Origin of the sequence: Sphaerotilus microaerophilus (genome assembly GCF_023734135.1) — a bacterium.
Lineage (GTDB): Bacteria > Pseudomonadota > Gammaproteobacteria > Burkholderiales > Burkholderiaceae_C > Sphaerotilus > Sphaerotilus microaerophilus.
The window spans coordinates 5,284,664-5,340,302 of record NZ_AP025730.1 but is presented as its reverse complement, the minus strand read 5'-3'; the positions used below and the strand labels follow the sequence as shown (position 1 = coordinate 5,340,302).

Annotated in this window: 52 protein-coding genes, 1 tRNA gene and 1 pseudogene (2 of these 54 cut by a window edge); 23 read left to right on the top strand and 31 right to left on the bottom strand. The window is 69.3% G+C overall.

Annotated features, from left to right (window positions below; all coding sequences use genetic code 11):
* Positions 1–549, top strand: the final stretch of a protein-coding gene (gene lapB / locus NGK70_RS22970) for a lipopolysaccharide assembly protein LapB (RefSeq protein WP_251970773.1). 600 nt of this gene lie to the left of the window's left edge; the window shows 549 of its 1,149 coding nt (coding positions 601–1,149); its start codon lies off the left edge, out of view; the stop codon is at positions 547–549.
* A gap of 44 nt (positions 550–593) precedes the next feature.
* Here lapB and waaC read toward each other — a convergent pair whose 3' ends face one another.
* The 5 genes from waaC to NGK70_RS22945 form a co-directional block, all read right to left on the bottom strand.
* A complete protein-coding gene (gene waaC / locus NGK70_RS22965; protein ID WP_251970772.1) occupies positions 594–1,574 on the bottom strand; it encodes a lipopolysaccharide heptosyltransferase I in 981 nt (326 codons plus the stop codon).
* Complete coding sequence (locus NGK70_RS22960) at positions 1,571–2,230, bottom strand: DUF4254 domain-containing protein (RefSeq protein ID WP_251970771.1); 660 nt, start codon at positions 2,228–2,230, stop codon at positions 1,571–1,573. The genes waaC and NGK70_RS22960 overlap by 4 nt, the downstream gene beginning before the upstream one ends.
* Positions 2,231–2,261: 31 nt before the next feature.
* The gene (locus NGK70_RS22955) at positions 2,262–3,224 is read right to left on the bottom strand and encodes a hypothetical protein (protein ID WP_251970770.1); all 963 of its coding nucleotides are present in this window, start codon (positions 3,222–3,224) and stop codon (positions 2,262–2,264) included.
* 62 nt (positions 3,225–3,286) lie between these two features.
* The gene (locus NGK70_RS22950) at positions 3,287–3,490 is read right to left on the bottom strand and encodes an acyltransferase (protein WP_428985550.1); all 204 of its coding nucleotides are present in this window, start codon (positions 3,488–3,490) and stop codon (positions 3,287–3,289) included.
* A 98-nt stretch (positions 3,491–3,588) separates the two neighbouring features.
* Entirely contained in the window at positions 3,589–4,743 is a 1,155-nt protein-coding gene (locus tag NGK70_RS22945; protein ID WP_251970769.1) for a glycosyltransferase, read from the bottom strand.
* A 197-nt stretch (positions 4,744–4,940) separates the two neighbouring features.
* Between NGK70_RS22945 and NGK70_RS22940 the strand changes: the two genes are divergently transcribed.
* The 3 genes from NGK70_RS22940 (at position 4,941) to NGK70_RS22930 (ending at position 7,836) form a co-directional block, all read left to right on the top strand.
* A complete protein-coding gene (locus NGK70_RS22940) occupies positions 4,941–5,780 on the top strand; it encodes a glycosyltransferase family 25 protein (RefSeq protein ID WP_251970768.1) in 840 nt (279 codons plus the stop codon).
* A gap of 4 nt (positions 5,781–5,784) precedes the next feature.
* Positions 5,785–6,786, top strand: a complete 1,002-nt coding sequence (locus NGK70_RS22935) for a glycosyltransferase family 9 protein (RefSeq protein WP_251970767.1) — start codon at positions 5,785–5,787, stop codon at positions 6,784–6,786.
* A 201-nt stretch (positions 6,787–6,987) separates the two neighbouring features.
* Complete coding sequence (locus tag NGK70_RS22930; RefSeq protein ID WP_251970766.1) at positions 6,988–7,836, top strand: DUF5672 family protein; 849 nt, start codon at positions 6,988–6,990, stop codon at positions 7,834–7,836.
* A 4-nt stretch (positions 7,837–7,840) separates the two neighbouring features.
* On the opposite strand, the gene NGK70_RS22925 is transcribed toward NGK70_RS22930, so the two are convergent.
* Entirely contained in the window at positions 7,841–8,950 is a 1,110-nt protein-coding gene (locus tag NGK70_RS22925) for a glycosyltransferase (RefSeq protein WP_251970765.1), read from the bottom strand.
* Positions 8,951–9,120: 170 nt separating this feature from the next.
* Between NGK70_RS22925 and NGK70_RS22920 the strand changes: the two genes are divergently transcribed.
* On the top strand, positions 9,121–10,200 hold the full coding sequence (locus NGK70_RS22920) for a glycosyltransferase family 4 protein (RefSeq protein WP_251970764.1): 1,080 nt from the start codon (positions 9,121–9,123) through the stop codon (positions 10,198–10,200).
* A gap of 36 nt (positions 10,201–10,236) precedes the next feature.
* Here the strand turns inward: NGK70_RS22920 and NGK70_RS22915 are convergent, their stop codons facing one another.
* Positions 10,237–12,006, bottom strand: coding sequence for an ABC transporter transmembrane domain-containing protein (locus NGK70_RS22915; protein WP_251970763.1), 1,770 nt, complete (start codon positions 12,004–12,006; stop codon positions 10,237–10,239).
* 351 nt (positions 12,007–12,357) lie between these two features.
* Here NGK70_RS22915 and NGK70_RS22910 point away from each other — a divergent pair, with 351 nt between their 5' ends.
* Positions 12,358–12,678: a ComEA family DNA-binding protein gene (locus NGK70_RS22910; RefSeq protein WP_251970762.1), complete on the top strand. Its 321-nt coding sequence runs from the start codon at positions 12,358–12,360 to the stop codon at positions 12,676–12,678.
* On the opposite strand, the gene NGK70_RS22905 is transcribed toward NGK70_RS22910, so the two are convergent.
* From NGK70_RS22905 to NGK70_RS22885, 5 genes are all read right to left on the bottom strand, one after another.
* Positions 12,617–13,906 carry a patatin-like phospholipase family protein gene (locus tag NGK70_RS22905; protein WP_251970761.1) on the bottom strand — a complete coding sequence of 430 codons (1,290 nt, stop codon included), beginning with the start codon at positions 13,904–13,906 and terminating at the stop codon, positions 12,617–12,619. The genes NGK70_RS22910 and NGK70_RS22905 overlap by 62 nt on opposite strands.
* A gap of 102 nt (positions 13,907–14,008) precedes the next feature.
* Positions 14,009–14,485: a hypothetical protein gene (locus NGK70_RS22900; protein WP_251970760.1), complete on the bottom strand. Its 477-nt coding sequence runs from the start codon at positions 14,483–14,485 to the stop codon at positions 14,009–14,011.
* Between the two features lie 132 nt (positions 14,486–14,617).
* Positions 14,618–18,211 (bottom strand): DNA polymerase III subunit alpha, encoded by a 3,594-nt coding sequence (gene dnaE, locus NGK70_RS22895; RefSeq protein WP_251970759.1) that lies wholly within the window; start codon positions 18,209–18,211, stop codon positions 14,618–14,620.
* A 74-nt stretch (positions 18,212–18,285) separates the two neighbouring features.
* The gene (locus tag NGK70_RS22890) at positions 18,286–18,669 is read right to left on the bottom strand and encodes a type II toxin-antitoxin system VapC family toxin (protein ID WP_251970758.1); all 384 of its coding nucleotides are present in this window, start codon (positions 18,667–18,669) and stop codon (positions 18,286–18,288) included.
* The gene (locus tag NGK70_RS22885; protein WP_251970757.1) at positions 18,653–18,904 is read right to left on the bottom strand and encodes a type II toxin-antitoxin system Phd/YefM family antitoxin; all 252 of its coding nucleotides are present in this window, start codon (positions 18,902–18,904) and stop codon (positions 18,653–18,655) included. Before NGK70_RS22885 ends, NGK70_RS22890 begins: the two co-directional genes overlap by 17 nt.
* Positions 18,905–19,139: 235 nt before the next feature.
* On the opposite strand from NGK70_RS22885, the gene NGK70_RS22880 reads away from it, so the two are divergent.
* The 5 genes from NGK70_RS22880 to NGK70_RS22860 all read left to right on the top strand — a co-directional run bounded on the left by NGK70_RS22880 (position 19,140) and on the right by NGK70_RS22860 (position 26,067).
* Positions 19,140–21,002: an FAD-dependent oxidoreductase gene (locus tag NGK70_RS22880; RefSeq protein WP_251970756.1), complete on the top strand. Its 1,863-nt coding sequence runs from the start codon at positions 19,140–19,142 to the stop codon at positions 21,000–21,002.
* Entirely contained in the window at positions 21,002–22,915 is a 1,914-nt protein-coding gene (locus NGK70_RS22875) for a 2-oxoacid:acceptor oxidoreductase subunit alpha (protein WP_251970755.1), read from the top strand. Before NGK70_RS22880 ends, NGK70_RS22875 begins: the two co-directional genes overlap by 1 nt.
* A gap of 192 nt (positions 22,916–23,107) precedes the next feature.
* The gene (locus tag NGK70_RS22870; RefSeq protein WP_251970754.1) at positions 23,108–24,163 is read left to right on the top strand and encodes a 2-oxoacid:ferredoxin oxidoreductase subunit beta; all 1,056 of its coding nucleotides are present in this window, start codon (positions 23,108–23,110) and stop codon (positions 24,161–24,163) included.
* 145 nt (positions 24,164–24,308) lie between these two features.
* The gene (locus NGK70_RS22865; protein ID WP_251970753.1) at positions 24,309–25,232 is read left to right on the top strand and encodes a hypothetical protein; all 924 of its coding nucleotides are present in this window, start codon (positions 24,309–24,311) and stop codon (positions 25,230–25,232) included.
* A gap of 610 nt (positions 25,233–25,842) precedes the next feature.
* Positions 25,843–26,067 carry an addiction module protein gene (locus NGK70_RS22860; RefSeq protein ID WP_251970752.1) on the top strand — a complete coding sequence of 75 codons (225 nt, stop codon included), beginning with the start codon at positions 25,843–25,845 and terminating at the stop codon, positions 26,065–26,067.
* A gap of 231 nt (positions 26,068–26,298) precedes the next feature.
* Here the strand turns inward: NGK70_RS22860 and NGK70_RS22855 are convergent, their stop codons facing one another.
* Genes NGK70_RS22855 through NGK70_RS22845 form a run of 3 tightly spaced genes read right to left on the bottom strand, consistent with a single transcriptional unit; the run spans position 26,299 to position 27,130 of the window.
* Positions 26,299–26,529, bottom strand: coding sequence for an addiction module protein (locus tag NGK70_RS22855; protein ID WP_251970751.1), 231 nt, complete (start codon positions 26,527–26,529; stop codon positions 26,299–26,301).
* A complete protein-coding gene (locus tag NGK70_RS22850; RefSeq protein WP_251970750.1) occupies positions 26,526–26,837 on the bottom strand; it encodes an addiction module antidote protein in 312 nt (103 codons plus the stop codon). Before NGK70_RS22850 ends, NGK70_RS22855 begins: the two co-directional genes overlap by 4 nt.
* On the bottom strand, positions 26,834–27,130 hold the full coding sequence (locus NGK70_RS22845) for a type II toxin-antitoxin system RelE/ParE family toxin (RefSeq protein ID WP_251970749.1): 297 nt from the start codon (positions 27,128–27,130) through the stop codon (positions 26,834–26,836). The genes NGK70_RS22850 and NGK70_RS22845 overlap by 4 nt, the downstream gene beginning before the upstream one ends.
* Before the next feature lie 137 nt (positions 27,131–27,267).
* On the opposite strand from NGK70_RS22845, the gene NGK70_RS22840 reads away from it, so the two are divergent.
* Positions 27,268–28,146 carry a transposase gene (locus NGK70_RS22840; RefSeq protein WP_251970748.1) on the top strand — a complete coding sequence of 293 codons (879 nt, stop codon included), beginning with the start codon at positions 27,268–27,270 and terminating at the stop codon, positions 28,144–28,146.
* Positions 28,147–28,173: 27 nt separating this feature from the next.
* Here NGK70_RS22840 and NGK70_RS22835 read toward each other — a convergent pair whose 3' ends face one another.
* On the bottom strand, positions 28,174–29,718 hold the full coding sequence (locus NGK70_RS22835; RefSeq protein WP_251970747.1) for a 2Fe-2S iron-sulfur cluster-binding protein: 1,545 nt from the start codon (positions 29,716–29,718) through the stop codon (positions 28,174–28,176).
* 50 nt (positions 29,719–29,768) lie between these two features.
* Positions 29,769–30,290 carry an SCP2 sterol-binding domain-containing protein gene (locus NGK70_RS22830; protein ID WP_251970746.1) on the bottom strand — a complete coding sequence of 174 codons (522 nt, stop codon included), beginning with the start codon at positions 30,288–30,290 and terminating at the stop codon, positions 29,769–29,771.
* Positions 30,291–30,602: 312 nt separating this feature from the next.
* On the opposite strand from NGK70_RS22830, the gene NGK70_RS22825 reads away from it, so the two are divergent.
* The 6 genes from NGK70_RS22825 (at position 30,603) to NGK70_RS22800 (ending at position 37,383) form a co-directional block, all read left to right on the top strand.
* The gene (locus NGK70_RS22825; RefSeq protein WP_251970745.1) at positions 30,603–31,385 is read left to right on the top strand and encodes an SDR family NAD(P)-dependent oxidoreductase; all 783 of its coding nucleotides are present in this window, start codon (positions 30,603–30,605) and stop codon (positions 31,383–31,385) included.
* A 108-nt stretch (positions 31,386–31,493) separates the two neighbouring features.
* On the top strand, positions 31,494–32,303 hold the full coding sequence (locus NGK70_RS22820) for a gamma-glutamyl-gamma-aminobutyrate hydrolase family protein (RefSeq protein ID WP_251970744.1): 810 nt from the start codon (positions 31,494–31,496) through the stop codon (positions 32,301–32,303).
* Between the two features lie 56 nt (positions 32,304–32,359).
* Positions 32,360–33,499: a YbdK family carboxylate-amine ligase gene (locus tag NGK70_RS22815; RefSeq protein WP_310742558.1), complete on the top strand. Its 1,140-nt coding sequence runs from the start codon at positions 32,360–32,362 to the stop codon at positions 33,497–33,499.
* A 40-nt stretch (positions 33,500–33,539) separates the two neighbouring features.
* Entirely contained in the window at positions 33,540–34,709 is a 1,170-nt protein-coding gene (locus tag NGK70_RS22810; protein WP_251970743.1) for a hypothetical protein, read from the top strand.
* Positions 34,710–34,897: 188 nt separating this feature from the next.
* Positions 34,898–36,592, top strand: a complete 1,695-nt coding sequence (locus NGK70_RS22805; RefSeq protein ID WP_251970742.1) for a thiamine pyrophosphate-dependent enzyme — start codon at positions 34,898–34,900, stop codon at positions 36,590–36,592.
* Positions 36,589–37,383, top strand: a complete 795-nt coding sequence (locus tag NGK70_RS22800; protein ID WP_251970741.1) for an indolepyruvate oxidoreductase subunit beta — start codon at positions 36,589–36,591, stop codon at positions 37,381–37,383. The genes NGK70_RS22805 and NGK70_RS22800 overlap by 4 nt, the downstream gene beginning before the upstream one ends.
* A 23-nt stretch (positions 37,384–37,406) precedes the next feature.
* On the opposite strand, the gene NGK70_RS22795 is transcribed toward NGK70_RS22800, so the two are convergent.
* Positions 37,407–37,790 (bottom strand): cupin domain-containing protein, encoded by a 384-nt coding sequence (locus NGK70_RS22795; RefSeq protein ID WP_251970740.1) that lies wholly within the window; start codon positions 37,788–37,790, stop codon positions 37,407–37,409.
* A gap of 7 nt (positions 37,791–37,797) precedes the next feature.
* Positions 37,798–38,865 carry a hypothetical protein gene (locus NGK70_RS22790; RefSeq protein ID WP_251970739.1) on the bottom strand — a complete coding sequence of 356 codons (1,068 nt, stop codon included), beginning with the start codon at positions 38,863–38,865 and terminating at the stop codon, positions 37,798–37,800.
* A 161-nt stretch (positions 38,866–39,026) separates the two neighbouring features.
* On the opposite strand from NGK70_RS22790, the pseudogene NGK70_RS22785 reads away from it, so the two are divergent.
* Positions 39,027–39,980 (top strand): annotated as a pseudogene (locus NGK70_RS22785) (acyltransferase family protein); the annotation flags it as partial.
* 32 nt (positions 39,981–40,012) lie between these two features.
* Here the strand turns inward: NGK70_RS22785 and NGK70_RS26535 are convergent.
* From NGK70_RS26535 to NGK70_RS22740, 9 genes are all read right to left on the bottom strand, one after another.
* Complete coding sequence (locus NGK70_RS26535) at positions 40,013–41,107, bottom strand: ATP-grasp fold amidoligase family protein (RefSeq protein ID WP_310742557.1); 1,095 nt, start codon at positions 41,105–41,107, stop codon at positions 40,013–40,015.
* A 50-nt stretch (positions 41,108–41,157) separates the two neighbouring features.
* Positions 41,158–42,345 (bottom strand): glycosyltransferase family 2 protein, encoded by a 1,188-nt coding sequence (locus NGK70_RS22775; protein ID WP_251970737.1) that lies wholly within the window; start codon positions 42,343–42,345, stop codon positions 41,158–41,160.
* 203 nt (positions 42,346–42,548) lie between these two features.
* Entirely contained in the window at positions 42,549–43,829 is a 1,281-nt protein-coding gene (locus tag NGK70_RS22770; RefSeq protein WP_251970736.1) for an efflux RND transporter periplasmic adaptor subunit, read from the bottom strand.
* Positions 43,830–43,858: 29 nt separating this feature from the next.
* Positions 43,859–46,324: an ABC transporter permease gene (locus tag NGK70_RS22765; protein ID WP_251970735.1), complete on the bottom strand. Its 2,466-nt coding sequence runs from the start codon at positions 46,322–46,324 to the stop codon at positions 43,859–43,861.
* Positions 46,325–46,358: 34 nt separating this feature from the next.
* A complete protein-coding gene (locus NGK70_RS22760; RefSeq protein ID WP_251970734.1) occupies positions 46,359–47,120 on the bottom strand; it encodes an ABC transporter ATP-binding protein in 762 nt (253 codons plus the stop codon).
* A gap of 135 nt (positions 47,121–47,255) precedes the next feature.
* A tRNA-Ser gene (locus NGK70_RS22755) sits at positions 47,256–47,346 on the bottom strand.
* A gap of 73 nt (positions 47,347–47,419) precedes the next feature.
* The gene (serS, locus tag NGK70_RS22750; protein ID WP_251970733.1) at positions 47,420–48,736 is read right to left on the bottom strand and encodes a serine--tRNA ligase; all 1,317 of its coding nucleotides are present in this window, start codon (positions 48,734–48,736) and stop codon (positions 47,420–47,422) included.
* 70 nt (positions 48,737–48,806) lie between these two features.
* Positions 48,807–49,838: a 4-hydroxy-3-methylbut-2-enyl diphosphate reductase gene (ispH, locus tag NGK70_RS22745; protein WP_251970732.1), complete on the bottom strand. Its 1,032-nt coding sequence runs from the start codon at positions 49,836–49,838 to the stop codon at positions 48,807–48,809.
* A complete protein-coding gene (locus NGK70_RS22740; protein WP_251970731.1) occupies positions 49,838–50,293 on the bottom strand; it encodes an FKBP-type peptidyl-prolyl cis-trans isomerase in 456 nt (151 codons plus the stop codon). Before NGK70_RS22740 ends, ispH begins: the two co-directional genes overlap by 1 nt.
* Positions 50,294–50,418: 125 nt before the next feature.
* On the opposite strand from NGK70_RS22740, the gene radC reads away from it, so the two are divergent.
* Together radC and NGK70_RS22730 are read left to right on the top strand one after the other, a co-directional pair.
* On the top strand, positions 50,419–51,087 hold the full coding sequence (gene radC / locus NGK70_RS22735) for a RadC family protein (RefSeq protein ID WP_251970730.1): 669 nt from the start codon (positions 50,419–50,421) through the stop codon (positions 51,085–51,087).
* Entirely contained in the window at positions 51,084–51,761 is a 678-nt protein-coding gene (locus tag NGK70_RS22730; protein WP_251970729.1) for a Smr/MutS family protein, read from the top strand. Before radC ends, NGK70_RS22730 begins: the two co-directional genes overlap by 4 nt.
* Before the next feature lie 24 nt (positions 51,762–51,785).
* Here NGK70_RS22730 and NGK70_RS22725 read toward each other — a convergent pair whose 3' ends face one another.
* Genes NGK70_RS22725 through NGK70_RS22715 form a run of 3 tightly spaced genes read right to left on the bottom strand, consistent with a single transcriptional unit; the run spans position 51,786 to position 53,871 of the window.
* Positions 51,786–52,205, bottom strand: a complete 420-nt coding sequence (locus tag NGK70_RS22725) for a group II truncated hemoglobin (RefSeq protein ID WP_251970728.1) — start codon at positions 52,203–52,205, stop codon at positions 51,786–51,788.
* Positions 52,202–53,050, bottom strand: a complete 849-nt coding sequence (locus NGK70_RS22720; RefSeq protein ID WP_251970727.1) for a MinD/ParA family protein — start codon at positions 53,048–53,050, stop codon at positions 52,202–52,204. The genes NGK70_RS22725 and NGK70_RS22720 overlap by 4 nt, the downstream gene beginning before the upstream one ends.
* Positions 53,047–53,871 carry a GGDEF domain-containing protein gene (locus tag NGK70_RS22715; protein WP_251970726.1) on the bottom strand — a complete coding sequence of 275 codons (825 nt, stop codon included), beginning with the start codon at positions 53,869–53,871 and terminating at the stop codon, positions 53,047–53,049. The genes NGK70_RS22720 and NGK70_RS22715 overlap by 4 nt, the downstream gene beginning before the upstream one ends.
* Positions 53,872–54,205: 334 nt before the next feature.
* On the opposite strand from NGK70_RS22715, the gene NGK70_RS22710 reads away from it, so the two are divergent.
* Positions 54,206–55,078: a CheR family methyltransferase gene (locus NGK70_RS22710; RefSeq protein WP_251970725.1), complete on the top strand. Its 873-nt coding sequence runs from the start codon at positions 54,206–54,208 to the stop codon at positions 55,076–55,078.
* Between the two features lie 49 nt (positions 55,079–55,127).
* Positions 55,128–55,639 carry the 5' portion of a chemoreceptor glutamine deamidase CheD gene (gene cheD / locus NGK70_RS22705; protein WP_251970724.1) on the top strand. It continues 151 nt past the right edge of the window, so only the first 512 of its 663 coding nucleotides appear in the window; it begins with the start codon at positions 55,128–55,130; its stop codon lies beyond the right edge, outside the window.

The window sequence follows — 55,639 nt, the reverse complement described above, 5'->3', positions numbered from 1 at the left end:
GAGGCCGCCCTGGCCCGCGCCCGCGAGATCGCCCCGCTGGCCGCCCGCCCGCTGGTGCAACAGGCCCAGCGCCTCGTGCGCCAGGGCCGTGCGGCGCAGGCCATGGCCGTGTTTGCCGAGCTGCGCCAGCGCAACCCGGATGCCTTCAGCCGCCTGGCCGAGGACTTCGTCGCCTGTGCCAAGGCGGCCGGCCAGCTGGATCCCGCACGCGCGGCACTGGAGGAGCTGTTTGCCCGCCAGCCGCGCATCGACCTGCTGCGCGCCCTGGCCCTGCTGCAGGGTTGCGCGCCGGGCCAGTCCGAGCGTCTGCTGCCCCTGCTGCGCGAGCAGCCCAGCCTGTCCGCGGCGCTGGCCCTGCTGGACGCGCCGGCCGACCAATGGCCCGAGGGCGCCCAGCCGGCGGTGCGCGACGCCGTGGCCCGAGCGGCCCGGCCGCTGCAGCGCTACCGCTGCGCGGCCTGTGGCTTCGAGGCGCAGCGCCACTTCTGGCAGTGCCCCGGCTGCCTGAGCTGGGACAGCTTCCCGCAGCAGCGCATCGAGGAACTCTGACGCGCGAACGCCGTGGCGGTCCGCGCCGCGTGCGGCCCTGCGGCTCAACCCTGCAGCGCGAGGTGCCGTTCCAGCTGTGCGAGGACCTCGTCGCGCCCCGGGCGTAGCCCCTTGCCGCCGAAGCTCGCCACCGGCCCCGGCCCCGTGATGCCGGCCAGCCCGGGCTCGTGGTCACAGTAGATGCCGATCGTCGGCCGGCCGAACGCCGCCGCCAGGTGCGAGAAGCCGGTGTCCAGCCCGACGATCTGGCGTGCCGCGCCCAGCACTGCCGCCATGTCGGCCACCGACAGGAAGGGCGGCACGACACCACCGCAGCCGGCAGCGATGCGCTCGGCACGCTCGCGCTCCTCGGCACTGCCCCAGATCACCACCGGCGTCAGTCCGGCGGCGCGCAGGCGCTCGCCCACCGCGATCCAGTCCGCCTCGGGCCAGAACTTCTCCGGCCGGCTGGCGCAGGGGATCAGCGCGGCCGACGGGCTCGCTGCCTGCCAGCTCCCGGCCGCCGCCTGCAGACCGAAATCCGGCGGCGAGTCCGGCATCGCGTAGCCGAGATGGGCAGCCGCCAGCCGCCGGCAGCGCTCTACCGCCTGCAGGTCGCGCGGCACGCTCGCCCTGCGGCGGTAGAACCAGGCGGCGGCCGGTTCGCGGATGCTGGCCGCGTCGTAGCCCACCAATGGCCCCCGTGCCTGCAGCCCCCAGAGCACGCTCTTGAGCAGGCCCTGCAGGTCCAGCACCAGATCGTACTCGTCGCGCCTCAGCTCGCTGCGCAGCGCGGCCACTGCCGCCCGGGTGTCAGCCCGCCAGAGCGTCTTGCGCCACTTGCGCCAGGCCAGCGGCAGCACCCGGCGCACGCCGGGGTGCAGGCGCGCGATGGCGGCAAAGGGCGCCTCGACGAGCCAATCCACCTCCAGCCCGGGGTGGGCGCGCCGCATGTCGGACACCGCCGGCAGCGCATGCACCACGTCCCCCATCGACGAAGTCTTGACGATCAGCACCCGCCGCAGCGGACCGGGCTGGACACTCATCCGCCGCGCGCCTTCGACTGCCGGGCTTCCTTGACCAGCTCGGGGTTGAAGCGCGGATCGTTGTACATCTTGAACTGGCGGTAGACCTTGAAGTACGCCCGGCCCGCCTGGGCATCGGCGATCAGCGCCTCGAGGCAACTGCCCAGGTCGGCGCGCTGCTGTTCCAGCCGCGCGAGCTTTTCCTGCGAGCTGGCGATGTGCTCGGCGTCCACGTCGGTGCGCAGCGTCTGCGCCCGCATGGCATGCACCTTCAGCGCCATGATCGACATGCGGTCGATGATGCTGCCCGCCGTCTCGCTGTTCAGCCGGGCCCCCGGCGGCACGGTCGACACCGGCGCGTTGGTGCGGGCCGAGGCCGCATCGACCAAGCCGAGCGCGGTCAGCAGGATCTCGTCGACCCGCTCGGTGGCGTCGTTGCGCGCCTGGTTGAAGCCGTCGATGGCGCGCTTGTTGGCGGCGATCTCCTCGGCGCCCACGGTGGTGCGGCGGGCGAGGTCTTCTTCCGCCCACAGCAGGCAGTTGTTGCGGTGGTTGGTCGCTACCCAGTGCCAGAGCGGATCGGCCGGCAGCAGCGAGGCGTCGGCGGGCCAGGCGGGGGAGGCGAGGAGGGTGTCGTGAAGGTCGACAACGGACTGGGCGCGGAGCAGTTGTGTCATGGCAGGCTCTGGAACAGGCTGGGCGCGCATCTTACGGCGCCTCTGTCGCCGCCTTCGGAGTCAGTCGTGGCGAGGATTCCGACCCGACCTGGAAGTGGCGATCGCAGGTCTGGATGAACTGGCGTACGGTCTCGTTGCTCTGTTCCTCCAGCCTCTTGAGGCGAGGCAGGAGCAGGGGCCGTGTCGCGCGGGACCACCCGAGCTCCGACCAGCCGTAGGCCATGCCGTAGCGCTCTTCCTCTGTTGGATACCAGGCGTTCAGGTCGACCGCAGGGTCAGGTACGACGATCGAGTCGCAGCCGCACATGGCCGCGTACATCGAGTACATCGTGTACAGGTCGTATGAGATGCAGGTTCGGGTGCGACGGAAGACATCAGCGGCAGCCGCGTGGCTCAGGCCATCAATGAGGATCGAGCCCTTCGCGTCATGCACCAGTGCACGGTCCTTGCCCTTGCGCAGGATGTAGCACGTGCCGGTGCGCCGATCCTCGTCTTCCGGGGCAGGAGGTCGGTAGATGTCGTCGCGCACGAAGAAGGTCTGGAGCAGCCGATCCGTATGCGGGTTCAGCACGGGATCGTTGAATGCCGCCTGGAAGAAGAAGAACAGGTCATCGGGCCCGAACTCGTGATGGCCGGTGTGGAAACCGGGCCGATGCAGCAGCCAGCGCACGACCCGACGGGCCTGCAGCGGGTTGCCGTCGATGACTTCGGGGTAGATAACGATCGCATCGTCCAGATCGACCGCAGTCGCCACGGGCGTATCCAGCCGGGCCAGCGTCTGGAACCGGGGGAACTCCCACGAGCGAGGCTTGCGCCGATAGAACGGCACGCGATCCTTCCAGGTCTTTGGCGGAGGTTGAACGGGCCGTTGACTCGGCCAGATCCGCGCACGTCGCCCGAGCTGGTTCAAGGCGTCACACAGGCGATGCAGTGCGATGGAGCCGCCGCTGTTCTCGTCGAATCCGGATGTGTAGATGATGAAGGTGGGGGACATGACTGGGAGGGGTTGCCCGAGGTGGTCGCAGCTTCTGGCCATGGGGTCGCCAGGCGTTCCGGTCAAGGCCGGGCCATCACCTTTGCCCGATTGCCGATGACGGTGGTGTGCGGCGCGACGTCTCGGGTCACGACGGCGCCCATGCCGACGATGGCCCCTTCACCGATGACGACCGGTTGGTCGGGCGTGCCCTGCTTGATGATGGCGCCGGTTCCGATGTAGGCGTGATCATGGGCGTTCGAGTTGTTGATGGAACGGACCTCCATTGATCAGGATCTTTCGATCCCACATCGGATGAAGCAGTTCGGTGTAGTCCTCCAGAGAGGGCATCAGGGGCTGCGAGACGTCAATGGGTGGGGCTTGCTCATGGTTTGGGGTGTTCCGTCGGTCGAACGTGACGATTCTTCAGGCGTCGGCGATTCCAGTCGGTCAAGGCGCTTCGGACGTGATCGAGCCGACTGGCGACGGCATCGGCAAGCCGCTGCGATGGTGTGATCGGCCGGCGATTCCTCGCGCCCTGATCGACGAGGTGGGTGATCAGGACTTCCCAGCTGGCGACTGTCTGGTCGAGCGAGTGTCGCTGCGTGACCTTCCTGAATGCGGCGTCGGCAAGCCTCTGGCGAGTGTGGGCATCAAGCACCAACTGCCGTATCGCGTCGGCCCAGGCGTGTGGACTGTCGCAGAGCATGCCATCCTGTCCCGACTCGATCACGTCGGCATACGGTGGGTGATTCGAACAGATGCTTGGTATCCCCAGGCAGGCGTAGTCGAAGAACTTCACCGCGCTCTTGCACGCACTGAATCGAGAGTCGTCGAGCGGAATCAGGCCGATCGGGTTGGCAAGCGCTGAGATCGTCGCGAAGAAGGCCTCGCGAGGCATCCCAGGAAAACGACGACACGGTACGCCGGCTTCCTCAAGGCTGTCGGCGATCGCGCCGACGGCCACGGTCTCCACGCGCACCGACCTGTCGGCCTGGACGTTCCGGATGCCGGCCACCATCGGACCGACAGCCTGCCGGTCCGATGCGGCGATCAGCAGGGTCACCGGCGACTGGTCATCGTGCTGCGCGCGCGCAAGATACTTGCCGGGGCCGTAGTTGGGAACCAGGTGGATCAATTTCGTGAGAGGCCTCAGTTCGTCGACGAGTCGGGGGGTCGATGCACTGACGACATCGGCCATCCCCAGCATCCGACGCACCAGGGGGGCCTGTTCCCTGAGTTCGGCTGCGCCCATGACGTGGTCTGCGGGTTCGGTCAGCAGATCGTCGATCTCGTAAATGACTGGTATGCGCTGTGCGTTCAGCCACGCCATCACGCGTTCTTCTCGCGACCGTGTGGCACGCTGGATCACCACCACGTCGGCCCATCGCAGGTCGAGACGGTTCACGGCGTGGAACGGGCTCAGGCGCAGCGTCCAGCCCAGACGGTCCGCCAGTCGCTGCAGAGGAATCACCAGTCGGATCCCGGAAATGTGGCTGCCAGGGTCTGTCGCCAGGACCAGGATGTTCGGGTTCGGCATCACGCCATGACCTTCAACTTGGGCCGAAGAGCTTACCAGCCCGGCAGCATCAGCAACTGACACGTCTTCCAGTCACCCGCCCAGCCAGCGAGTGGATACCGGGTCTTCACCGGTCGCGTTCACTGGCGGTCGCAAGCCGGCCCGGCGGGACGCTGCCGGGCTCGGGATTGGTGCTGGCCATGCCAGATAATTTCGGCATGCACCCTGTCACCGTCCTGGTCATCAACCTCGATCGCGACACCGGCCGCCTCGCCGGCATCGCTGCGCAACTGGAACGGCTGGGCTTGGCCTGGCAGCGCATCCCCGGCGTCCATGGCGCCTCGCTCAGCGACGAGGAGTGCGCCCGGCTGGTCGATCGCGCCGGCTACGGCCGGCGGCACGGCATGTTCCCGAGCCGGGGCGAGATCGGCTGCTATCTCTCGCACCTGGACGCGATGCGGGCGCTGCTGGCCAGTCCGGCACAGCTGGCCCTGATCCTGGAGGACGATGTCGGCCTCACCGAGGATCTGCCCGAGGTGCTGCGCGCGCTGGCTGCGGTGCCGGAACGCTGGGACATGGTCAAGCTCTCGGCCGTGCACGGCGGCACGCCGCGCACCGTGCTGCCGCTCACCGGTCGCCATGCGCTGACGGTGATGTTGAGCCAGTGCACCGGCTCGAGCGCCTACCTGGTCAACCGCTTCGCGGCGCAACGCTACCTCGAGCGCCTGCTGCCGATGCGCCTGCCCTATGACCACGCCTACGACCGCGCCTGGGTGCTGGGCCTGAAGGTGCGGCGGGTCGATCCGCTGGTGGCCCTGCACGACAGCGAGGCGCCCTCGACGATCGCCGCGGTGTCCGCGGCCTCGGGCCAGTCGACCACGCCCAGCCGCAAGTTCCCCTGGTACCGCAAGCTCAGCACCTATGCCTGGCGCATCACCAACGAGCTGAGGCGGGTCTTCCACGGCCTGGTGCAGGTGCAGCGGGAGCGGCGGCGCGTCGTTCGCGATGCCGCTGCGACGTCCGTGGCCCCGGTTGCGAGCGAGGCGCGCGGTGAGTGAGCGCGTGAGTGTCGCGCCTGGCTCGCCCCTGATCGTCCGCCTGCGCAATTGGGTCGGCGACGTCACGCTCAGCGTGGCGGCGCTGCAGCGGCTCGCTGAAGCCGGCTACGCGCTGCAACTGGTCGGCAAGGGCTGGGCGGCCAGGTTGCTGGCCGGCGAAGGCTGGACGGTCCACACGCTGCCGCGGGAACTGCGTGCGCGCATCGCCCTGTACCGCCGGCTGCGTGCCGAAGCGCTCCAGAGTGACCCGGGCTTCGATCACCGTCTCAACACCGTCGTGTTGCCGACCTCGTTTTCCAGCGCGCTGGAGATCCGGCTGGCCGGCCTGCGTGGCCTGGGCTATGCCCACGAGGGTCGCACCCTGCTGCTGAAACAGGCCTTGCGCAAGCTGTCCGGCCAACACGAGATGCAGCACGACTGGCGCCTGGTGCAGGCCCTGCTCGGCAGTGACGAGCCGTTGCCGCCTCATGCCTTGCTCGCGACCAGCGAGGATGCGCGTCAGCGCGTTCAGGCGCTGCTCGCAGCGCAGGGCGTGGCGGGGCCCTTCGTCGTGCTCTGCCCATTCGCCGGCGGGACCTTCGAGAAGATCGACAAGCGCTGGCCCCACTTCGCCGAGTTCACGCGGGTCGCGGCGGTCGAATGGGGAGTGCCGCTGTTGCTCTGCCCGGGGCCCGGTGAGGGTGATGCTGCGCGGCGCGACTACCCACAGGCGCTGGTGCTTGACGGTGTCGGGCTCGATGATTACGCCGCCTTGCTTGAGCGTTGCGCACTCATGGTTTCCAACGACACGGGCCCCGGCCATGTGGCTGCTGCGGTCGGGGCGCCGCTGCTCAGCGTGCTGGGGCCGACCGATCCGATGCAGTGGGGTGCGCGCGGACCCGGTGTGCGGGTCCTGCGTGTGGCACAAGGCACGGCGGACGATGCCGCTCAGGTGGTTTGGCCCGACGTTGCGCAGGCGATCCAAGCCGGGCGCGCGATGCTCGAAGCGGCCCGATCGCGTGCTTGAATGGCGACGTTGCATCGGACCCGATATACGTGGCAGGAGCCTTCGCGTTGACCGGGATACCTAGAATCTGTGACGTGTCCTTCACGCGCTCCATCGTGTCGGCAACCTCAAGGGCGTCCGCCGCTCATCCGATGCGATCGCCTGCGCCGGATGTGAGTGCTGGCGATCCGAACCGCCCTGCGTTATGCAGAAGATGATGCCGTGTCGACTTCAACCCTGATGCCCCAGCAAACCAGCGACGTTCGACCCGCCGTCGCGATCCCGATCTACAAGACCGAGCTGACGGCAGCAGAGTTGCTGTCGATCGAACGTAGCGCCGACGTGCTGGCCCGCTGGCCGCTGTACTTCGTCGGGCCCCGTCGCTTGCGCGCCTACCTGGAGAGTCTGTGCCAGCGTTTCGCGCCCAGGTTTGAGTTCAAGCTCTTCGACGACGACTTCTTCTCCGGTATCCGGGGCTACAACCGGCTGATGTGCTCGATCGGCTTCTATCGCGCCTTCGAAGGGCATAGTCACTTGCTGATTGCTCAAACGGATGCGCTGGTGATCTCGGATGAACTGGCGTCGTGGTGCGAACGCGATTTCTCCTACGTCGGTGCACCATGGTTTGTGGGCGGTGCCCAGCCGCAACTCCCACTCCAGTTCTGGGGTGTCGGGAATGGCGGCTTCTCGTTGCGCCGGCTGGAGGATTTCGTGCGCGTGCTGCAGGAGCCCAGGCGCATCCCCAACTTCGTCAAGTCACATTCGCATGGCGATCGGGGGCTGGTGAACTGGGTGCGGCGCATCAAGCATGAGCGTCTCCTGGCCTACAACTTCGAGCCGGTTTTCTCCAGTTCCAACGAGGATCTCTTCTGGGGTGTGTTGGTACCGGCGGCTTGTCCCTTCTTCCGGGTACCCAGGCCCGAAGAGGCCGTCGGCTTCGCGTTCGAGGTCGCGCCACGTCTGCTCTACGACATGAACGCGAATCGCCTGCCGTTTGGTGTTCACGCGTGGGAGCGATTCGACCGTGGCTTCTGGGAAGAGATGCTCCCCTGGGTGAGGCCCGTCGCCTGACGGGTCATCCGAGCCGGGGCTTGGGGGCGGCGAGGGCCTCGCGCACCCCATACCAAGCGCGCCACAGCCCACGCTGGAGCTGCGCGAACAGTTGCCGTCGAGACCGCACCCGTCTGGCACGTCCCAGCTGTCGCGCCAGCCCCACCGCGCGGGCACTCGCTTGCAGCGCCTCGTTGCCGGCGTGACGGGCAAGCAGTGCATCCAGCGCACGTCCGAGATCTTCGGGGCAGCTGGACGCGAACGGGGCGAGATTGTCCGGCCACGGATAGAAGGCGTGGATGAGGGTCCAGACTTCGGAGGTGTCCAGCGCCGGGAACCGTTGCGCGACGAGTTGGACGCACTCCTCGACATGGCGCCTTGAGTCGCTGGACAGCCCTCCGGACGCGTAGTGCACGGTGGGCGCCGCGCACGCCACGAACCGGACGCCGGCATCGAACGCCGCGCACAGCCAAGCGGTGTCTCCGATGATCTCGAACCGGGTGTCGTACGGCCCGGCCAGGTCCAGGGCGGCGCGCGTGGCATAGACCCCGTTATGGCAGATCTTCGGGCAGCGCAGCCACGCTCCAGCATCCATCAAGGCGGGAAGCCACAGCTTGCGACGGTGCCGATCGTGCAGCCAGGCTGAAGTGAGGATCATCAATGGTGGCATCGGTGGGTCGATGTGGCCGCAACGGACCAGCGCGCGGGCGGCCACCGCAGCGGCGTCGGGCGTCAGCCAGTCGTCGGCATTGAGCACACAGACCAAGTCGCCGGTGGCCAGGGACAGGGCTTTGTTCAGCGCGTCATACAAGCCCGCATCGGGCTCCGAAACGTAGTAATCGATCTGGCTGGCGTGCGCCTCGATGACCGCCAGCGTTCCGTCGTTGGAGCACCCGTCGACGACGATGTGCTCGACGGCATCCCACTGCTGCGTGCGCACGCTCTCCAGCGTCCGGGCGAGCGTGTCCCGGGCATTGCGGACGACGGTGACGTAGCTGATCAGCGGCCGCCCCGGGCCACCCCGGCGGCACCGATCTGGAGCGCTGAGGCGAAGGCCGCCCTCGACCCGACCGCGTGACGGTCGCCGGTCGCCGAAATGCTCGTTGCCGGGCAATCCCGCCGAAGTCTGATCCATGCGGCAAATGATAGTCGGGCCCCTGCATCCGCCCGGGGAGCGGCCCGGGGAGCATCCGGACCCGCGTGGATAATCTTCACGATGAGCTCCCACTGCCGACACGCCTTTTCGGATGGCCCATGGCCTCGTGCCACGGGCGCACTTCGCACGCTGGTGAACGCGTCCTGACCATGGCGCTGCTTCCGCCCGTGCGGCATGAGGTGCTGGTCAGCCTGGGGCGCTCGTCGCCGGGGGACGGGGGCATCTTTGAGTTTTCTTCCCAGCTGGCGCAGCGCATCGCGCAGGTGGCGCCGTCGTGGCGCGAATCGCAGGGGGTCGGTTTCACGTTTCATCTTCGGCCTGAACTGCAGGGCGTCTTCGGTGGCGATGTCGGCTACCTGCCGTTGCGACGCCTGGATCGCTGGCTGCACCGGACCGATCGGCCCTTCAGCCTGTGGCACTCGTTGCACCAGATGAACAAGTCGCGGCCACCCGTGGGATGCCGGCAGCGGCTGGTGACCATCCACGATCTCAACTACCTCTATGGCCGTTCGCCGTTTTCCGTTTGGCGGCACAACGGTCAACTGCGCAGGCTTCTGCGTCGCACGGACCACGTGACCACGGTCAGCCGTCATACGGCACAGGATGTCGAGCGGACGCTGGGATGGCGTGGCCCGCTCGACGTCATCTACAACGGCGCACGCAACCTGTCTCGCGACGCTCAGGAGCCGTTGTTCGAACCGGTGCGACCCTTCCTTTTCCACCTGAGTCGCATGTCGCCGTCGAAGAATCCGCAGGCGCTGCTGGCGATGGCCGCGATCTGGCCAGAGATGGACTTCGTGCTCTGCGGCCCGCCGTCCGGCGATGCCAAGGCGCTGGCCGCGGCCCCTCATCCACCCAACGTCCGCTTCTTCCTCGGTATCAGCGAGGCCCAGAAGACCTGGGCCTATGCGAACTGCACGGGTTTCCTGTTCCCCAGCCTGACCGAGGGCTTCGGCCTGCCGCCCATCGAGGCCATGCACTTCGGCAAGCCGGTGTTCCTGGCTCGCCGCACCTGCCTACCGGAGATCGGTGGAGAGGTCGCCAGTTACTTCGACGACTTTGAACCCGCGACCATGCGCCGCATCGTCGAGCGGGGTCTGGCGCAAGGGGTCGAACCGGGTCGAGCGGATGCCGTGCGTGCGCATGCCGCGCATTTCGACTGGGACCGGGCCGCCGCGCACTACCTGTCCCTGTACCGGTTGCTGCTGGGCTTGCCGTCCGAGGTCTGAACTTGAAGGCATCGAACTGGCTGAGAATGGAAAGGTTCAGTTCTCTTTGAATGTCGAGCCACCGCCGCTGTCCGCTGTCTGCGCCCTCACCATCGCCGCATAGCGCCCGTCGCGGGCCAGCAGCTCCTCGTGCCGGCCGGCCTCGACCACCCGGCCGTTCTCCATCACGCAGATCGCATCGGCGCCACGGATGGTGCTCAGCCGGTGGGCGATGACGACCATCGTCTTGCGGCCATGCCACTGGTCGAGGGCCTGCTGGATGGCGCGCTCGCTCTCGGTGTCCAGGGCGGATGTCGCCTCGTCGAGGATCCAGATCGGGGCGTCCTTGTACAGCGCCCGTGCGATCGCCAGGCGCTGGCGCTGGCCGCCGGAGAGCTTGCTGCCGTTCACGCCGATGGAGGATTCGACGCCCTCGGGCAGGCTGGCCACGTGGTCCCACAGCGCGGCGGCGCGCAGGCAGGTCTCGACCCGGGCCAGGTCGCGCGGCTGGGCGTAGACCACGTTGTCGGCGATCGAGGCGTCGAACAGCACGATGTCCTGCGACACCACCGCAAACTGGCGGCGCAGGTCGGCCTTGCGCAGCTCGGCCAGCTCGATGCCGTCCAGCGTCAGGTGGCCCTGGTCGGGCGCGGCGAAGCCCAGCAGGGTGTTGACCACGGTGGTCTTGCCCGCACCGGAGCTGCCCACCAGGGCAACCGTCTGGGCGGGTTCGATGCGCAGGCTCAGGCCGTCGAGTGCCGGCCGTTCGGCGCCGGGGTAGGCGACGCTGACCTGGTCGAAGACGATCTCGCCGCGCGCGCGCTCCAGGGTGCGCTCGCCACGGTCCGGCTCGGTCGGTGCGTCCAGCAGCTCGAAGGTGGCGCGGGCCACGATCAGCGCGCCGATGATCGGCTGGGACACGTCGGTGAGGTGGCGCGTCTTGGACACCAGCAGCAGCAGCGCGGCCACGTAGCCGGCGAAGCTGCCGACGCTGCCGTTGCCCGTCTGCGCCTGGTAGAGCGCCAGGGTGACGATCGACGCGACGCCGAAGCTGGCCGCGATCTGCGAGACCGGCGTCATCATCGCCGCGGCAGCCACGCTCTTCATCGTCATGCGCTGCACCTCGTTGGCCTCGCGCTCGAAGCGCCCGCGCTCGAAGTGGCCGGCATCGAAGGTGCGGATCACCCGCCAGGCGCGTGCCAGGTCGTCGACCACGTTGACCAGGCGCAGCTGCGCCTCGTAGGCCAGGCCGCCGACCTTCTGCACGCGCCGGTGCACCTTGCGCACGCCGACCGACAGGATCGGCACGGTCACCATCGACAGCAGGGTCAGCTGCCAGTTCTGCCAGAACAGGTAGGCCAGCAGCGCGATCGCGGTGGTGCCGTCGCGCAGCAGGGTGATCATGGCGCCGCCGAGCTGGCTGGCGATGTTCTGCGGGTCGTTGACGATCTTGGTCACCGCGGTGCCGGGCGTGACGGTGGTGAACACGCCCGCATCGGCACGCAGGATGGCGCCCGCCAGGTCCTTGCGCAGGCCCAGCACCGCCCGCGAGGTGCTGCGGTTGAGGGTGAAGGTACCGACGAAGCTGAACACGCCGCGCAGCAGGAACAGCCCGATCAGCGCCACCGGCACCGCCCACAGCGGGAAGCTGGGCTTGGCGAGAAAGCCTTCGTCCAGCGCGATTTGCAGCAGCCGGGGGATCAGTGGCTCGGTGGCGGAGGCGAGCAGGAAGGCGGCGATCGCGACGAGCATGCCGCCGCGATGGGGCCAGAAGTAGCCCGTCAGCCGCTTGGCGGTGACGCGGTTGCTGTGCGGCTCGCTGCTCATCGTGGACGCGGGCCGGCGCCCGTGGAAGGAGAGGGGATGGTGATCATGTCGATGCGTGCGACCGCCCGGTCAGCGGCTGGCGAGGTGCCGGATTGTCCGCTACCCGGGGCTGCCCGCGAGGCCGGCCGGCGTGGGTGGCGGCTGCCGTCGCTGGTGGGGATGCCGTTGCAGATGCCGTTGCCAATGTCCATGACCCCCCCGGCCCGGCCGGCCACACCCCCCTCATATCCCCCCTCGGGGCGATGCCCGCGGCGCGGCTTCCTGCCTATCGTGGCGGGGCTGGATGCGGCATCCGTCACAGGGGCGGGCGTCACGCCGGCATCAACCTCGCAGGAAAGGTAGGGTCGAACGATGTGGAAGCTGCTGATCACCGTGTTGCTGAGCCTGGCTTCAGCGCTGGCGCTGGCCGCTGTGGATGTCAACAAGGCCACCCAGGCCGAGCTGGAATCGATCAAGGGCATCGGGCCGGCGATGTCGGGGCGCTTGCTGGACGAGCGCAAGAAGTCGTCCTTCAAGGATTGGGAGGACCTGATCTCGCGCGTCAAGGGCCTGGGCCCGGGCAATGCGGCGAAGATGTCCGAGGCCGGTCTCACCGTCAACGGCGGCGCCTTCAGCGGGGCGGCGGCGCAGCCGGGCAAGGCAGCGAAGCCGGCGAAGAAGGCATCGCAGTGAGCTGAGGCGGGTTGAGCCGGGCTGGCTCGGGCCAGCCAAAGAAGCGCTGCACCTCGTCGCGCCGGGCCAGTGTGTCGGCCAGGCCCAGGGCGATCAGCGCGCGGGTGTAGCCCGGCTCGAACAGCAGGTAGCTGGCCAGCGCCGAGCCACCGCTGGCGCCGTGGCCCGTCACGCCCACCGAGCGCAACAGCGTGCGGATGGTCAGCGGCAGGCTGTCGATGTGCGCGGCGGCCAGGTCGTCCAGCCGCTGGCTGGGGGCGATCACCAGCGCCTCGACCGGCCGCAGCGGCGTGCGGGCGCGGGCCTCGGGTGGCAGCAGCGCCAGGGTGGTGTTGATGCGCTGCAGCCGCTCGACGTCCACCGCCAGCGCGTCGAGGAAGATGTTCGACAACGCATGGCCGGCGATCTCCGCGACGCTGGGGTAGCCCTGCGCCTGCACGTGGCGGCCGCCGGGCTCGTGCATGCGCCCGGCGCCGACGACCAGCACCCGGTCGGCACCGAGGTGGATGGCCGGCGAGATCGGGGCGGCCTGGCGCATCGAGCCGTCGCCGAACCACTCCCGCCCCTCGGGCATCTCCAGCGGCATCGACGGGAAGACGAAGGGGATCGCCGCGGAGGCCAGCAGGTGCCGCACGCCGATGGCGGTGCGCACCGCCACGCGCTGCGAGCGGGTCCAGGGCGGCAGCTCGTGCAGGCTCTCGTAGAAGGTGACGTGCTGCCCGCTGGTGTAGCTGGAGGCGGTGACGGCCAGAGCCTGCAGGCGGCCGTCGCGCATCAGCTGCGGCAGGCGGTCGAAGCGCATCAGGCGATGCAACAGGGCTTCGAGCGGGCTGTTGTCGAGCAGCGAGCGTGGGCGCAGGCGCCGAAAGCGCGCAACGGCCCAGCCGAAGGACATCATCGTCAGCCAGGGGGCGCCGGTGCGGATGACGGCCAGCGAATCGGCGCGGTAGACCTGCTCGGCGTGGAACTGCCCCCAGACGTCGGCCAGCATGGCGACCGCGTGGTCGAAGCGGTCGGCACCGCAGGCCAGGCCGGCGGCGTTGATGGCCCCGGCCGAGGTGCCGGCGAGCACCTGGAAGGGGCTGGGCCCACCCTGGCCGCAGGTGGCACCGCTGGCGCGGGCGATCTGCGCGATGCCCTGCAGCACCCCCGCCTGGTAGGCCGCACGGGCACCACCGCCAGTGAGCAGCAGGCCGATGACGGGGGGAGGGAAGGCCCGGTCGTTCATGCTGCGCAGTCTAGACAGCGATCGGCCCCATGTGCGCCTGCAAGGAAAAACCCGCCGTGGCGGGTTTCTCGGAGGATGGGCTGGTGAAGCCGCGCCGATGCGTCAATCGCCGCGCCGGCCGTGCCCGCGGTCATCGCTGCGGTCGTGCCCGTGCCCGTGCCCGCGCCCGTGGCCATGCCCACGGTCATCGCCGCGGTCGCGGCGGTCCTCGCGGCCATCTCGGCCACGCTCACGTCCCGGGCCGTCGCGGTCGTACCAGTCGTCGCGCACGAAGTACACCGGGTGGTCGCAGGCGTGGTAACGCTCGCAGTGCCGGCGCCAGTTCTTGCGGTGGCCTGGCGGCACCCACAGGTAGACCGGCTCCGGCGCCGGGCGGGGTTGCGCGCCGCGGGGCGGCGGGGCCGGGTGGATGATCACCGGCCGCGGCAGCACCACTTCCGGCGTCGGGAACCGGCCGATGTCGACCCGGCCATACACGCCGGGCTGGCTGATCTCGACCGACACGCCCACGGCGGCCTGGGCGGGCACCACCGCGGCGAGGCCCAGGGCCAGCGCGGCGGCTGTCTTCCACAACGTCATCTTCAAGCTCCTTGGCGGGTGCCCGAACCACTCGGCGACCCTGCACCACTCAACGGCCGCGGTGGCCGCTGCGCCGACCCCGGCCGGTAAAGTTGTGTGACCAGTCGTGGTCAGGCGTTTGCCCGCGGCGCGTCAGGACGGTTCGGCGTAGACCAGCGTGCAGCTGCCCTGGGTGGCGCTGCGCCACATCGCCAGCGCGGGGTCGCTGGGGTAGAAGCGCCCGGCGTCGCCCAGGTCGACCTCGCCGACCGCGCCCGGGCGCTGCACCAGCAGCCGCACCGGGGTGCCCTGCAGCAGCGGGCCCTCCGGGCTGTCCAGTCGCTTGGCCGGGAAGTCCCGCAGGATCTGCTCCAGCGGCGCCATCGGCGTGCTGCCCAGGCCCTGCACCGGCACCCGCAGGAAGCGCGCATGGCGGCAGCGCGCAGCGGGCAGGTCCAGGATCTGCAGCACGTTGAAGCGCATGCCACCGCTGAAGCGGTCCGGCTGGGCCTTGCCCTGCAGGATCAGCACCTCGTCGTCCTTGAGCAGCGCCTGGTTGGCGTTGAGCAGCTCCTCGGCGACGACGGCCTCGATCGAGCCCGACTTGTCGTCGAGCTTGAAGATCGCCACCTTGCCGCGGTTGCCGTTGACGATGCGCAGGTCGCTGACCACGCCGGCCAGCGTCTGCGGATCGCGGCTGTCGGACACGTCGGCCACCTCGCGCTTGACGAACTGGCGCACCTCGGCGCCCACCTGGTCGAACAGGTGGCCGCTGAAGAAGTAGCCGATCGCCACCTTCTCATGGCCCAGCCGGGTCCGGACGTCCCAGGTGTCTGCGGCGTTGTACTCGGGCTCCTGGGTGGAGCTGCCGTGGTTGTCGTCGCCGTCGCCGAACATGTCGAACAGCCCGCCCTGCGAGGCGTGCGCGGCCTGGGTGTCGGCGTACTCGAAGGCCAGGCCCACGCTGGCCAGCAGCTCGGCGCGGCCGTCCAGGCCCTTGGGGTGCAGCTTGTCGAAGGCACCGGCCTTGATCAGCGCCTCCACCACGCGCTTGTTGATGCGCTTGCGGTCCACCCGCGCGGCGAAGTCGAAGATGGACCTGAACGGCCCGCCCTCGGTGCGGGCTTCCACGATCGCCTCGATCGCGCCCTGGCCGGTGCCCTTGATGGCGCCCAGGCCATAGCGGATCAGCCGGTCGCCCGCCTTCCCGGGGGCCGGCTCGAAGCGGTAGACCCCCTGGTTGACATCCGGCGCCTCGAAGGCGACGCGGAAGTGCTTCATCGCATCGTCGCGCAGCACCTTCAGCTTGTCGGTGTCGTCGAGTTCGATGGTCATGTTGGCCGCGAAGAACTCGGCCGTGTAGTGCACCTTGATCCAGGCCGTGTGGTAGGCGAGCAGCGAGTAGGCGGCGGCGTGCGACTTGTTGAAGCCGTAGCCCGCGAACTTCTCCATCAGGTCGAAGACCTCGTCGGCCTTGGCCTCGCCGATGCCCTTCTCCGCCGCGCCCTTGCGGAAGATGGCGCGGTGCTCGGCCATCTCCTCGGCCTTCTTCTTGCCCATGGCGCGGCGCAGCATGTCCGCGCCGCCCAGGCTGTAGCCGCCCAGCACCTGGGCGGTCTGCATCACCTGCTCCTGGTAGACCATGATCCCGTAGGTTTCGGCCAGCACGGCCTCGGTCAGCGGGTGCGGATACTCGACCACCTCCTTGCCGTGCTTGCGCGCCACGAAGGTCGGGATCAGGTCCATCGGGCCCGGGCGGTACAGCGCGTTCAGCGCGATCAGGTCCTCCAGCCGGCTCGGCCGGGCGTCCTTGAGCATGCGCTGCATGCCGCCGGATTCAAACTGGAACACCGCCTCGGTCAGGCCGTCGGAGAACAGCTTGTAGACCGCCGCGTCATCCAGCGGCAGGGTCTCGAAGGCGAAATTCGCCTGGTCCGCGTGGCGCGCGACGATGAAGTCCTTCGCCAGCTCCAGGATGGTCAGCGTGGCCAGGCCCAGGAAGTCGAACTTCACCAGGCCGATGGCCTCGACGTCGTCCTTGTCGTACTGGCTGACCGCGCTGTCGCTGCCGGGCTGCTGGTACAGCGGGCAGAAGTCGGTGATCTTGCCCGGCGCAATCAGCACACCCCCGGCGTGCATGCCGATGTTGCGCACCATGCCTTCCACCCGCGTGGCCAGCGCCAGCAGCTCGGCCACCTCTTCCTCGGCGGCCTCGCGCTGGTCCAGCTCCGGGGCTTCCTGGCGGGCGTAGATCAGCTTGTCGTCCGGCTTTTCCGGCACCTTGGCCAGCGTCACCGTCTTGCCCGGCGGCGCGGGGATCAGCTTGGCGATCGAGTCCACATGCCCGTAGCCCATACCCAGCACCCGGCCGATGTCGCGCAGCGCCGCCTTGGCGGCCATGGTGCCGAAGGTGGCGATCTGGCTCACCGCGGGGCGGCCGTAGCGGTCCTTCACATAGTCGATGACGCGGTCGCGGTTGCCCTGGCAGAAGTCGATGTCGAAGTCGGGCATCGACACCCGCTCCGGGTTCAGGAAGCGCTCGAACAGCAGGTTGTACTGCAGTGGATCCAGGTCGGTGATCGACAGCGCGTAGGCCACCAGCGAGCCGGCGCCCGAGCCCCGGCCTGGTCCCACCGGGCAGCCGTTGGCCTTGGCCCAGCGGATGAAGTCCGACACGATCAGGAAGTAGCCCGGGAAGCCCATCTTGATGATGGTGCCCAGCTCGAACTCCAGCCGCTCTACATAACGGGGCCGTTCGGCATCGCGCTTGGCCACGTCCGGGAAGAGCAGCGCGAGCCGCTGCTCCAGCCCCTCGAAGGACAGCTCGCGGAAGTAGGACTCCATCGGCATCTTCGTGCCGTCGGGCAGGTCCGGGGTCGGGAAGTTGGGCAGCTGCGGCTTACCCAGCACCAGCGTCAGGCTGCAGCGCCGGGCGATCTCGACCGTGTTGGCCAGCGCAGAGGGGATGTCCGCGAACAGCGCCTGCATCTGCGCCGCGGTCTTGAAGTGCTGGTCGCGCGTGAAGCGCTTGACGCGCCGCGGGTTGGCCAGCGTCTCGCCCTCGGCGATGCACACGCGCGCCTCGTGCGCCTCGAAGTCGTCCGGCTCCAGGAACTGGATCGGGTGCGTGGCCACCACCGGCAGGCCCAGCTTCGCGGCCAGCGGCACCGCGGCGCGCACCCAGGCCTCCTGGCCCGGCAGGCCGGCGCGCTGCAGCTCCAGGTAGAAGCGCCGCGGGAAGATCTGCGCCAGCCGCCGTGCCAGCGCCTCGGCGCGCTCCGTGTCGCCCTGCGCCGCGGCGGCGGCGATGGCGCCGCCCTGGCCGGTGCCGCCCATCGGGGCGCCGGACAGCGCGATCAGGCCCTCCGACAGCTCGGCCAGGTTCTGCCAGGTCACCCAGGCCTGGTTGCGCTGCACGTTGGTCACCCAGGCGCGCGACAGCAGCTCGCACAGGTTCAGGTAGCCGGTCTTGTTCTGCACCAGCAGCAGCAGCCGGCTGGCCTGGCGCGGCTCGCCGGCGGGGCCGGCGACCTCCGGCTCCAGCCAGATGTCCGCGCCGAGGATCGGCTGGACGCCCTTCTTGCGCGCCGCGTTGTAGAACTTCACGCCGCCGAACAGGTTGGCCAGGTCGGTGATCGCCAACGCCGGCTGGCCGTCGCTGGCCGCCGCCTTGACGGCATCGTCCACCCTCAGGGTGCCGTCGACGACAGAGAACTCGGTGTGGGTGCGCAGGTGGACGAAGGTCATCGGGGGATTCTAGGGAACGCCCCCCGTTCGGCGGGAAACGTCCCCAGCCCCCTCAGGTGCGGTCAAGCGGGCCCCTACACCAGGCGAACCACGGATCCGTAGCGTGCCAGCTTGGCGTCGGCGGTCAGCAGCAGCAGCGGTTCGGTCAATGCCTGGGCCACGAGCAGGCGGTCGAAGGGATCCTTGTGATCGTCATGCGGTGGCAGCGCCGCCACCGCCAACAGGTGCGGGGCCGAGATCGGCAGCCATTCGAAGCCGTCCACCTCGATTTGCCGGCACAGCGCCTGCAGGTCAACGGTCAGTTTGCCCAGGCTGCATTTGATCGCCATCTCCCACAAAGAGGCATGGCTGACGTAGATCTGATCGGCTGTTTCCACCGCCTGCCTGGCTGCGGCCGGCAGACGCTGCGGCCAGCCGAGCCACCAGAGAAGAAGGTGCGTGTCAAGCAGCAGGCGCATCGCCGGGCTTCAATGCATCGAAGAGGTCATCCAGCGGCTCGTCAAAGTCATCGGACATCGCGATCTTGCCGGCCATGCTGCCGGGCGACGCGACGCGCCTGGCCGGTGGCTGGTAAGCCGTCAGGGTGGCGATGGGGCGCCCCGCGCGGGCGATCACGACCGATTCGCCTTTCTCCACTTCAGCGAGCAGCCGGGACAACCGGGTCTTGGCATCGTGAACGTTGACGGTGAGCATGGTATTGAACCAGGGTGAACTAACCCTTAGTTTAACTGCGGCAGGGTTCGCCTGCGAACCTGTCCTTCGTCAAGATCGCTGCAATCGGGACAACCCTTTGTCGCGCCTTGGCAGCGAAGCGGTTCTCGCACCTTCGCCAGCGGCGTAGGATCTTCGCCACAAGTGATTCGGGCCCGGCCGGGCGACCCGTGGTTCGCGGGTGCTGTCCCGTCGTCGGCCTTTGACGGAGACCACCTTGCAGCCCACCCGCGCGGCCGATCCGGCCCTCACGGCTCACTTTCACCGAGTCGTCGATTGTCAATGGGCGTGTCCCGCCCACACCCCCGTTCCCGAGTACATCCGCCTGATCGCCGCCGGCCGCCATGCCGATGCGTACATGGTCAACTGGGTGTCCAACGTCTTCCCCGGCGTGCTCGGGCGCACCTGTGACCGCCCCTGCGAGCCCGCCTGCCGGCGCGGCCGGGTGGAAGAGGCCAACGGCGAGCATCCGGAACCGGTGGCGATCTGCCGCCTCAAGCGCGTTGCCGCCGACCTGAAGGGCGACGTGCATGGCCGCATGCCGCGCTTCGCCCAGCGCAACGGCAAAAAGGTGGCCTGCGTGGGCGCCGGGCCGGCGTCGATGACGGTGGCGCGTGACCTGGCAGCCGTCGGCTACGACGTGACGGTGTTCGACGGCGAGGCCAAGGCCGGCGGCTTCATCCGCTCGCAGATCCCGCGCTTTCGCCTGCCCGAGAGCGTGATCGACGAGGAGTGCGGCTGGATCTTCGACCTGGGCGTGAACTTCCGCAGCGGCACGCGCATCGACTCGCTGCGTGATCTGCTCGGCCAGGGCTACGACGCGGTTTTCGTCGGCAGCGGTGCGCCGCGCGGGCGGGATCTGGAGGTGCCCGGCCGGCAGGAGGCTGCCGCGCAGATCCACCTGGGCATCGACTGGCTGGCCAGCGTGTCCTTCGGCCATGTGTCCAAGGTCGGCCAGCGCGTCATCGTGCTCGGTGGCGGCAACACCGCGATGGACTGCTGCCGCTCGGCGCGGCGCCTGGGGTCGAGTGACGTGAAGGTGATCGTGCGCTCGGGCTTCGAGGAGATGAAGGCCTCGCCCTGGGAGAAGGAGGATGCGATCCACGAGGGCATCCCCATCATCAATTACCACGTGCCCAAGGCCTTCGTGCACGCCGACGGCCGCCTGGTGGGCATGAGCTTCGAGATCGTCGAGGCAAAGTACGACGAGCGCGGCCGCCGCAGCCTGATCCCCACCGGCGCGCCGGATGCCTTCTTCCCCTGCGACGAGGTGCTGATCGCGGTGGGGCAGGAGAACGCCTTCCCCTGGATCGAGCGCGATGTCGGCGTGGACTTCGACAAGTGGGGCCTTCCGGTACTGAACGAGCAGACGCTGCAGTCCAGCCTGCCAAACGTCTTCTTCGGCGGCGACGCGGCCTTCGGGCCGAAGAACATCATCACCGCGGTGGCGCATGGCCACCAGGCGGCGGTGTCGATCGACAAGTTCCTGAGCGGCGAGGACATCGCCCAGCGCCCGGCGCCGACCGTGAACCTTGTCTCGCAGAAGATGGGCATCCACGAGTGGAGCTACGACAACGACATCTCCGTCGATGCCCGCCACAAGGTGCCCTGGGCGGCGGCCGAGCAGGCGCTGGCGAGCATCCGCGTGGAGGTGGAGCTGGGCTTTGATTACAAGACAGCCATCCGCGAGGCCGAGCGCTGCCTGAATTGCGACGTGCAGACGGTGTTCAGCGCACCGGCCTGCATCGAATGCGATGCCTGCGCCGACATCTGCCCGACCGACTGCATCAGCTTCGTGGCCAATGGGGACGAGGCCGACCTGCGCGGCCGGCTCAAGGCCCCGTCGCTGAACCTGGCCGAGCCGCTCTACGTCTCGGCCGAGCTGAAGACGAAGCGGGTGATGGTCAAGGACGAGGACGTCTGCCTGCACTGCGGCCTGTGCGCCGAGCGCTGCCCCACCGGCGCCTGGGACATGCAGAAGTTCCTGTTCAAGGTGACCCAGGCCGGCCCGCTGTGTCGAAGCCCACGCGGTGGATCGGGTGATGCCGCCTCTGCCCAACCCACGAAGGAGGCTGCGTGATGAACCGCATCGAAGCCGTCAACGATTTCGTCATCAAGTTCGCCAACGTCAACGGCTCGGGCTCCGCCTCGGCCAACGAGCTGTTCGCCAAGGCGATCCTGCGCATGGGCGTGCCGGTCAGCCCGCGCAACATCTTCCCGAGCAACATCCAGGGCCTGCCGACCTGGTACGAGGTGCGCGTGTCCGAGCAGGGCTGGCTGGGCCGGCGCGGCGGCATCGACATGATGGTGGCGATGAACCCGCAGACCTGGAAGGCCGACGTGGCCGAGCTGGAGCCGGGCGGCTACCTGTTCTACGACAGCACCCGGCCGCTGCCTCCGAGCGCCTTCCGCGACGACATCCACGTCATCGGCATGCCGCTGACCGAGATCTGCAACGCCGCCTACCAGGACCCGCGCCAGCGCCAGCTGTTCAAGAACATCGTCTACGTCGGCGCGCTGTCGGTGCTGCTGGGCATCGACCCGGCGGAGATCGAGAAGCTCTTTGCCGAGCAGTTCCGCGGCAAGGAGAAGCTGCTGGACTCCAACGTGCGCGCGCTGCAGCTGGGCCGCAACTTCGCCCAGGAGCACCTGGACGCCGACCGTGTGGGCATCAAGGTGGAGCGCAGCAACCAAGTGGGCGACCGCATCTTCGTGGACGGCAACACCGCCGCCGGCATGGGCTGCGTCTGGGGCGGCGCCACCGTCTCGGGCTGGTACCCGATCACGCCCTCCACCTCGGTGCCGGAGGCCTTCGAGAAGTACTGCGCCAAGCTGCGCATCGACCCCGAGACCGGCAAGAAGAACTACGCCATCGTGCAGGCGGAGGACGAGCTGGCGGCCATCGGCGTGGTGATCGGTGCGGCCTGGAACGGCGCGCGGGCGTTTACCGCCACCTCCGGGCCCGGTGTGTCGCTGATGACCGAGTTCCTCGGCCTGGCCTACTTTGCCGAGATCCCGGTCACGCTGATCAACGTGCAGCGCGGCGGGCCCTCCACCGGCATGCCCACCCGCACCCAGCAGGCCGACCTGTTGGCCTGCGCCTACGCCAGCCACGGCGACACCAAGCACGTGATGCTGCTGCCGCAGGACCCGGCCGAGTGCTTCGAGCACGCCGCCACCGCGCTGGACCTGGCCGATCGCCTGCAGACGCCGGTGTTCGTCATGACCGACCTGGACATCGGCATGAACCAGCGCCTGTGCGACCCCTTCAAGTGGGACGACAGCCGCCAGCTCGACCGCGGCAAGGTCATGACCGCCGAGGAGCTGGAGGCCGGCAAGGATTTCGGCCGCTACAAGGACGTGGACGGCGACGGCATCCCCTGGCGCACCTACCCGGGCACGCACCCCACCAAGGGCGCCTACTTCACCCGCGGCACCACCCGCGACGCCTACGCGCGCTACTCCGAGGCCGGGCCGGACTACCTCTACAACGTCCAGCGCCTGCTCAAGAAGTTCGCCACCGCCGCCAAGCTGGTGCCCCAGCCCATCCTCACCGAGGCCGACCGGCCCACGCGGCTGGGCGTCATCTACTTCGGCTCCACCAGCCCGTCGATGGAAGAGGCGCTGGGCAAGCTCGCCGGCACCGGCATCCACCTGGATGCGCTGCGCCTGCGCGCCTTCCCGTTCAGCAAGTCGGTGCGCGACTTCATCAGCCTGCACGACGCCGTCTTCGTCGTCGAGCAGAACCGCGATGCGCAGATGCGCAGCCTGCTGATCAACGAGCTGGACGTCAACCCCGCCCAGCTCGTGCCCATCCTGCACTACGACGGCACGCCCATCACCGCCCGCTACATCACCAGCGCCATCACCGACGCGGTGCACGCCATGGCCGTGCTGCCCGCCTACCCGCGCGCCAACATGGTCACGGGCACGGCACAGCGCGGTTCCGCCGCCGCGATGGCCGCGATGGCCCACCTGAAGCACCCGGACTAAGAGCCTGTGAGCCCCTCGCTCATGCCCGCCCTGCACGCCAAAACACCCCCGCTCGTCGTTGCAAATGCTCGCCATAGCTCTGGCTATGGCTGTGCTTTGCGCCTAGATCGGGGCCGTTGTGGCGCGCTTTTCGGGCACGCCCGAAGGCCCCACAGGCTCTGACGGCCCCGACGATCCCAGGAAATCACCACCATGACCTACATCGCCAAGCCGCGCTTCCACCACCCCAGCCTGCAGGCCAACGCGGTGGGCTACACCCGCCGCGACTACGAGGGCAAGATCTCCACCCTCTGCGCCGGCTGCGGCCACGACTCCATCTCCGCGGCCATCATCCAGGCCTGCTGGGAGCTGGACATCCAGCCGCACCGCGTCGCCAAGCTCTCCGGCATCGGCTGCAGCAGCAAGACGCCGGACTACTTCCTCGGCGCCAGCCACGGCTTCAACACCGTGCACGGCCGCATGCCCAGCGTGCTGACTGGCGCCAACCTCGCCAACCGCGACCTGCTGTACCTGGGCGTGAGCGGTGACGGCGACTCCGCCTCCATCGGCCTGGGCCAGTTCGCCCACGCCATGCGCCGCGGCGTCAACATGGTCTACATCGTCGAGAACAACGGCGTCTACGGCCTCACCAAGGGCCAGTTCTCCGCCACCGCCGACCGCGGCAGCAAGAGCAAGAAGGGCGTCATCAACCACGACAGCCCCGTCGACCTGGTCGGCCTGGCGCTGCAACTGGGCGCCACCTACGTCGCCCGCGGATTCTCCGGCGACAAGGAGCAGCTGGTGCCGCTCATCAAAGGTGCCATCGCTCACCAGGGCGCCGCCTTCATCGACGTGGTCAGCCCCTGCGTCACCTTCAACAACCACGCCGGCAGCACCAAGAGCTACGACTACGTGCGCGAGCACAACGAGGCCGTCAGCCGCATCGACTTCATCGCCCTCGGCGCGGAAATCACCGCCTCACCGGCCCCCGGCGAAACCATCGACCTGCCGCAACCCGACGGCTCGATCATGCGCCTGCGCAAACTCCACGCCGACCACGACCCGACGGACCGCGTCGCCGCCATGAACCACGTCCAGGCCCTGCAGGCCAAGGGCGAAGTGGTGACCGGCCTGCTGTATGCCGAGCCCGATGCCCAGGATCTGCACGAAGCCCTGGGCACCTGCGCCACGCCGCTGAATGCGCTGCCGCAGGAAAAGGTGTGTCCGGGGGCGGCGGCGTTGGAGAGGATCAATGCGGGGTTGAGGTGAGGGTAATTCGTGCGACCCCTTTTTTGGGACCGTGATTTTCTCACAAGATGGTGGCGTTGGATTTTTCTGATGCTACCTCGTTTTGGTAAAATATGCGACTTGATGCGTGGTGCTAAGGATTCAATCCTTAAGGGAGATGTAATATATGGGAAGATTTAGAGATGCGATAAATGGCATAGTTGGAGTTGCGATTGTTATTGCAGTTCCATTTGGCATATATGAAAAATGGAATTCAAAATCTCCTGATAATGATGCGAAACCTCAGAGGGTTGTTGTTAATACTTCAATTCGCGCCATAATTGCTTCGTTTACTGCAAACGAAATTCGCGCAAAAGAGGTTCTCAATGGAAAGAATGTGCGCTTTCTAGGGAGGGTTGAAGAACTAAAGCTGGGAGCTTTTGATCAACCATATATAACTGTGTCGGAAGTTTTGCCACTATCGAAGGTGGTAAGTGATGGTGCGGATCCGTTGGCCGTCTTTGCCCAAGCAATCATGGAGTTACAGAATCCCCCAGGATTGACTGCGCATTTTGATTCTGAATCGAAGTCGATCCTTGCCGAATGGAATAAAGGAGCTATTGTCGAATTGATATGCGAGGACGTGGAACTACTTCTTGGGGCATTGCAGGCATCTAAGTGCAAGGGTAGCAAGTTCGTCGGAAAGCAGGCCGAATCGCATGTTGCATCGGTACCGGAGGGCAAGAGCGCTGAACCTCCGGTAGGAACGTGGGTTGGTCATACCGAGGGAACGCAAACGCTCACGGTTCGTCGAGTAAACGGTGGGTTGGAGGTGGCCGTCGACGCAGAGGGTGCATCGGCAGGTGGTGGTGTCTGTACAGGGAGAATTCAGGGAATGGGGCTGTGGGACAAAGAAGCCAACACAATTACCGTACCTGCTGTCTCAGGGGATTTGACACAACAGAACAAGGAGGTTGATGATGAATGCCGGTTTATTGTCCAGTTCTCCGGAACAGGTGCCGTGATATCTGTAGATGGCAAGTGTCATCGCTACGCGGGGGCATGCGCTGGATTTGACTCTGATAATCTTAAAAAGAAAATAGTGAAATGATTGTTTTCTGATCTTGATTGTGAAGATGTCACCTCTTGTGTAGCATGGCTGTGCTGAGAATACTAAATATTCTAATGAAAATGGCTGAATGGATAAGCGGTTACTTGTCGCTTAGGGGTAACTCATGTCGGACGTGTTAAAGCGGCATAGAGTTATTGGTATACGTCATGCTTTGAAAAAGATCAGGAATGCAGGGCTAATATCAAGTGATGTGATATATCCGGACGATGCTGTCGAGGAGCTTAGTAGGATTAAGAAGAAAGCCGATGGCGCACTACGCCATCGAGCGGCACGATCTGATGCGCCAGTTGATTCAATAGTCAAGAAAATTGAGAAAACATTCAAGCTTCCAGAAGGGTCAGTGAAATTGCAGTACCCTTCTGGGCGTAAAGCAAGATCAGATACGACAATTAATCATCTTCGGAAGAAATGGGTAAAAATTACTGAGTAAAAGGGGGTGACCGTTTACCGGTCACCGTCAACAGGCACGAAGAAAATCCAAATGGCGTGTTGGGTGTGTTGGGGTCAGGTCTTGTCTTTTGCCTAACGGGTGCCCGCCCACGTCCCGCCGAGCTGTGGCAAGCTATGTGGCCAACCAGAAGGAGTTCCCATGGGAATGCCAATAGAAGTCCTGGAAGCTGAGTTGCTGCAGTTGCCGAAGGCGGATCGAATCCGTGTCCTCGACAGAGTGGTTGCCAGCTTGGACGCGGATGCGACTCGTGACGCCGCTTGGGACGCCGTGGCAGCTGAAAGAGACGCCGAGGCCGACCGCGATCCCTCGGTGCTTCGCCCGCTGGACGATGTGCTCGCCACACTGCGCGCAGAACTGCAGTGACGCGCTCCATTCACCGACTCGCGGCTGAAGACTTGGCGGAAGCCGATCGCTTCTACAAGTCGGAAGCGGGGGTGGGGATTCGCCAAAACGACGTCGGACTGCGCATCCTCGTTGTCCGGCACCAGCGTCGCGACCCTGGGTATGGCGACCGCCGCCGGTAGTGGTCAGGCTGCAAGCCGCCGTTCTCTCCTGCTTCACAGCAGGAGAGATGTTCAGCCGGAACATCTTCAATCAGAGCGACTTGAACCAGGTGCGGAACTCTTGCGTGGTCAGACCCCGCACCTGACCGCTCGCCAACGCGTCATGCCTTGCACGGGCCTCCGCGACCCATGACGCCACGACAGCCTCGTCACTCTCGCCAGCTCCCTGGAGGCTGTCGAGCAAGGACAGCGCGACCAGCGAGCGCTCGGCAGGCGCGAGTTGCATGGCTTCCAGCAGGACGTGATCGGTGCGATCGGTCATGACGTCATTTCCACGCCCGGCACCGCCACCACGCTGAAGCGCAGCCCCAGGGCGCGCAGGATCTTGACCATGGTGGCGTAGCTCGGGTTGCCATCGGGCCCGACTGCCTTGTATAGCCCCTCGCGGGTGAGCCCGGCGGCACGGGCGGTCTGCGCCATGCCGCGGGAGCGGGCCACGTCACCCAGCACGGCGGCCATGTAGGCGGGGTCGTCGCCCGCTTCTTCGAGTGCCGCCTGGATGTACAGCGCGCAGTCTTCGGGGGTCTGCAGGCTGTCCTGCACATCCCACTTCGTCGTTTCGAGGGTCATGGCTGCCACTCCTTGGCCAGTTGCACGGCGGTGTCGATGTCGCGCTGCTGGCTGGCCTTGTCGCCGCCGACCAGCAGCAACACAAGTTCGCTGCCGCGCTGTGCGTAGTACACCCGGTATCCGGGGCCGTGGTCGAGCTTCATCTCCGTGACGCCGCCCGTGAGCACCCGGTGCTGCCCTGGGTTGCCCAGCGAAAGCCGGCGCACCCTAGCCTCCAGACGCAGACGGGTTGCTTTGTCCCGCAGTCCGTCGAACCACTGCTGATAGAGCTGCGTCTTGCGGATCTCGATCATGCGTGAATTGTGGTTCACATGCTGCCGCCCTTCAAGGGGGGCGACTGGGATGGCTTCTTCCCGAGCACAGGGGTCAAGTCTTGCGAGCACAGGGGTCAAGTCTTGTCTTTTGCCAACTCAAGGCGCACACTCCCCCCATGTCACGCCCCCTGCGCATCGAATTCCCCGGCGCCGTCTACCACGTCACCTCCCGCGGTGACCGGCGCGAGCCCATCTACCGCGACGACGAGGACCGCGAGACGCACCTGGCCATCATCGCCCAGGCGATGGCGCGGTTCGATGCCCAGGTGCTGGCCTACTGCCTGATGGGCAACCACTACCACCTGGTGCTGCAGACCCGGCAGGCCAACTTGTCGCGGCTGATGCGGCATGTGAACGGCGTCTACACCCAGGCGTTCAACCGGCGGCATGGGCTGGGCGGGCATCTGTTCCAGGGGCGGTTCAAGGCGATCGTGGTCGATCGCGATGCCTACCTGGTGGCGCTGTGCCGCTATGTGGAACGTAACCCGGTCGCGGCCGGGCTGGTGGCCGTGGCGCGAGAGTGGCGTTGGTCGAGCTGCCGGGCGCACATCGGGGAGGAGGGCGTGCCAGCGTGGCTGGACAGCGACGGCCTGTACGGCCACCTGCTGGGGCGGCCGGTGGAAACCGTGGCGGATCGACGCAAGGCGATGCGTCGCTACGCCGGTCTGGTGGATGAGGCAGCGGTCGATGCCAGCACCTTCTGGCTGGACGCGCTGCGCGGGCAGATTTTCCTGGGCGACGAGGCCTTCGTGGCGAGCACGCAGGCTCGCCTGGCGGCGCCGCAGCGGGCCGCCGCGGAGATCCCGAAGGCGCAGCGCCGGGCGCCGTTCAGCCTGCGTGAGCACCTTGAGCAGGGCGCTGATCGCGACGAGGCGATGCTGAGCGCGTACCGGGAGCACGGCGCGACGATGACGGCGATCGCCGTGGCGCTGGGATTTTCGGTGTCGCGGGTGAGTCGGGTGATCAAGGGGTTGGAGGCAAAAAGCAAGACCTGACCCCTATGATTTGAAGGAAAGGGCTCCTCACCCCAGTCGGTCGATTGCGCAGCGGTGCAGGTCGGCGGGGTTCACTTCCGGCAGGGCTTGTGCCACCGCGTCGACGAAGGCGGCCGGGCCGGCCAGGTAGACCTGGGCCTGGGCGAGCAGGGTGGGCGCGGTGCTGCCCAGGGCTTGCCGGACGAAGGTGGCGGCGCTGGCGCTGCAGCCGGCTTCCGGCAACGCCGCGTGGAATCCATCGAGTGCATCGGCCCAGGCGCGCACCTGGCGGGCCAGGTAATGGCCGCCGGGATCCGCGCTCCAGACGAGGTGGATGGACTCGCAGGTCTGCGCCGCCATGGCGTGCTCGATCAGCCCCTTCACCGGCGCGAAGCCATGGCTGGCGGCGATGAAGACGAGCGGGCGTTCGTCGTCGTGGGTCAGCACGAAGTCGCCCCAGGGGCCACGCAGGTTGACTGGCGTGCCGGTTTTCAGCGCCCCCGCGAAGAGCCGCGTGGCCAGCGCATCGTCCGCATCGCGGCGGACATGGAAATGCAGGTTGCGGTCGTCGCAGGGGCAGCTGGCGATGAGGTAGTCGGCCGCGAAGTCGTGCTGCTCACCGGCCAGCCCGAGGGTAAGTCCCTGCCCTGCCAGGAATCGCAGCCGGTGGCTGCGCGGGGTCTGCAGGTGCAGCAGCAGGGTGTCGGCGTCGAGCGGCGTGACGGCGCGCACGGTGGCAACCAGCTCCTGCTGCGGGATGTCCGCGGCAGCGCTGGCGTCCAGCGCTTCCAGCGTCAGGTCGGTGAGCGGGCGGTGGGTGCACATCAGCACGTTGCCCTGCTCGCGTTCGGTCTGGCTGAGCAGGTGGTCGCTGTGCCGCACCGCCTGCACCTGGCCGCTGCGCACCCGCGCCTTGCACAGGCCGCAGTTGCCGTTGCCGCAGCCGTAGCTGGGGGAGAGGCCCGCCTTCAGTGCAGCTTCGAGGAGGGTGTCGTTGCCTTCGACCAGGAACTCGCGCCCCGTGGGCAGCAGGGTGACGCGGGCGGTGAGGGTGCGCAGCAGCTGGTCCATGAGGGTGATGGGGTTGGTGCCGAGTTGGGCATCGGGGCCGGTTCCGGATGCAACGGGGTGCAGCGCACGGTGCGCCTGCTCCAGCAGCTGCCGTACAGCCTCCAGCGGCAGGGCGCCGTCCCCGCGCTGGCGGGCAGCCTCCACGTCGGCATCGGCGGCGGCCAGCCACTGATCGGCCCGGCCGAGGATCCGGCGCTGCTCGGCCAGCTCCTGGTTGACCAGGAAGAGCCGCTGCGCGAGCAGTTCCTGGCTGGGCAGCACGCGCTCGCGCACGCGGCGGCCGAAGGATTCTTCCTTGATGCGGGTGACGCGCTCGAAGGCGCCCGCCTCGTCCAGCCGGGCCTCGATGGCCAGGTCAGGGAAGGCCTGCGCCAGCGCGTCGGCAGACACCATGCCATCGAAGGCCGCCAACTCGCCCGCGTGGATCTTGCGCTGCAGCGCGCCCCGGGACATCCCGGTGAGGTGCACGGCGCGCGACAGGGACAGCCATTGGGTCATCGCGTCTCCCGAGGTCAGGGCCATGATGTGGCCGCGCGGGCGATTTCACATCGCGATTTCCCCGGGCTCTGCTGTCATTTCGCTGGGCAGGCGGGCAACTCGCCCGGCACCTTGCCGACCAGCAGCAGGAAGGCCTCGAACGGTCCCATCACGCCCATCGCCTCCATCTTGGGGCCGGTGAACTCCAGGCGGCCGAACATCATCGCCTTCATCGGGCCGTACTCGCCGCGGCCCATTTCGCCCCAGCGGGCGGTGGTCGCGTGCATGGTGTAGTCCACGCCCGTGTTCATCGCCGCGTTCTCCACCTTGCCGCCGTAGAGGCAGCGCGCCTTGCCGTCCTTGGGGCCGATGCGCAACTCCACCTGTGTGGCCTCGCCACAGTCGGTTCGATACACGTGAATCACCTTGAAGCCCTTGCCGCCGTCGTTCCGGATCCAGGCGTCGGCCAGCCCGTCCATCAGCGTGGGGGTCTGGTTCCATTGCTCGCAGGCGGCCGCGGCCCACTCCGGCGCCATCAGGGGCGCGCCCGCCGCCGACAGCGCGGCGCAGCCCAGCGTCAGCGCCACCAGGGGCGCCGCCAGTGTCGTCTTGGTCATCGGGGTCTCCTCTTCTCGCCTCGTCACACTTCACGCCGCCGCGCCGGATCGCTCGACGAACGGGCCGCATGCAAGCCATCGTAGGAGCGATGCCGGCAGCGCACCATCACGATGAAGAGCTACCCTCCTGAACGATCCGCGCCTACGCCATGCGCTGCACGGACCGGCCGCCGCGCTCGGGCGGCAGGATGCCGGGCGTGAACACCCGCTCGATCGACGAGGCCTGCTGGACCGCGGCGTGGAGCTGCGCGCGCGTGCCGGGGGCGCATGAGCTGGCCGGCGATCATCCCTGGGCCTGAAAGGAAACCGACCATGGATCTGAAGCTTCAGAACCGCACCGTCCTCATCACCGGCGGCAGCCGCGGCATCGGCCTCGCTTGTGCGCGGGGCTTCCTGGCCGAGGGCGCGCGGGTGGCGATCGTGGGACGCAGTGCCGAGTCGATCGACGCGGCCCGCGCTGCGCTCGGCCAGCCGGGGCTGTGCGGGGTGGCGGCGGACCTGTCGCAGCCGGGCGTGGCGGCCGGGGTGGTGGCGCAGGTGGAGGCCGCGCTGGGGCCGATCGACGTGCTGGTGAACTGCGCGGGCGCGGCGCAGCGCACGCCGGCGGCGGAGTTGGCCGAGGCGCACTGGCACGCGGCGATGCAGGCCAAGTTCTTTCCCTACGTGCACGCGATGGCGGCGGTGCTGCCGGGGATGTGCGCGCGGGGCGCCGGGGTGATCGTCAACGTGGTGGGGCAGGGCGGCAAGCTGGCCTCGCCGACGCACCTGCCGGGCGGCTCGGCCAACGCGGCGCTGATGCTGGCCAGCGCCGGGCTGGCGCAGGCGCATGCGGGCCAGGGCGTGCGGGTGCTGGTGGTGAACCCGGGGCTGACGCGCACCGACCGGCTCGAAGCCGGCATGGCGGCCGAGGCGCGCGCGGCGGGCGAGCCGATCGAGGCGGTGCAGGCCCGCCGGCTGGCCGGGCTGCCGATGGGGCGGGCGGCCGAGCCGGAGGAGGTGGCTGATGTGGTGGTGTTTGCCGCGTCGGGCCGGGCGAGCTACCTGAGCGGCGCGGTGATCGCGCTGGACGGCGCAGCCAGCGCGCTGGTGGTCTGACGGTTCATTCGTGGCTCATCTGCGGCCTTGCGCGTCAGCCGCTTTCTCGGCTCGGAGGGAACCCACCAGCAGGTGAAGGGTCGTACATGGCCACCTTTGGTGATACCCATGCCCCACCGACAACCCCACTTGCTGATTGGCGTGTCCGCGCGCATCTACTACCCGAACGCCCCGGTGCTGGACCTGGGGGGGGTCTGGACGCGCACGCTGCATTACCTGGAACAGTCGGTGGCGCTGTGGTTGATCCGAGGCGGCGCGCTGCCGGTGATGGTGCCGGCGGTCGAGTCGCAGAGCTTGGCTCCCATCGGCCGGACTGACCTGCACCACTACGCTCAGGCGCTGGATGGCCTCTTGCTGCAGGGAGGCAATGACATCTGCCCTGCCACCTACGGAGAGCAGACGCTGCGCCCGGAATGGGCGGGCGACGCGGTGCGCGACCGCTATGAGCTGGCGCTGGTCAATGAGTTCGTGAAGGCGGGCAAGCCGGTGTTCGGCATCTGCCGCGGCATGCAGCTGCTGAACGTGGCCTTCGGCGGCACGCTGTACCAGGACCTGCCGACGCAGCAGCCGCTCGCCGGGCAGCTGCACTTCGCCAGCAGCGACTACGACAGGAATTTCCATGAGATCGAGATGGCACCGGACGGGTGGCTGGCTGAGCTTTACCCGCTGGGCCGCCGGTGCCGGGTCAACAGCATCCACCACCAGGCAGTGAAGGCGCTGGCCCCCGGATTTCGGGTGGAGGCACGTTGTCCTCATGATGGTCTGGTTGAGTCGATCTGGAGCACGCGCCACCGCTTTGTGGCCGGTGTGCAATGGCATCCTGAGTTTCACCCGCATGGCGAGGCATCTGTGTTCGATGACCGGCCGATGCTGGAGCATTTTCTGCAGTCATGTCGTGACTGCCGTGCCGGTCGCTGAGCTGCGAGCTGGGCGAATGGCTCCGCCAGGACATCAACAACCAACAGGAGACGACCTTGGACTTTCAGTGTTCTCACCCCTTGACCTACGGTCTTGAGCTCGAACTCCAGATCGTCGATCCGCGAACCGGCCGATTGAGCCCCGGATGCCTGTCCTTGCTGGATGAGCTCGCCCGTCGCGGTGGCGGCGATCAGTTCACCAAGGAGGCCACGCTGGCCACACTTGAAATCAACTCATCGGTCCACCATCACGCCACTGACATGGGCGAGGAGATGCCGCGGCTGGTTTCGCAGGCGCGAGACGCTGCACAGGCCATCGGTCTGGATCTGCGCGGCGGCGGCGCCCACCTGGCTCAGTTCTGGAATGAACGGGTGATGGCGCCCACGGAGAGGGCGCAGGCGCTGGAGCAGCGCTTCGGCTTCCTGCCCAAGCGCTTCTCCACCTACGGCATGCATGTGCACGTGGGCATGCCGGATGCGGAATCGGCGCTGCGGGTGGCCAACGTGCTGCAGGCGCTCGGGCCGCTGTTCATCGCGCTGTCGGCCGCGTCGCCCTTCCTGCAGCTCAGCGACACGGGCTTTGCCTGCTGCCGGCCGCTGGAGCCGCTGGTCTATCCGCAGGGCGGGCCGATGCCCTTCCTGCGCAACTGGCAGGCGCTGGAGGACGAGGTGGAGGCGCTGCGCTGCACCGGCATCGCCTTCTCGCTGAAGGACATCTACTGGGACGTGCGGCCCAAGCCGGAATTCGGCACCGTGGAGGTGCGGGTGTTCGACACGCCGCTGCAGCTGGACAAGGCGCTGCACCTGGCCAGCCTGACGCGCAACCTGGCGGGGCTGGCGCTGGCCGGGCGGCTCGTGCTGGACCAGCCGCTGCCGGCCACCGCGCAGCAGGTGAGCCGCTTCATGGCCTGCCGCCACGGCCTGGGCGCGCGGCTCTACGACCCCTTCCAGGCGCGCTGGGTGCTGGCCCGCGACTGGCTGGGGCGGCTGGTCGAGCTGCTGGCGCAGGGCCTGTCGGTCCCCGAGGACGCCGGTGAGCTTGCGGCCTGGCGCGCCCTGGCCTGCGACGAGGAGGAGCACGCCCTCATGCGCGCGACCTGGGCGGACTGCCGCCCCGAGACGGTGGATGATGAGGCCCTGCTGCGGCAGGCGCTGGTGCGCAATTCGGAAGCGATGTGCGCCCGACTGCTGCACTGACCGGGGGCCGCGCCTGCGCGGCCCGGAGGACACAACCGCCATGCGCAGACGGACCTTTCTGCAAACCTGTGGCGCCGGCGCGCTGCCGGCCACCTTGCTGGCCTGCGGCGGTGGGGCCTCGGACGACCCGTCCGCCGAATCCCCGGACCCACCCGCGGGCGACCCGCTGGCGCTGCCGCTGCTGCAGGAGACGCAGCTGCACTTCCTCGGGCGCTTCTCGCTGCCCGAGGCCGGCTGGTCCTGGGGCCTCGGCCTGGCGGGCCAGGGGCAGTTCCTGGCCGTGAATGCCACCACCCGGGCGATCCGCCTGTACGACATCCCGCCGATCGGCGGCACCGCGACGCTGGCGGCCGAGGGGGCGACCCTGCCGTCCTGGGGCGCGGCCGTCAACGGCTGGATCCCCGGCGGCAGCATCCGCCAGGCCGGCCGGCTGTTCTGCGGGCAGTTCCAGATGTACGACGAGGCCGACACGCCCTGGCTGTTCCAGACGATGGCCGACACCTTCACCGGCGCCTGGACCCCCGGCCAGCGGCCCGCGGCCCAGGCGGGGCTGCCGCTGCGGGGGCTGGTGGGCAGCTTCGGCCTGATTCCCGCGGCCTACCGCAGCCTCTTCGCCGGGCATGACCTGTTCGCCTGCAACCTGGCGGGCAAGTCGATCATCAGCAACTCCACCTGGGGGCCGAGCTTCATGGCCTTTCCCTCCTCGGCCGCCGCGGCGGGCGGCACGGTGCCGGTGCTGCGGCTGATGTCCTACGACAGCGGTGGCCTGGAAGGCGACACGCTGACCGCCGGCAAACTGCTGCCGGAGGTGTCGACCATCGCCGGCGCGGGCATCGTGCCGGGCACGCGCACGCTGATCGTCTTCGGCATGGAGCCCGGCTCCACCTGCTACGGCATCGGCAGCGCCTGCCAGGACGGCTGCAGCGAAGACCAGGGCTACCACGGCCACCCCTACCGGGCGGTGGTCTACGCCTTCGACCTGCGTGACCTGGTGCGCGTGCGCGACGGCCAGCTGGCACCCAACGCCCTGCGGCCCTACGGCAGCCAGCCGGGCGGCGTGATGGGCTCGCCCATCGGCTGGCGGCTGGAGGGGGTGACGGACTGCTGGAGCACCTACAACAAGTCCGGCTTCTTCGACCCCGACACCCGCCGCATCTACATGACCCACCGGGACCACGACGCGCCGGTCTGGGTCTGGCAGGTCGGCTGACCCGGCCCCACTGACTGGGGTTCGGACCCGCGTCGGTCTGACCCACCTCAAGAAACCCTCATCGGCTCACCGCCGTCGGGAAGGGTGCGGCTACCGAAACCAATTCGATACAGATACGATCGGATGTTTCAATTTGCCTGTATCGCTTGGTCCGAGCACTGCATCGGGTCCCGGCATGGAGCCCACCGATGTCCCCAGTGATCCTGCTCGGCGATGAGGCCGTTGCGCGCGGCGCGATCGACGCCGGCATCAGCGCCGCCTACGCCTACCCGGGCACCCCGTCCACCGAGATCTTCCAGGCCATCGAGGACGAGGTGAAGGCCCGCGGCCTGGCGGTGCGCGGCCTCTGGTCCACCAACGAGAAGGTGGCGGTCGAGGAGGGCGCGGGGGTGTCCTACTGCGGCAAGCGCGCCATCGTCTCGATGAAGCACGTCGGCCTGAACGTGGCGGCCGACCCCTTCATGAACCTGGGTGTCTCCGGCGTGCACGGCGGGCTGGTGATCGTGGTGGCGGACGACCCCGGCATGCACAGCTCGCAGAACGAGCAGGACTCGCGCTGCTTTGCCGACTTCGCGATGGTCCCCTGCCTGGAGCCGGCCGACCAGCAGCAGTGCTACGACTTCACCCGCGAGGCCTTCGAGCTGTCCGAGCGCTTCCAGACGCCGGTGCTGCTGCGCCTGGTGACGCGGCTGGCGCACAGCCGCTCGCAGGTGGCGCTCACCGAGCCACGCGCCCAGAACCCGGCCAGCTACGTCGAGGACCCGGCGCGCTTCACGCTGATCCCGGTGAACGCCCGGCGCGCCTACGCCAAGCTGGTGGAGAAGCAGCCGGCGCTGCAGGCGGCGTCGGAGGCCAGCGCGCTGAACCCGCTCACGCTGCGCGACGACCCGCTCGCCAGCCGCCCTGGCCTGCTGGTCAGCGGGCTGGCCTGGAACTACCTGACCGAAGCGATGGGCGAGGATCGCCTGGCCGACTTCCACCTGCTGCGCATCGGCCAGTACCCGCTGCCGATGGGCAAGATCCGCCAGCTGCTGGACGCCTCCAGCGAGGTCTTCGTCGTCGAAGAGGGCTACCCCTTCATCGAGCGGCTGATCAGCGCGAACGGTCTGCTGCGCGAAAAGCCGATCCGCGGCAAGTTGAGCGGCGACCTGCCGCGCATGGGCGAGCTGGGGCCGGACGAGCTGCGCCGCTGCTTCGGGCTGCCGGTGCGGCCGAGCCTGCAGATTCCGGGCCTTGGCGAGGTGCTGGCCGGCCGGCCGCCCAGCCTGTGCGACAAGTGCCCGCACACCGACGCCTACGCCGCAATCAAGGAGGTGCTGTCCGGCCTGACCACCGCGGACGGCGAGCCGGTGCGGGTGATGGGCGACATCGGCTGCTACTCGCTGGGCTACCTGCCGCCGCACCAGGCCATCCACTCCTGCCTGTGCATGGGCTCGTCGATCGGCATGGCCATCGGCGCAGCGCACGCGGGCATGACGCCCTCGCTCTGCGTGATCGGCGACGGCACCTTCACCCACACCGGCCTGCAGCCGCTGCTGGATGCGGCCAGCGAGGACACGCCGATCACCGTCTTCATCCTCGACAACAGCATCATCGCGATGACCGGCGGCCAGCCCACCATGGCCACCGACGAGGAGGTGGTGGACCTGGTGGCCGGCCTGGGTGTGGCGCGCGAGCACATCCGCATCATCGAGCCGACGGTGCACAAGAAGACGCACAACCTGGCGGTGATCCGTGAGGAGATCGCCCACCCGGGCCTGAGCGTGGTGGTCGCCCGGCGCGCCTGCGTGACCTACGCGAAGGAGATCAAGCTGCTGCGCGAGGTGAAGGAGCTCAAGCGGGAAGGGCAGCCTGGCTGCGCCGGTCACGAGGTGTCGGCATGAACTACGACCTGGTGATCTGCGGCGTCGGCGGCCAGGGGGTGCTGTCGATCGCCTGGGTGATCGACCACGCCGCGCACGAGGCCGGGCTGCACTTCAAGCAGTCCGAGGTGCACGGCATGGCGCAGCGCGGCGGCGCGGTGTCGGCCTGCGTGCGGCTGTCCGACCAGCCGCTGGCCAGCGACCTGATCGCCAGCGGCGAGGCCGCGCTGGTGCTGTCGGTCGAGCCGCTGGAGGCGCTGCGCTACACCAAGCTGCTGAGCCCCGCGGGCTGGATCGTCACCGACGTGACGCCGATGGTGAACATCCCCGACTACCCGAGCGCCGAGCGGCTCTACCCGGTGCTGTTCTCCGCGCCGCAGCTGGTGGCGCTGGACGCCACGCAACTGGCCAAGAAGGCCGGCAACATCAAGGCGCAGAACATGGTGGCGCTGGGCGCCGCGGCGCGCCTGCTGCCGCTGCCGCCCGAGGCGCTGGAGCGCCAGATCACCGCGCTGTTCGAGGCCAAGGGCGAGCGCATCGTCCGTGCCAACCTGAACGCCTTCCGCATGGGCGACGCGGCCAGCCGCTTCGGCGCGGCGCTCGGTGAGGCCGGCGTCCCGGGCGACGTGGTGGCGAGGGTGGTGTCGCGCCTGCAGTTCCCGGCGCATCCGCTGCCGCCCGAGCTGGTGGCGGCCTGGGTTGAACGCCTGCTGGCGGCCGACGGGGCCGAGGCCGCCCGGCAGCTGTTCGACGGTGGCAAGGCGGTGAAACCGGAAACGGTCACGGAGTTGGCCGCCTCGGCCGCGGCCTGACCAATGGCCTATCCGGGCGACCCTCAGGCGGGCCGCTCCAGCACCACGAAGTGCTTGCGCACCGGCTCGACCACCTCGAAGGCGCCGACGAAGCCACCTGGGATCACGCCGCCCTGCCCGGCGCGGAACTCGGTGAAGCCACCGCGCTCGCCGTCGTGCAGGCGCACCACCCCTTCGAGCAGGAAGAAGACCTCGTCCTTGCCCTCGGGAAAGACGATGCGCCAGCGGCCCACCTCGCAGGCCCAGGTGCCCGCACTCAGGTCGCCCTGCGGCGCCTCGTAGCGCGTCCAGGTCTGGCGCAGGGGGTCGCCGGACTCCAGCCGGTCGCGGCGCGGGCGATCGAGCACCGGCTCGGTGGCGGGTGCGCTGGCGGGCGGGTCCAGGCGGACGATGGCGGGGGCGGTCATGGCGGGCTCAGTTGGCGGCGGCGGCCAGTGTGGCCCGGGGCACGGTGCGGCTGCGGTCGATGCTGCCATTGCGGCCCTCGTCCACGGTCAGGGTGGCCGACTCGCCGGACACGGCGAGGCCGATCAGGGTGCTCGGCAGGGTCAGCGCCCAGCTGCCGGAGGTGGGCAGGCCGTCGGCAGCGTACGTGCTGCTACCGCTGGTGGTCAGGGTGGCGTTGTAGCTGGCGTCGCCGAGGGCGGCGGTGAAGGTGCAGCTGCCCTGCATGCTGCTGGACAGTGGCAGGCCGGCCGACCAGGTGCTGCTGCGCTGCACCGACAGGGCGGTGACGGAGAAGGTCTGCGTGCGCGCGTTGCGCTGCGTGGTCAGCGTCAGCTGGCTGGAGCGCAGGTCGCTGCTGCGCAGGAGGTCGTAGGCGGCGCCCTCGGGCACCGCGTCGATCGCGCTGTAGCTCAGGCTGCCGTCGACGGTGATGCTGCCGCGTGCCAGCGCGATGCGCAGGGCGGTGGCGGTGAGATCGAGGTTCAGGCTGCCGCTGCCCACCTCCGCGACGCTGACCGCCAGCGTGCCATTGACCACGGCGGCGCCGGTGCTGCCCTGGCAGTTGGTGAAGCTGAGCTGGTAGACCTCACCGAGGTCGAGCGTGCCGTTGTACAGGCCGGCCTGCGTCGGGCCTGTGGCGCTGACCGTGGCCGTCCCGCCGCCGGCACAGTCGAGCGTCGCACTGGGCGCGATGCCTGTGGCGCTCGGCGTGGCCGATGCGCTGCGGCGCGTGCCGGCGGCAGTGGCGGCGGCAGTGGCGGCGCTGCTGGTGTGGGCGGCCACGAGGGCCTGTGCGGTCTTCACCGCGACGTCGACGGCGGTGCCGCCATCGGCGCTGGCCAGCGTGGCGTGGGCCGCGTAACGGCCCGCGGTGTCGAGGCTCATCGTGCCGCTGCTGTTGTCGCTGCGGTCAGCGTCGGCGCCGCCCCCACCGCAGGCACTCAGTGCGGCAATGGCTGCAAGGGCGGCTGCAAGGGTGGCCGTGAGGGAGGCCAGGCGGGGGGCGTGTGTGCCGCCGTGGGCGTGATGGGGCATGGGGTTCTCTCCTGAACGTGAATGGGCCGGTCCTGCCGGGCAGGGGCTGCGCTGGCGGGCCGCCGCGCATCATGCCCCCGGGTCGTGTACTCGGAAGCCCTCTCTGCGTCTGGGACGCTTTCTGTGCAAAATGACACAATTCGAAACACTTGTGGCCGCCCATGTCGCCCGATCACACCACCTCCGATGCCCCGCCGAAGCCTGGTGACCGCCTGGCCTGGGTGGACATCGCCAAGGGCCTGTGCATGGTGGCGGTGGTGGCGCTGTGGGTGGGCCGGGCGATGGAGTGGAAGGCCGGCTGGATCGTGCCCTTCGAGACCTTCGCGCGGCCGTTCCGGATGCCGGACTTCTTCCTGCTGTCAGGGCTGTTCGTCGGCGCGGTGCTGCACCGGCCCTGGCGCAGCTACCTGGATACCAAGGTCGTCCACTACTGGTACTTCCTGCTGCTGTGGACACTGATCCTCGTGCCGCTGCTGTGGCTGGGCGGATCGGCACAGCGGCCTGTGAGCACGGCCGACGCGCTGGCGCTGCTGGCCTACCGGCTCTACAAGCCGGAGGCGATGCTGTGGTTCATCCTGATGCTGCCGCTGTACTTCGTCGCGGCCAGGCTGTTGCAGCGTCTGCCGGTGGCGCTGGTGCTGCCGCTGGCGGCGCTGGCGATGGTGGCGCAGCCGCACACGGGCATCCCGCCGCTGGACTGGTTTGCCAAGTACTTCGTCTTCTTCTATGCCGGCCACGTGCTGTCGGCGCGGGTGCTGGCCCTGGCGCAGTGGGCGCGTGCGCACCCGGTGGCCACGCTGGCGCTGCTGGCGGCCTGGGTGCCGCTGAACCACTGGTTCACCACCGGCGCCCACGCCAATGAGGGGGCGGCGCTGCTGGTGTTCGGTTTCCTGGGCATCGCGGCGGTGGTGCTGGGCTCGGCCTGGCTGTCGCGCTGGCGCGCCGCCGGGCTGCTGCGCTGGCTGGGCTCGCAGAGCCTGGTGATCTACCTGGGCTTCTTCATCCCGATGCTGGCGATCCTGCGGGCGCTGCGGCCCGTCGCGCCCCGGCTGGGTGAGGACGCGGTGGCCACGCTGGCCTGGGCTGGTTCGATCGCCGTGGCGCTGGCGCTCGGCTGGGCGCTGCGGCGCACGCCGCTGCGCTGGCTCTACGAGCGGCCGGCCTGGCTGACGTTGCGGCCGCGGGCCGCTTCGGCGGAGGCTGGCGCGTTGGCCGCTTCCGCCACCTCGGCCACCTCGGCCGGCACGCGCCAGTGGCTGCCCAGCTCCAACGCGTAGCTCGGCGGGATGAAGCGCTCGAAGCCGGCGCCCGGGTAGTTGGTCAGCTCGCCGATGTAGATCCGCTCGCCGACGACGTACCAGTCCACGCGCAGGAACTCGAAGGGCTCGGCCAGCCGCTGGGTGAGATCGATCATCTCCTGCAGCCGTGGCGGGCGCGGGTCGGCGGGGTGGTTCTCCAGCGTCAGCCTCTCTTCGAGCAGGCGCCAGCCGGTGTCGTACAGGTTGCGCGTGTGCGCAGCGAATCGGCCGCGGTCGACCTGGATGAAGCGCACCGCACCGCCGATGACGTAGAACTTGTAGTCGGCCGGCAGCGCGCCCTCTGCCTGCTCCGCGCCCTGCGCGCCGGCCTCGCCGACCAGCATCTCCTCGGCGATCACGCGGTTGGGCAGGCCGCGGTAGCACCACTCGCGGCTGAGGCTGCTGAAGTCGGTGGCCAGCCAGCGGCGCAGGTGCTGGCGCAGTTCGCACAGGTCGGTGTACACGCCGGGCTTGAGGAACCACACCTGCCCGCTGCCGACGGTGGTCTTGACCACGCAGGGGCGCGGCAGGGTCTTGAGCGGCACCGCGTCGGCGCTGTCCCACGCGCCGATCAGCGGCACCAGGTACTGCTCGCCCAGCACCCGGGCCACGTGCTCGCGGGTGGCGAGCTTGTCGGCCGCGATGTGCAGCAGCGGCGAGCGGCAGCGCAGCATGTAGGCGTGGATGTGCTCGTTGAGGCTGCGCGGGTGGGTGTAGTTCGGCCAGCGGCCGAAGTAGGCCAGGTGGCCCAGCGCCAGGTACAGGCGGTCCGGCAGCAGCCGGCCGATGCGCCGCGCCACCAGCAGGTCCGGCCGCCGGATGCCTGCCAGGCGCCGCAGGAAGTGCCGCGCCCGTGCAAAGCGGGGCGCTGGGGGCGCCGCGACGCAGGCCGGGTCGGGCGTCTGGATGCTGGAGGGATCGGGGAGCGGCGTGTGAGCGTCCATGGAGCCTTGGGGCCGGGGGGCGGTGGCTGGGGGCGGGGCGGCTGGCTGCGTCAGGCTGCTCGCCGGCTGGCGCCCTGGCTGGCGTGGGGGTGGGTGAGCTGGCCGGCGCGCTGGGCCGTGAGCTGTGGCGTGAGGGGCGTGGAGAGCTGGCTGCTGCGCTGGCCGCCGTGCGGGCTGCCCGGTGGGCCGTGGTGGGGCGCCCCGTGCGGACCTGCGCGGCCGCTGAGCCGGCCAATGCGCCGCCGCAGGTGGCTGGAGGTGTTGGTCAGCGCCAAGCGCCAGGCCAGCCCGCCCGGCATCGCCAGGATGCCGATCAGCCAGGCCTGCGAGAGGCGGCGTTCGAGCCAGGTGTAGCCCGGGCAGGCGCTCAGGGCCTGGGCCTGCAGCTTCATCAGCGACCAGGCGCTGTCCTCCGGGAAGGGGTGCGCCTCGCGCTCCAGCCGCCAGGACATGGCGCGGGTGCGCAGGTTCCAGGGGGCGGGCAGGAAAGGGCCGGCCAGGGCCTGGCCGTCCACGCGCTCCAGGATGGCCAGCGTGGCGTTGCGGCGGTGCAGGTCGACGCGCAGCGCGTCGGCGTGGCGGGTGACGATGTTGCCGAAGCCGCCGCGGCCGCGGTTGCTGCTGCTGTGGATGCGGTAGCCGCCCAGCGCCTGCGGGGCGTTGACGATGCGACCGTTGAAGGCGCTGAGGAGGAAGGGCGGCGTGTCCGCCGCGCGCCGCCAGTCGGGGGCGTGCAGCGGGAAGTAGCGCTCGATCGCGCTGCGGCGGTAGAAGTTGCCGCTGGAGGGCGGGCCGGCGTAGCTGCCGAAGCGGCGGATCATCGGCCGCACGTCGCCCGCATGCATCAGGAAGGGGATCTGCCGGCCCAGCGGCGTGCCTTCAGCGTCGATGCAGCGCAGCGCGAACTGGATTTTCGCGACCCCCGGGGCGAACAGCGGCAGGCAGGTGGCCAAGGCCGTGGGGTCGAGCAGGTCGTCCGAATCCAGAAAAAGCACGAACTCGCCGCGGCTGGCCGCGAAGCCGGCGTTCATCGCCGCGGCCTGGCCGCCGTTGGTCTCGTTGCGCAGGGCCGTGATGCGCGTGCCGTAGCCCTGCATCACCGCCCAGCTGTCGTCGGTGGAGGCGTCGTCGCAGACGATCACTTCCAGCTCGGCATGGGTCTGCGCCAGGGCGCTGTCGATGGCCTGCCCCAGGAAGCGCGCGTAGTTGTGGTTGTTGATGACGATGGAGACGAGCATGTGCATCCTTGTGGTGGAACACAATCTGTGAAACGTGTCACACAAGGTTACGTGCATGGTAGCCGGTCACGGCACTGCCGTCGCCGATTTCGGGTGGGTGGCGAGGGGGTGGGGGCGTGCAAAACCGGCTGCCTGCCGAGTCCCCGCGGGCGACCCGTCAGGGCCGTGGCCGCGCGAACCGGGGGGCCGGGGGCGGCGGGTTGCTAGACCCGGCGCACCTGCACGCGCTGGCCGTCGCGCAGGCTGGCCGGGGGGTAGATCACCACCGCCTGCCCGACCGGCAGGGCGGCGCGGATCCAGGCGCTACGCCCATTGCGCGCCAGCAGCTCGACCGGCACGAGCCGCACCTGGCCGCCCTCGACGGCATAGACCGCCATCGGCGTGGCTGCCGGGCCTGCGGGGACGGGGGCAGCGGCGCTGGCCGGGGCCGAGGCACTGTGGCCCACGGCCAACGAATCCTCCGTTCCCGCTGGTGGCGGGAACAGCGCGCTCACCGGCACCTGCAGCGCCTGCGGCTGCGCGCGCGTGACGATGCGCACGCCCACCCGGTAGGCCTCGCCCAGCGCGGCCCACTGTGCGGGCGGGCTGGTCAGGTCGATCAGCACCTTGACGCGCTGCTCCTCCACGCCCAGCGCGGACACCTTGGTGACCGCGGCCGGCTCGACGCGCCGCACCCGCCCGGCCAGCTCACCCTCGCCACCCCAGCGTTCGATGCGCACCGTGGCGCCGGGCGGGATCTGCAGCGCATCGCTGGTCAGCAGTTCGGCCACCACCTCCAGCCGGCGCGTGTCGCCCACGTCCAGCAGCGGCGTGCCCATGGCGACGCTGGCCTCGCTGGTCTGGTGCACCTTCAGCACCCGGCCGGTCACCGGCGACTTCACGTTGAAGCTGCTGCCCCCCGGGCCGCGCACCGCCTCCAGCGCGGCGCGCGCCTGGGCCAGCTCGCGGGTGGCGACTTCGCGCTCGATCACCGCGGTGTCAGCCTCGCTGCGTGCCGCGGCCACCGCCAGCTTGGCGTCGTCCACCCGGCTGGGGGAGACGAAGCCCTGCGCCGCCAGCGGCTCGCTGCGCCGCAGTTCACTGTCCGCCTGGGCCTGCGCCACCTTGGCACGCTCGATGCGTGTGGCGGCGCGCTGCAGCACCGCCTGGGCGGTGGCCACGCGCGCCTGCGCCTCGCGGGCCGTGCGCTCATCCAGCAGCGGTGCCAGCACGGGGGTGAGCGTGGCCAGCGTGGCGCCAGCCTCCACCGCGTCGCCCTCGCGCAGCGTGATGCGCGCCAGCCGCCCGGCCAGCGGGGCGGACACCCCGTAGCGCTCGCGCAGGCGGGTCTGGCCGTCCTCGTCCAGCGTGGTCTCGAAGGGTCCCTGCGTCACCGCGGCCACTTCCACGGCCAGCGGCCGCGGCGCGAAGGCCCAGGCCAGCAGACCGGCCACCGCCAGCGTGGCCAGCGTGCCGAGGACGAGCGTCTTGCGTTGGATCTTCATGCTTCACTCACCGATTGCCTCTGCCGTCTTCATTCCCGTGTCTTCAGGGCCTGCACCATGTCCAGCCGGTCGATGCGCCGACGCACCACCAGCGCGCTCGCCACCCCGGCGGCCAGCACCGCGATGGCGGCCCAGGCGTAGGTGCGCGGCTGGATCACCACGGGGAAATAGAACTGGTCGGACTTCAGCAGGTCGACGATGCCGTGCACCAGCGCCCAGCCCAGCGCCATCCCCAGCGGCAGCGCCACTGCGATCACCAGTGCCAGCTCACCCAGCAGCAGCGCCGACACCTCGCCGCGCGTGAAGCCCAGCACCCGCAGGCTGGCCAGCTCCCAGGCCCGCTCGGCCAGCGCGATGCGCGCGTTGTTGTAGACCACGCCCACCGCGATCACGCTGGCGAACAACGTCAGCACCGTGCTCATGATGCGCACGTTGCGCGCGCTGATCTCGTTCATGTTGCGCAGCATGCTGGCCTTGCTGAAGGCGCCTGCCACGCGCGGCAGGCCGCGGGTGGCGGCCAGGAAGGCGGCCTCCGTGCCCGGCTCCAGCGCCACCGTGAAGCCGCTGGCCACATCGCCCTCGCCCAGCGCGCGGTTGAGCGCGCGGCGCTCCATGTAGGCGTTCAGCCCCATCATCTCGCGCACCGTGCCGTCCACTGTCAGCTCGATGCTGCGCGGGCGGCCCTCCTGGATCTCCACGCGCACCACATCGCCGATGCGCAGGCCCAGCTTGTCGGCCAGCCGGTCGGTCAGCAGCAGGCCGCCCGGGCTGGGGCGGGACTCGCGGTTGGCCACGTCGATGATGCGGTACAGCTGCGGCTCGGCCGGCACGCCACGGATCTGGCTGCGCTCGCGCCGCTGGCCGTTGACCAAGGTGACGGCCACGTAGCGGTTGGACTCCACTGCGCGCACGCCCGGCAGGTGCTCCAGCTCGTGGCGCATGCGCTCGGCCACCGGGTCGGTCGGCCAGACCGAGACGTCGCTGCGCATCGACAGCGTGAAGGTGGTGTCGACGATGGTCTCGATCGCGTCGCGGAAGAAGTTGCCCATGATCACGATCGCCACCGCCGCGGCCACCCCGGTGATCGACAGCGTGGTACGCCAGGGCCGGCGCTCCATGTTGCGCAGCACCATGCGCGCGGGCGGACCGAGGTGGATGACCCGGCGCACCCCCGGCAGCGCCAGGAAGCGCTCCACCAGCGTGCGCCGGTAGCGCCCCGGTGCCGGCGGGCGCATGGCGGCCGCGGGGCTCAGCCGCACAGTGGCCAGGATGGCGCCCAGCGTGCCCGCCACCGCCGTGGCCACGCTCAGCCCCACGCTCAGCAGCACCAGCCAGGCGCCCAGCTCGTGCTCGAAGCTCGGGAAGCGGAAGAACTCCGCGTACAGCCCCAGGAACATCCGCCCCAGCCAGCGCCCCAGCGCCACGCCCAGCACCCCGCCCAGCGCCACGATGGCCAGCACCAGCTGCAGGTAGTGCGCGACGATCTGCCGGTTGGCGTAGCCCAGCGCCTTCAGCGCCGCGATCTGCTCGCGCTGCGTGGCCACCAGCCGGCTCACCACCACGTTGAGCAGGAAGGCCGCCACGCCCAGGAAGATCGCCGGCAGCACGGTGCCCATCACGTGCTGCTCCTTGATCTCGTTGTCCAGCATCGCGTGCGAGGTCTGGTCCGTGCGAGCGCGCGGGTCGCGCCCGCCCCAGGGCGCCAGCACCCGCTCCAGGTCGGCCAGCACCTGGGCTTCCTGGTTTGTCGGTGTGTCTGCCGCTTCACCGGCTGCGGCGCCAGTGGGCGCCAGCTTGATCGCCAGCCGGTTGAAGGCGCCCTCCATGTCGTAGGCGGCGGCCAGCACCTCCCGGTCGATCCAGAAGACGCCGAAGCCGCGCAGGTCCGGCATGCCCCAGAGCCCGGCGAAGATGAACTCCGGCGACAACGCCAGCCCGGCCACCTCCAGCGTGCGCTGGCGGCCATTGATCAGGGCGTTCAGGCGCGAGCCGGGTTTCAGCCCGTGCGCATTCGCAAAGGCCTCCGACACCAGCGCCGGGATCACCGCAGCGCCCTGCCCACCGCCGCTGCCACCTCCATTGGCCGCGTGGGCCAGCGCCTCCTGCGCCGTCGGGAAGTGACCGCCGCGCACCGTCACCAGGTTCAGCCGCGGCGGCTGGCGCCGGTCGATGCCGATCAGCTGGCCGATGATCGGGTCGTTCACCCCGGGCAGCTCGATGCGCACGATGAACTCGGTGCTCGGCTGCACGTCGGCCACGCCCGGCAGCGCGCGCACCTGTTCGATCACCGACAGCGGCGCGCGCTTGACGCTGGCGAACACGTCGGCAAAGTGCCCAACCGCGTAATAGCGGTCGCGCGCCGCCTCCAGCGACTCCACCGCCGACAGCGTGGTCACGAAGCCGGCGATGCCGCTGGCCACCACCAGCGCGATCGTCAGCGCCTGGCTCCACATCAGGCGCAGGTCGCGCAGCAGCTTGCGGGTGAGGGCCTTCATGGCGCCGTCGTCCTGTGTGCCTGGGCCTCTTGCGCTACCACGACAGCTCGGACGGGTCCGCGCGCCGCGCGTTGCGCTCCTCGCGCTGGATGCGCCCGTCGCCCAGGTGCAGCACGCGGTCGGCCATCGCGGCGATGGCGGCGTTGTGCGTGATCACCACCACCGTCGTGCCCAGCTCCTGGCTGATGCGCGCGATCACTTCCAGCACCAGCTTGCCGGTCGGGTAGTCCAGCGCGCCGGTGGGCTCGTCGCAGAGCAGCACCTGGGGGCGCTTGACGATGGCCCGTGCGATCGCCACGCGCTGCTGTTCGCCCCCCGAGAGCTGCGACGGGAAGTGGTTGCGCCGCGGCGCCAGGCCGACCAGCGCCAGCGCCTCGTCCGGGTCCATCGGCGCCTCGACGATGTCGGTGACCAGCGCGACGTTCTCGCGTGCCGTCAGGCTCGGGATCAGGTTGTAGAACTGGAACACGAAGCCCACGTTGACGCGCCGGTAGCGCGTCAGCGCCTCCTCGTCCAGCGTGGTCAGCTCCTGCCCGGCGTAGCGCACCGAGCCGCTGGTGGCCACCTCCAGCCCGCCGAGGATGTTCAGCAGGGTCGACTTGCCGCTGCCCGAGGCGCCCAGCAGCACCACGAACTCGCCCGCGCGCACCTCCAGGTCCACCCCGCGCAGCGCCTGCACCTGCAGCTCGTCGCCGTCCTCGCCGGTGCGGTAGACCTTGGAGAGGTCGGTGACGACGAACAGCGCCTCCTCCGGAGGCCGCGCCCCAGCCGTGACGGATTGCTCGATCGCGCCCATGCCGCCATGTTGCGCCGCGGTGAACGCAACAGTCTTGACGGGGGGCAAACTGACCGGGTGGTCAGCGAGGCGGGGGATCGACGCCCCGGAAGAAAAGAAAAAACCCCAAGCGCCGTCGGCACTTGGGGTTCATCTTGGCGGAGAGAGAGGGATTCGAACCCTCGATACGGGAGTACCGTATACCGGATTTCGAGTCCGGCGCATTCGACCACTCTGCCATCTCTCCTGATCACGCCCGCCTGGACGGCGGTGCTGGCGGTCGGTCCAGCAAAGGAGCGAGAGTATAGCCGATCAATCCATCAGGGCCGCAGCAGCGCCTGCCCACCGAGGTAGGGGCGCAACACGGCCGGCACGGTGATGCTGCCGTCGGCATTCTGGTGGTTCTCCAGCACGGCTACGAGGGCTCGGCCCACCGCCAGGCCGGAGCCGTTGAGGGTGTGGACGAACTCGTTCTTGCCCTGGGCGTTCTTGAAGCGCGTCTGCATGCGGCGGGCCTGGAAGGCTTCGCAGTTGCTGCAGGAGCTGATCTCGCGGTAGGTGTCCTGCGCGGGCAGCCAGACTTCCAGGTCGTAGGTCTTGGCGGAACCGAAGCCCATGTCGCCGGTGCACAGCAGCACGACGCGGTAGGGCAGTTCGAGCGCCTGCAGGATGGCCTCGGCGTGGCCGACCATGTCCTGCAGCGCCGCGTCGCTCTGATCCGGGCGGGTGATCTGGACCATCTCGACCTTGTCGAACTGGTGCTGGCGGATCATGCCGCGGGTGTCGCGCCCGCCCGAGCCGGCCTCGGAGCGGAAGCAGGGGCTGTGCGCGGTGAGCTTGATGGGCAGCGCGTCGGCGGCGAGCACCTGCTCGCGCACGCTGTTGGTCAGCGAGATCTCGGAGGTGCTGATCAGGTACTGCTCGGCCTGGGTCTCGTCACCGCCGCGGCTGACCCAGAACATGTCTTCCTTGAACTTGGGCAGCTGGCCGGTGCCTTCGAGCACCTCGCGGTTGACGATGTAGGGCGTGTAGCACTCGGTGTAGCCGTGTTTCGTGGTCTGCGTGTCCAGCATGAACTGGGCGAGCGCGCGGTGCAGGCGGGCGGCGGGGCCCTTCAGGAAGGCGAAGCGCGAGCCGGAGAGCTTGGCGCCGGTCTCGAAGTCCAGGCCCAGCGGGGCGCCGAGGTCGACGTGGTCCTTGACGGTGAAGTCGTAGGTTTTGGGGGCACCCCAGCGGCGCACCTCGACGTTGTCGGTCTCGTCGCTGCCAACGGGCACGTCGGCCTGCGGCAGGTTGGGCACCGACATCAGCATGCCGTTGAGTTCGCCCTGCAGCGCCTCCAGGCGGGCGGCGCCGGCGGACATCTCGTCGGCGATGGCGTTCACCTGCGCCATGGCCTGCTCCACCTGCGCAGCGGTGTCCTCCCCCTTGGCAGCGCGGCCCTTGAGCATGCCGATCTGCTTGGAGAGCTGGTTGCGCTGGGCCTGCAGCTCCTCGGTGCGGGTCTGCAGGGTCTTGCGCTCACCTTCGAGCGCGGTGAAGCGCGCCACGTCGAGGTAGGGCTGGGGGGTCTGGCGGGCCTCGAGCCGGGCCACCACCGCGTTCAGGTCGCGGCGCAGTTGGGTGATGTCGAGCATGGAAGGTTTCCTGAGGATGGGTCGTGCGCCGGGGTTGCGGCCCGGCGGCGGGTATCTGGCGTTGGCCGGGTCAGGATCGGCCGGTGGCAGCTTCCGAGGCCTGGGCCACTTGCCCGGCGTGCGCGGCCATCGACCGGTCGCCCAGGCCCTTGGGCAGCGGGAATTCGGTGGATTCCTCGGCGCCGGGCATCGTGCGAACGCTGAGTGCGCCCAGCGCCTTGAGACGTTCGATGACCTGCTGCACCAGCAACTCGGGCGCGGAGGCGCCGGCGGTCAGCCCGACCCGGGCGGCGTGGCCGAGGCCGGTGAACCACTCGGGCTTCAGCTCGGCGGCGCTGTCGACCATGTAGGCCGGCGTGCCGCGGCGCTCGGCCACCTCGCGCAGGCGGTTGCTGTTGGAGCTGGTGGGGCTGCCGACGACGATCACCACGTCGGCCTCGCCGGAGAGCAGCTTGACCGCGTCCTGCCGGTTCTGGGTGGCGTAGCAGATGTCCTGCTGCTTGGGCTCGCGCACCAGCGGGAAGCGGGCCTTCACCGCGCTGAGGATGCCCGCCGCGTCATCCACGCTCAGGGTGGTCTGGGTGACCACGGCGAGGCGGTCAGGGCGCTTCACCGGCACGTGGGCCACGTCGGCGGCGTCCTCAACGAGGTAGATGCCCTCGTGCAGCTGGCCCATCGTGCCCTCCACCTCGGGGTGGCCCTTGTGGCCGATCATGATGAACTCGTAGCCTTCCTTGGCGAGCTTGGCCACCTCGACGTGCACCTTGGTGACCAGCGGGCAGGTGGCGTCGAAGATGCGGAAGCCGCGCGCTTCGGCCTCCTGCTGCACGGCCTTGCTCACGCCGTGGGCCGAGAAGATCAGCGTGGCGCCGGGGGGCACCTCGGCCAGGTCCTCGATGAAGATCGCGCCCTTGGCCTTCAGGTCGTTGACCACGTAGGTGTTGTGCACGATCTCGTGGCGCACGTGGATCGGCGCGCCGTAGAGCGTGAGTGCACGCTCTACGATCTCGATGGCGCGGTCCACGCCGGCACAGAAGCCGCGCGGCTGTGCCAGCACCACTTCCTGCACGGCGGCAGGGGCGTTGGCGATGGGCGCACTCATCACAGCACCCCGATGAGCTGGACTTCAAAGGTCACCGGCTGGCCGGCGAGCGGGTGGTTGAAGTCGAACTCGACCCACTCCTTGCCGCCGCTGGGGTCCACCGCCCGCACCACGCCGGCGAACGAGCCCTGGCCATCCGGGGTGGGGAACTGCACCGCGTCGCCGACGGTGTAGGTCTCGCAGGGGTCACCCATGTCGCGCAGCACCTTGGCGGCCAGGCGCTGCACCATCGCCGGGTTGCGCTCGCCGAAGGCCGCGCCAGCGGGCAGCTCCAGGGTGTGGCGGCTGCCTTCTTCCAGGCCGATCAGGCGCTCCTCGATGGCCGGCGACAGCGTGCCGGTGCCCAGCGACAGCGTGGCCGGCTTGGACGTGAAGGTGTTGATCACGTCGGCACCGTCCGGGCCGGCGAGGCGGTAGTGGAGGGTGAGGAAGGAACCCGCTTGAACCTGGGACATGGTGGATCCTGTGGGCTGCGCGGCGGCATCGGCGCGCGGCAGCGTTGTGTGGGTAGACTGGCCGCGATTTTAGGTGCCGCCTCCATGGCCGGCCCCGCGCCCGAGCCACCTACCGCACGACGCCGATGAAAGACCTGCCCGCCGCGCTGCGTCCCCGCGAGAAGCTCCTGGCCCAGGGCCCGGCGGCGCTGGCCGATGCCGAGCTGCTGGCGCTGCTGCTGCGCACCGGGACGCAGGGCCTGGGGGTGCTGCAGATGGCCGAGCAGCTGCTGGCGCGCAACGGTGGCGTTTCCGGGCTGCTGCGCACGGAGCCGAACCAGCTCGCCAAGGTCAAGGGCCTGGGGCCCGCCAAGTTGGCCGAGCTGCAGGCGGTGCTGGAGCTGGCGCGGCGCGCGCTGACGGCCGAGCTGGCGCAGCGGCCGGTGTTCGACAGCCCCACGACGGTGCGCGAGTACCTGAAGCTGCAGCTGGCCGACCTGGCACACGAGGTGTTCGCGGTGCTGTTCCTGGATGCGCAGCACCGGCTGATTGCCTACGAGCCGCTGTTTCGAGGCACGCTGACGCAGACCAGCGTCTACCCGCGCGAGGTGCTCAAGCGCGCGCTGGCGCTCAACGCCGCGGCGGTGCTGCTGGCGCACAACCATCCCTCGGGCGTGGCCGAGCCCTCGCGGGCCGACGAGTTCCTGACCCAGTCGCTCAAGAACGCGCTGGCGCTGGTCGACGTGCGCGTGCTCGACCACCTGGTGGTGGGGCGGGGGCAGATCGTCTCGTTTGCCGAGCGGGGGCTGCTGTGAAGACCTCGTGGGATGAGCTGGCGGCGATCGGCCGCGAGCTGACGGAGCGCCGCCGCCAAGCCGAGGCCGCTGCCGCGCAGCGCGCCGCCGAGGAAGCGGCCCGGCAGCGCGAGCACGACCTGTTTGCCCGCACCGTCGGGCCGGTGACGCCGTTGCCGGACACCGGGCTGGCCGAGCTGAAGCGCCCGCGCCCGGCGCCGATCCCGCGCCAGCGCCAGCGCGACGAGCAGCAGGTGCTGCGCTCGTCGCTCTCCGACGAGTTCGACCCGGTCACGCTGATGGAGACCGACGATCGGCTGAGCTACCACCGCGTCGGCGTCGGCCCGGAGGTGTTGAAGAACCTGCGGCAGGGGAAGTGGACGGTGCAGGGGCAGATCGACCTGCACGGCCTGCGCCGCGACGCGGCCCGCGAGGCGCTGAGCGGCTTCCTGGCGGAGGCGGCCAAGCAGGGCTGGCGCTGCGTGCGCGTGGTGCACGGCAAGGGCCTGGGCTCGCCCGGGCGCGAGCCGGTGCTCAAGGGCAAAGTGGCGAGCTGGCTGGCGCAGCGCCGCGAGGTGATGGCCTACACCCAGGCGCGCGGGCCGGACGGCGGCGCCGGCGCGCTGATCGTGCTGCTGGAAGGGCGCGTTCCGCGCCAGCGCCACCTGCGGCGCTGGCTGGGTGAGAACGATTGATCGGGCGAACTGGCGTGCCGCCGCTCAGGTGGCGATGTTGCGCATCCAGTCGGCGGTCTTGAAGAAACTTTCGTTCAGGCGGGCGACCAGCACCGGGTCGAGCTCGGCTTCCTGCATCGCCTGGTGCATGCAGGCCAGCCACTGGTCGCGCTCGCGCACGCCGATCGCGAAGGGCAGGTGGCGCATGCGCAGGCGCGGGTGGCCGAAGCGCTCCTCGTAGTGGCCCGGCCCGCCCAGCCAGCCGCAGAGAAACCAGAACAGTTTGTCGCGCGCATCGTCCAGCGTGCTGCCGTGCACGGCGCGCAATTCGCGGTAGGCCGGCTCCAGGTCCATCAGGTCATAGAAGCGGTCGACCAGGGCGCGCACACGGGCTTCACCGCCCACCCAGTCGAAGGAGGTGGCGGGTGGGGTGGGAGAGTTGGCAGGGGCGGCGGAGTCGGTCACGGGCTGGGCAACGGCGGGTTTGGGGCGGTGCCCCGTGGGCTGGTGAGGCGGCTGGCCAGTTGCATGATGGCCAGTGCGGCCTTGGCGCCCGGGTAGGTGAGCATCAGGAGCTGGCGGCGCTGCACCGCGTCGCGCACCGAGGGGTCGGTGGGGATCTCGCCGAGGTAGGCCAGCTGCACGGGCCGGCCGTCGGGCAGGCGCACGAAGCGCTCGATCACGGCCTGCAACTGCTGGGCGACGCCCCGGCCCTCGCCGCTGCGGCTGCACTGGTTGACCGCCAGCAGCGTGCCGGTGCGGCCCTGCTGCACGGCCAGCACCTTGATGGTGGCGTAGGCGTCGGTCAGGGAGGTGGGCTCGGGCGTGGCCACCACCAGCACCTCGTCGGCCAGCGAGACGGCATAGAGCACCACATCGGAGATGCCCGCGCCGGTGTCGATCAGCACGTCGTCGTAGTGCGGGCGCACGGCGGCCAGCAGCTCGACGAGCTGCTCGCGCACCTCGGGCGTGAGGCGCGAGTACTCGACCAGGCCCGAGCCGGCCAGCAGCACCCGGAAGCCACCGGGGGCGTCGAGGGTGGCCTGCTCCAGCGTGGCCCGGCCGGTGAAGACGTCGTGCAGCGTGGTGGAGGGGTGCAGGTTGAGCACCACATCGAGGTTGGCCAGGCCCAGGTCGGCGTCGATCACCAGCACGCGCCGGCCGTGGCGGGCCAGCGCGGCGGCAAGGTTGGCCGCGACCATGGTCTTGCCGACGCCGCCCTTGCCGCTGGTGACCGCCAGGATGCGCGCACCGGCGGCCGACGCGGGGCGCGGCGCGCGGGGGGCGGTAGAGGAGGTCGGGGCGTTCATGGCTGGGAAGGATCGGTGGGGCGGGTGGCGGCATCGGCCGGCGGCGTGGCCATGGCGTTGGCCGCCGAGCCGAACAGCAGGCCGCGCTCTTCAGGGGTGACCTCTGACTGCGGTGCGGCTTCCAATTGCGTGCAATTGCGACCACTGGATTTGGCCCGGTAGAGCTGCTGGTCGGCGCGCCCCAGCCACAGAGACGGGGAGGAGCGCACCCAGGCCGGTGCAAACGCCCCGCCGATGCTGATCGTGATCTGCAGGGACTGGCGCGGCGAGATCGGGATCGCCAAGCACTCGATCGCCATGCGAACCCGCTCGGCGACCGCGCGGCCGAAGGCCGGCGGGCAACTGGGCAGCACCGCGGCGAACTCTTCGCCGCCGATGCGCGCCACCGTGTCCATGGGTCGCACGCTGTCTTGCAACGTGCGCGCGACCGCCTGGATCACCAGGTCGCCAGCGGCGTGGCCGTGGGTGTCGTTGACGCGCTTGAAATGGTCGATGTCGGCCAGCAGCAGCAGGGCGGGCTCGCCCGAGCGGGCGACACGGTCGACCTCGCGGTCCAGCGCCGCCTCGAACTGGCGGCGGTTGGCCAGCCCGGTCAGCGGGTCGCGGCTGGAGAGTTCGCACAGCCCGTCCACCAGGGCCTGCATCCAGGCGGTCGAGCCGGGCTCGACCCCTTCCGGCCAGGCCTGGCCCGAACGCTGCAGCAATTGCAGCGCCGTCTCCAGCCGCAACTCGCCGGCCTGGACGGGGATGCGCTGCACCTCCGGCCCGGCTGATTCGGCGATCTCGGCGCTGACGGGAAAGCGTAAGGAGCCTGGTCTCACGAGCTCGTTGGGGTTGTCGGTTCGTGACGGCCACGCGGGCACCCGGGGAGTGCACGGTGAACCAGCGGGGGGCCAGATCGATCCTGCAGCCCGCTGCTGCGCGTGTATCACGCATGGGCTGGCCGAGACTGCAAACTGAAAAAGCCGCTGAGTCAGTCTAACCCAGGCCCTCACCGCCCAGACACGGAAATGGCTGCTTCCGCCGGCCAACTTCGGGCATCGGGTCCGGTGCGGCACCGGGACACTTGGCAGCGAACCCATCTTCCCATCCGTGATGGCAGCGGCCGCCAGCCTGGCGTTGCTGCCGCTCGGACCTGACAGCGCAACCAACCGCATGGCCACCTCCCGCCTCGTTGACGACCCGGGTGCCGACCTGATCGGCACGGACGCCGCTGCGCGCGAGTTCAGCTTCGATGCGCGCGACTTCGCCCGCGTGCGCCAGCTGATCCACCAGCGCGCCGGCATCAGCCTGCACGAGCACAAGCACGCGATGGTCTACAGCCGGCTGGCGCGCCGCCTGCGCGAGACCGGCCACCGCTCCTTTTCAGCCTACCTGCAGTGGCTGGAGCAAGCCACCGGCGACGATGCGCTGCGCGAGTGGCAGGAGTTCATCAACTGCCTGACCACCAACCTGACCTCCTTCTTCCGCGAAGAGCACCACTTCCCGCTGCTGGCCGAGGCGCTGCGCGCGCTGGCCGGGCGCAGCCCGCGCCTGTGGTGCAACGCGGCCTCCACCGGCGAGGAGCCCTACTCCCTCGCGATGTGCGTGGCCGAGACGCTGGGCCCTGGCGGTGGCACCAAGATCCTCGCCAGCGACATCGACACCAACGTGCTGGCCACCGCCCAGCGCGGCGTCTACCCAGCGGACGCCCGCGGCCTGAGCGCCGAGCGGCTCAAGCGCCACTTCCTGCGCGGCACCGGCAACAACGCCGGCTTCATCCGCGTGCGCCCCGAGCTGGCGCGGTTGATCGAGTTCCGCCACTTCAACCTGATGAGTCCGCAGTGGTCGCTGGGCGAGCCCTTCGACATCGTGTTCTGCCGCAACGTGATGATCTATTTCGACGCGCCCACCCAGCGTCGCGTGCTGGAGCGCATGCACGCAGCCATGCGGCCGGGTGCGCAGCTCTTCGTCGGCCACTCCGAGAACTTCACCGACGCGCGCGACCTGTTCCAGCTGCGCGGCAAGACCGTCTACCAGCGTGTCTGACCCGGACGAAGCCTCCGCGTCACGCCCCTCCATTGCCAGTCGAGGCCCCATGAACGCCGTCATCCCTCCCACCCCGGCGACCGCGCCGCGCTCCAAGCGCCTGGAGTTGCTGCGCGCCGCTCCCCGCAAGCCGGGCGAAGCCTCGTTCTTCTTCTACGACGCCTTCTTCCGCTCGGATGCCGTCAAGGTGCTGCCGGGCGAGTACTTCGTCTACGACGAGGACGTGCTCATCATGACCACGCTGGGCTCCTGCATCGCCGCCTGCATCTGGGACCGCGTGGCCCACGTCGGCGGGATGAACCACTTCATGCTCCCGGATGTGGGTGCGGGCATGGCCGACGGCGGGCGCTACGGCTCCTTCGCAATGGAACTGCTGATCAACGAGCTGCTCAAGCGCGGCGCCAACCGCATGACGCTGGAGGCCAAGGTCTTCGGTGGCGCGGCGGTCATCAGCGGCATGAGCAGCCTCAACGTGGGCGAGCGCAACACCAAGTTCGTGCTCGATTACCTGGCCACCGAGCGCATCCCGGTGGTGTCCAAGGACGTGATGGAAATCTACCC

Coding starts and splice junctions, on each gene's coding strand:
- NGK70_RS22710 (WP_251970725.1), top strand. CDS start 54,206: ATGGCCACCTCCCGCCTCGTTGACGACCCGGGTGCCGACCTGATCGGC.
- NGK70_RS22875 (WP_251970755.1), top strand. CDS start 21,002: ATGAACCGCATCGAAGCCGTCAACGATTTCGTCATCAAGTTCGCCAAC.
- NGK70_RS22790 (WP_251970739.1), bottom strand. CDS start 38,865: ATGCCCCATCACGCCCACGGCGGCACACACGCCCCCCGCCTGGCCTCC.
- NGK70_RS22810 (WP_251970743.1), top strand. CDS start 33,540: ATGCGCAGACGGACCTTTCTGCAAACCTGTGGCGCCGGCGCGCTGCCG.
- NGK70_RS22740 (WP_251970731.1), bottom strand. CDS start 50,293: ATGTCCCAGGTTCAAGCGGGTTCCTTCCTCACCCTCCACTACCGCCTC.
- NGK70_RS22955 (WP_251970770.1), bottom strand. CDS start 3,224: ATGTCCCCCACCTTCATCATCTACACATCCGGATTCGACGAGAACAGC.
- NGK70_RS22925 (WP_251970765.1), bottom strand. CDS start 8,950: ATGGATCAGACTTCGGCGGGATTGCCCGGCAACGAGCATTTCGGCGAC.
- NGK70_RS22820 (WP_251970744.1), top strand. CDS start 31,494: ATGCCCCACCGACAACCCCACTTGCTGATTGGCGTGTCCGCGCGCATC.
- NGK70_RS22720 (WP_251970727.1), bottom strand. CDS start 53,050: ATGAACGCCCCGACCTCCTCTACCGCCCCCCGCGCGCCGCGCCCCGCG.
- NGK70_RS22795 (WP_251970740.1), bottom strand. CDS start 37,790: ATGACCGCCCCCGCCATCGTCCGCCTGGACCCGCCCGCCAGCGCACCC.
- waaC (WP_251970772.1), bottom strand. CDS start 1,574: ATGAGTGTCCAGCCCGGTCCGCTGCGGCGGGTGCTGATCGTCAAGACT.
- NGK70_RS22860 (WP_251970752.1), top strand. CDS start 25,843: ATGGGAATGCCAATAGAAGTCCTGGAAGCTGAGTTGCTGCAGTTGCCG.
- NGK70_RS22845 (WP_251970749.1), bottom strand. CDS start 27,130: ATGATCGAGATCCGCAAGACGCAGCTCTATCAGCAGTGGTTCGACGGA.
- NGK70_RS22905 (WP_251970761.1), bottom strand. CDS start 13,906: ATGAACGACCGGGCCTTCCCTCCCCCCGTCATCGGCCTGCTGCTCACT.
- NGK70_RS22765 (WP_251970735.1), bottom strand. CDS start 46,324: ATGAAGGCCCTCACCCGCAAGCTGCTGCGCGACCTGCGCCTGATGTGG.
- NGK70_RS22850 (WP_251970750.1), bottom strand. CDS start 26,837: ATGACCCTCGAAACGACGAAGTGGGATGTGCAGGACAGCCTGCAGACC.
- NGK70_RS22865 (WP_251970753.1), top strand. CDS start 24,309: ATGGGAAGATTTAGAGATGCGATAAATGGCATAGTTGGAGTTGCGATT.
- dnaE (WP_251970759.1), bottom strand. CDS start 18,211: ATGACCTTCGTCCACCTGCGCACCCACACCGAGTTCTCTGTCGTCGAC.
- NGK70_RS22760 (WP_251970734.1), bottom strand. CDS start 47,120: ATGGGCGCGATCGAGCAATCCGTCACGGCTGGGGCGCGGCCTCCGGAG.
- NGK70_RS22900 (WP_251970760.1), bottom strand. CDS start 14,485: ATGACGTTGTGGAAGACAGCCGCCGCGCTGGCCCTGGGCCTCGCCGCG.
- NGK70_RS22855 (WP_251970751.1), bottom strand. CDS start 26,529: ATGACCGATCGCACCGATCACGTCCTGCTGGAAGCCATGCAACTCGCG.
- NGK70_RS22830 (WP_251970746.1), bottom strand. CDS start 30,290: ATGACCAAGACGACACTGGCGGCGCCCCTGGTGGCGCTGACGCTGGGC.
- NGK70_RS22950 (WP_428985550.1), bottom strand. CDS start 3,490: ATGGAGGTCCGTTCCATCAACAACTCGAACGCCCATGATCACGCCTAC.
- NGK70_RS22910 (WP_251970762.1), top strand. CDS start 12,358: ATGTGGAAGCTGCTGATCACCGTGTTGCTGAGCCTGGCTTCAGCGCTG.
- NGK70_RS22870 (WP_251970754.1), top strand. CDS start 23,108: ATGACCTACATCGCCAAGCCGCGCTTCCACCACCCCAGCCTGCAGGCC.
- NGK70_RS22885 (WP_251970757.1), bottom strand. CDS start 18,904: ATGCTCACCGTCAACGTTCACGATGCCAAGACCCGGTTGTCCCGGCTG.
- NGK70_RS22835 (WP_251970747.1), bottom strand. CDS start 29,718: ATGGCCCTGACCTCGGGAGACGCGATGACCCAATGGCTGTCCCTGTCG.
- NGK70_RS22960 (WP_251970771.1), bottom strand. CDS start 2,230: ATGACACAACTGCTCCGCGCCCAGTCCGTTGTCGACCTTCACGACACC.
- NGK70_RS22890 (WP_251970758.1), bottom strand. CDS start 18,669: ATGCGCCTGCTGCTTGACACGCACCTTCTTCTCTGGTGGCTCGGCTGG.
- NGK70_RS22770 (WP_251970736.1), bottom strand. CDS start 43,829: ATGAAGATCCAACGCAAGACGCTCGTCCTCGGCACGCTGGCCACGCTG.
- NGK70_RS22915 (WP_251970763.1), bottom strand. CDS start 12,006: ATGAGCAGCGAGCCGCACAGCAACCGCGTCACCGCCAAGCGGCTGACG.
- NGK70_RS22940 (WP_251970768.1), top strand. CDS start 4,941: ATGCACCCTGTCACCGTCCTGGTCATCAACCTCGATCGCGACACCGGC.
- NGK70_RS22800 (WP_251970741.1), top strand. CDS start 36,589: ATGAACTACGACCTGGTGATCTGCGGCGTCGGCGGCCAGGGGGTGCTG.
- serS (WP_251970733.1), bottom strand. CDS start 48,736: ATGCTCGACATCACCCAACTGCGCCGCGACCTGAACGCGGTGGTGGCC.
- NGK70_RS22840 (WP_251970748.1), top strand. CDS start 27,268: ATGTCACGCCCCCTGCGCATCGAATTCCCCGGCGCCGTCTACCACGTC.
- NGK70_RS22920 (WP_251970764.1), top strand. CDS start 9,121: ATGGCGCTGCTTCCGCCCGTGCGGCATGAGGTGCTGGTCAGCCTGGGG.
- NGK70_RS22825 (WP_251970745.1), top strand. CDS start 30,603: ATGGATCTGAAGCTTCAGAACCGCACCGTCCTCATCACCGGCGGCAGC.
- NGK70_RS22945 (WP_251970769.1), bottom strand. CDS start 4,743: ATGCCGAACCCGAACATCCTGGTCCTGGCGACAGACCCTGGCAGCCAC.
- radC (WP_251970730.1), top strand. CDS start 50,419: ATGAAAGACCTGCCCGCCGCGCTGCGTCCCCGCGAGAAGCTCCTGGCC.
- NGK70_RS26535 (WP_310742557.1), bottom strand. CDS start 41,107: ATGGACGCTCACACGCCGCTCCCCGATCCCTCCAGCATCCAGACGCCC.
- NGK70_RS22775 (WP_251970737.1), bottom strand. CDS start 42,345: ATGCTCGTCTCCATCGTCATCAACAACCACAACTACGCGCGCTTCCTG.
- NGK70_RS22805 (WP_251970742.1), top strand. CDS start 34,898: ATGTCCCCAGTGATCCTGCTCGGCGATGAGGCCGTTGCGCGCGGCGCG.
- ispH (WP_251970732.1), bottom strand. CDS start 49,838: ATGAGTGCGCCCATCGCCAACGCCCCTGCCGCCGTGCAGGAAGTGGTG.